A 57,671-nucleotide genomic window follows, 5' to 3' on the forward strand; every position below is an offset into this window, starting at 1 on the left:
AAAGAGCGTTGCGGCCAGTGCTTTCGCTTCCTGCCGCGAGGTGGCGTATATTACGCTTTCCTCCTTCAGAGTCAACCTCTTTTTCAGAAGTTTTCTCCGGCGATTCAGCTTCCTGAACCTTCTGACCCGGTGACCGTCAGGCCGTTGTTCCGTGTCAGTGGAGGCGCATTATAGGGAGTTTCTGACGGCTGACAAGCGTTTCTGTAAAAAAAACTTCCGACCGTTTCTTTTTTCAACAAAGGAACAATAAACGTACTTTTTAAGGTTATTTAACCCGCAAATTGCCCCGAATTCTCTTTTATATCCATCACAATCACCGGCCTGCCGATGCTATTCTTTTTACTTCGCAGGATTTTCCTGTCGGTAATAACGACTGAGAAGGATGCCCAATGATAAAATCCGCGCGCAGTATGGCCGGACTTCCGTGGATTGCCGCCATGGCTTTCTTTATGCAGGCGCTTGATGCCACGATATTGAATACTGCACTTCCCGCCATCGCCTTAAGCCTTAACCGTTCGCCCCTCGCCATGCAATCTGCTGTTATCAGCTATACCCTGACCGTCGCTATGCTGATCCCGGTCAGCGGCTGGCTGGCGGATCGCTTTGGCACCCGGAAAGTTTTTATCGCTGCCGTTTCTTTATTTACGTTGGGTTCGCTGGCCTGTGCGCTTTCCGGCTCTTTAACTATGCTGGTTCTGTTCAGGATAGTGCAGGGGATTGGCGGCGCGATGATGATGCCCGTGGCCAGGCTGGCGCTGTTAAGAGCCTATCCGCGTAGCGAGCTGTTGCCCGTACTGAACTTTGTGACGATGCCAGGCCTGGTCGGTCCGGTGCTGGGCCCGCTGCTTGGCGGCGTACTGGTCACCTGGGCGAGCTGGCACTGGATCTTCCTGATTAATATTCCGGTAGGCGTTCTCGGTATCTTCTATGCCCGCAAATATATGCCGGACTTCACCACGCCGAAACGCCGCTTTGATTTTACCGGCTTTGTGCTCTTTGGGATTGGCCTGGTGATGCTCTCCAGCGGCATCGAGCTGTTCGGCGAAAAAATAGTCGCCAGCAGCATAGCGCTGGCGGTAACCAGCGGCGGCATTCTTCTGCTTCTTCTTTATATAGCTCATGCACGCCATCATCCGACGCCGCTGATCCCGCTCCCCATGTTTAAGACGCGCACCTTCTCGGTCGGCATCTTAGGCAATATCGCTTCGCGCCTCGGTACAGGCTGTATTCCCTTCCTGATGCCGCTGATGCTCCAGGTTGGCTTTGGTTATAGCGCCATTCTGGCTGGCTGCATGATGGCGCCTACTGCGCTGGGTTCAATCCTGGCGAAATCAACGGTAACGCAGGTGCTGCGCTGGTTCGGCTATCGCAAAACGCTGACGGGGATCAGCGTCATTATTGGCGTGCTGATCGCCAGCTTCGCGCTACAGTCGCCTGCGGCCAGTCTGGCGCTCCTGCTGCTGCCGTTATTTGTGCTGGGAATGGCAATGTCTACCCAGTTTACCGCGATGAATACCATTACGCTGGCAGACCTTAACGACAGCAACGCCAGCAGCGGCAACAGTATGCTGGCCGTCACCCAACAATTGGCTATCAGCTTTGGCGTGGCGGTCAGCGCGGCAGTACTGCGTTTTTATAGCAATTTTAACGGCACCACTGTCGATCACTTCCACGCCACTTTCCTGACGATGGGCGTGGTAACGGTGTTTTCCGGCCTGGTCTTTATGCTGCTGAAGCCAGGCGACGGCCGGCATCTGATTGCCGACCGGGAAAAGCGGAAAAAACGCGCCTAGCATTCCGCCACCGAACCGCGTTCGATCAGTTCCGGCGTCAGCACCAGCAGCTGCTGGCTGGCGTCGGGATCGGCAAAACGGTGGATCAACGTATCAATAGCCAGTTCGCCCAGTTCGTCTTTGGGCTGGTGAATGGTGGTTAACGGCGGCGTCATATAACGGGCAAGCTCGATATCGTCATAGCCGATCACCGCCATATCTTCAGGCACCGACAGTCCCGCCTGATAAAGAGAATGGTAAACGCCAACGGCCATCGCATCGTTACTGGTGAATACCGCCTGCGGTCGAGGGCTCAATGCCAGCAGCTGATTCATAGCGTGATAGCCGCCCTGAAATTCAAAGTCGCCGCTGACCACATACTCCTCAGGCACGGCTAATTCCGCCTGCTGCATAGCCTGATAAAAGCCGTTAAGCCGCAAACGCGCCGGCGTCTTGTCCTGCGGCCCGGCGATACAGGCAATGCGGGTATAGCCGCGCGAAATCAGAAAACGGGTCGCCAGTTCGCCGCCCAGCAGCGAGTTGTCCTGAATAATGTCGCTGCCGCCTTCAAAGGGCGACCAGTCCATCATCACGATAGGAATAGAAGGATAGCGATTAAGGATCTCGGGAGAGGGAAGATGACTTTCGGTGCACATGATCAGTAAACCGTCGACGCGCTTTTGCAGCAGCGTTTCCAGACTGCGGTTCATTCTGTCCTCGTCGCCTTCGGTGTTGCACAGCACCAGGCTGTAGCCGCGTTCATAACAGCTTCTTTCCACGCCGCGCACCACTTCCGAATAGAAGGGGTTGCTGCTGGCGGTAAGCAGCATCCCTATCGTGTGCGTCTGATTGAGTTTAAGGCTGCGCGCCAGCGCAGAAGGGGCGTAGTTCAGCGCAGTAATCGCCGCAGTAACCTTTTCCTTCACCGCCTCGCTGACGAAGCGGTTTTTGTTGATGACATGGGAAACCGTAGACGTCGATACGCCCGCCAGACGAGCGACATCTTTCATTGTGGGCACGGGCTACTCCTGCTGCTGTAAAAAGCGATCGGTCTCTTCACGCCAAGGCACCGAAGGCTGCGCGCCGGATCGCGTGACGGCAATTGCCGCCGCCGCATGGGCAAAACGCACGGCCTGCGGTAACGGCTTGCCTTCCAGCAGCGCGGTCATCAGCGCGCCGTTAAAGGTATCGCCTGCGGCGATAGTATCGACGGCCTGCACCTTGAATCCTGAGATGCGCTCGCCTTTACCCGCTTCGCTTAGCCATACGCCACGGCTGCCCAACGTAATCAACACGCTGTGGATGCCTTTATCGTGCAGCACCGATGCCGCGCGCGCCGCGTCTTCATCGGAGGCAACGGCCACGCCGGTGAGGATTTCCGCTTCGGTTTCGTTCGGCGTAATCATATCCACCAGCGCCAGCAGCTCGTCCGGGAGCGGCATGGCCGGCGCAGGATTGAGGATGACTTTGGTCTGATGCTGACGGGCGATTTTTGCGGCGGCCAGCACGCTTTCAAGCGGAGATTCCAGCTGCATCAGCAGGGCATCCGCGTTTTCAACGATCTTCCGCTGTTTTTCGACCAGAGCGGGCGACAGCGCGGCGTTCGCGCCAGCATGGATAGCAATGCTGTTTTCGCCCTCATCATTAACGAATATCAGCGCCACGCCGGTAGATTCGCCAGCGATGACCTCCACCGGCGCAATATCGATATGGTCTTCCGCCAGCTGCTGACGGATACGCTGGCCGATATCGTCGTCGCCCACGCAGGCGATAAAAGCGATATCCGCACCGCTGCGTCCGGCCGCGACGGCCTGATTGGCGCCCTTGCCGCCGAAAGCGATCTGGTATTGCTTACCGATCACCGTTTCACCGGGACGGGGGAAGGAGGTCAGATTAAGAATATGGTCTGCGTTGATGCTGCCGAGCACGGCCAGCCTGCCGGTTTTATTCATGGGAGCGTCCAGAAAAAGGCGCCACCTGCAAGAGGTGGCGCGTGCCATGCTTTTCTTTGATTTATTTAGTGACCAGCTTCAGGTCAACGGGATTGATAGCCTGAACCTGCTGGCCCTTCAGCACTTTATCAGCGGTTTGCACGCCGATAACGCCGATTTGCTCCGGCTGCTGCGCCACGGTGGCAGCGAGTTTGCCGCCCTGCACGGCTTTTACGCCGTCCGCGGTGCCGTCGAAGCCGACTACTACCACATCAGATTTGCCCGCCGTTTGCAATGCGCGCATCGCACCTAATGCCATTTCATCGTTCTGCGCAAACACCGCCTGCACATCCGGATGGGCCGTCAGCAGGTTCTGCATCACGTTCAGGCCCTTGGTGCGGTCAAAATCTGCGGGCTGGCTGGCAAGGATAACAAATTTATGCGCATCGGCTGCCGTTTTGAAGCCTTCGCCACGTTCGCGAGCGGCGGACGTCCCGGCAATCCCGGCCAGCTCAATGATTTTAGCCTGGTCGCCGATGCGTTTCGCAATATAGTCGCCCGCCATTTTGCCGCCCAGGCGGTTGTCGGACGCGACGTGGCTGACGACTTTGCCCTGAGCAGCCACGCGATCCAGCGTGATCACCGGGATATTGGCCTGATTCGCCATTTTTACCGCGTTGCCTACCGCATCGGAATCGGTCGGGTTAATCAGCAGCAATTTTGTGCCGCGCACCGCAAGATCCTGCACGTTGGCCAGCTCTTTTGCCGGATTGTTCTGCGAATCCAGCACCACCAGGTTGTAGCCCAGCTTGTCCGCTTCTTTCTGGGCACCCTCTTTTAACGAAACGAAAAACGGGTTGTTCAGCGTGGAAACTACCAGCGCGAGCGTCTCTTTCGCCATCGCGTTGGCGCTGAGCGTTGCGCCGAGCAGCACGGCCAGCGCCGTCATTTTAGTCATTTTCATTTTCGATTCCTGTAGGGTTATTTTTTGTTATCCACCAGCACCGCCAGCAGGATCACGACTGCTTTAACGATCATCTGGTAATAGGAAGAAACGCCAAGCAGATTCAGGCCGTTATTAAGGAAGCCCAGGATCAGCGCGCCGACCAGCGTGCCCATGATGCGTCCTTTGCCGCCTGCCAGACTGGTGCCGCCCAGCACCACCGCCGCGATGGCGTCCAGCTCGTAGCCGGTGCCCGCCGTAGGCTGAGCGGAAGAGAGTCGCGCCACCTCAATGGTGCCCGCCAGCGCCGCCAACATGCCGCTCAGCGCATAGACCGTGATTTTGACGCGGCTGACGCTGATGCCGGAAAGGCGAGTAGCCGCTTCATTGCCGCCAAGCGCATAGATATAACGGCCCAGGCGAGTATGGTGCAGCATGTACCACGCCAGCAGGAAGGTCAGCGCCATCAGCCAGACCGGCGTGGGAATACCCAGCGGCCGTCCGATACCAAACCAGCCAAACAGATCGGCATTATCGCTGAAGCCGGTATTCACCGGGCTGCCGTTGGTATAAACCATGGTCGCGCCGCGCAGCAGCAGCATCATGACCAGCGTGGCGATAAACGCCTGCACTTTGCCCTTTGCCACTATGGTGCCGGTTATCGCGCCAATCAGCGCCCCCAGCGCCAGCGAGGCCGCCACCGCGACCAGCGCGTTAACCTCTATACCAACCAGCGAAGCACCCACTGCGCCGGTCAGCGCCAGCAGCGACCCTACGGACAGATCGATACCTGAAGTCAGGATCACCAGCGTCATGCCGACGGCCATAATGGCGTTGACGGAAGTCTGCTGCAGAATGTTGAACATATTGTTCAGGGTAAAGAAATTGGGGCTCTGACTGGCGACGACGGCAATCAGCACCACCAGCGCAATCAGCGATTTTTGTTCCAGCAGCCAGGCTTTGCCGCGGCTGGCCTGTAGGGTTTGAGTACTCATGGTGTGACCAACTCCGCGCTATGTTGCTTGCCGACCGCCGCCGCCATCAGGCGTTCCTGCGTGGCCTGTTCAATGGGGAAATCGCCGCTCAGGCGGCCTTCGTGCATGACCAGCACGCGATCGCTCATGCCCAGCACTTCCGGCATTTCTGAGGAAACAAGAATGATGCTCAGCCCCTCTTGTTTAAACTGATTGATTAACTGGTAGATCTCTTTCTTGGCGCCCACGTCCACGCCGCGCGTCGGCTCATCCAGAATCAGCACCTTAGGCCGCGTCATCAGCCCGCGCGCAATAGCGACTTTCTGCTGGTTGCCGCCGGATAAAAGCCCGATCGGCTGCATCATTGAGGGCGTTTTTACGTTGAACAGCTTGATAAAATCGCTGACCGCCAGCTGCTCTTCGGCATGTTTTAACCGCCCGCCGCCGTGGCTGAAGTAGTCGAGCGCGGTTAAAGACATGTTTTCTTTTACCGACATGCCGAGCACCAGCCCATCGCGTTTGCGATCTTCAGAGATATAAACGATGCCGTTACGCAAGCCCTCTTCCGGCGTGCGCGTCGTTACCGTTTTACCGTCGAGCGTGACGCTGCCGCCGCTGCGTGGAAAAGCGCCGTACAGCACCTTCATGAGTTCGGTACGGCCCGCGCCCATCAGTCCCGCTACGCCCAGGATCTCGCCCTGACGCAGTGAAAAGCTGACGTCGTTTACGCCCGGCCCGCTAAGGTTTTTCACGGTTAAACGCACGTCACCCGGTGCTTTGTTCAGGCGCGGATACTGCTCTTCCAGCCTGCGGCCCACCATCATTTCAATCAGCGCTTCTTCGTGCAGCGTATCGACCGCTCTTTCGGCGATAAACTGCCCGTCGCGAAACACGGTGACGTCATCGCAGATTTCAAAAATCTCTTTCATGCGGTGCGAGATATAAACGATGCCGCAGCCCTGCGCTTTCAGCTCCCGAATAACGCGAAACAGCGAGGCCGTTTCGGTATCGGTCAGCGCATCGGTGGGTTCATCCATCACGATGACTTTTGACTCAAAGCTCAGCACCTTGGCGATTTCGACCATTTGCTGGTCGCCGATCGACAGGTCGCCGACCAGTTTATGGCTGTTGAAACGCAGGTTCAGCCGCTGTAACAGCTTGTCCGCTTCCGCATAAAGCTTTTTCCAGCGGATGCCGCCGAAAGCGTTAACGAATTCGCGGCCTAAAAAGATGTTCTCCGCCACGCTAAGCTGCGGGATCAGATTCAGCTCCTGATGAATGATGCCAATACCCGCTTCCTGCGACGCTTTCGGCCCGCTGAAGTTAACCTCTTCGCCCAGCCATTTAATGGAGCCGGCGTCGCGGGCATAGATACCGGTCATCACTTTCATCATGGTAGATTTTCCGGCGCCGTTTTCGCCCACCAGCGCCATCACGCGGCCGGGGTAAACCGCCAGCGAAGCGCCGGACAGCGCTTTGACGCCGGGAAAGGCTTTTTCAATGCCCTGTAGTTGCAGTAAAGGTTGCATGACGGCCTCAGAAGGTCACGCCAGCGCCAAGGATAATGTTCGCGTAGGGCGAACACTCCCCGCTGCGAATAACCGCATGGCTGCGCTGTGTTAACTGTTTGAACTGTTGATGAGAAACGTACTGAACGGCGATAGTGTTTCCCTGGCGTTGTTGCAGTAAATCGAGCAGTGCGGAAAGTTCGTCGTGGAGCCGTGGATTATGAGATTTGATCTCTTCCGCGATGATGGCGCTCTCGACCTGCATCTCTTTCGTTACGGTTTCGACTACCTGCATAAAGCCGGGAATGCCCTGGGTCAGCGCCAGGTCGATGCGCTCCGGCCCTGAAGGGATGGGCAGGCCCGCATCGCCGATAGTGACGCTGTCGGTGTGGCCCAGGCGGGAAACCAGGGAAGAGATTGCAGAATTCAGTAAGGCGCCTTTTTTCATCTTTCACTCCAGAGCGAAACGTTTCGCTGATCGGGAGTGTAAAAAAACGGCGGCGGAAAACAATCGTCATGATGCGGAACTGTGATCGCCATCGAAACGTTTCGTTAACAAGCTTTGCGCAGGATATGCAACAGGAAAGGAGGAGCGATCGGTCATCAGAACGGTATGAAAAAAGACCGCCTCGTAAGGCGGTCGGCAGGGATTAGTTAAATACCATTCCACCATCGATCAGTAGCGACTGACCGGTCATGTAGTCGGAGTCAGGCCCGGCGAGGAAAGAAACGCAGGCGGAGACATCTTCTGGTTCAGACAGGCGGCCCAGCGTAATACGTTTGGCAAACTCTGCCGTACCGTAGCCCAGCGGTTTACCTGCCGCTTCTGACACCTGACGATCTATCTCGTCCCACATAGGCGTTTTAACAATGCCCGGGCAGTAAGCGTTGACGGTAATGCCCAACGGAGCCAGATCGCGGGCGGCGGTTTGCGTCAGGCCGCGTACGGCGAACTTGCTGGAACTGTAGATCGCCAGCTCCGGGTTGCCGACATGGCCCGCCTGCGAACAGGCATTAATGATTTTGCCGCCGTGGCCTTCAGCTTTAAACGCCTGAATTGCCGCCTGCATTCCCCAAATCACGCCTTTTACGTTGATATCGTAAACTTTATCCACCATTTCCGCCGTGATCTCTTCAATTGGCGTAGTTGGCGCAATCCCGGCGTTGTTGACGATGACGTCAAACCCGCCCAGCTCTTTACGAGCCTGTTCCACCGCAGCGATGACCTGGTCACGCTTTGAGACGTCTACCGTTACCGCAATCGCTTTACCGCCTGCGCTGGCAATTTCGTCGGCCACCTGACGCGCGGTCTGGTTGTTATAGTCCGCGACCGCCACGGCAAAACCGTCTTTTGCCAGACGCAGCGCTATGGCTTTGCCGATCCCCTGGCCGCTACCCGTGACTAAGGCTACTTTCTTTTTCATATTATCTCCTTGAATACTAAAGAATCTGGCTCAGATGCAGCTGACCCATCAGCATTGGGTTATCGGCGTAATCCACCGGTACGGCGACCACAGCAGGCCCGTTGACATCCATTGCTTTACGCAGCGTCGGCTCCAGCTCAGCCGCGCTTTCCACCGCAAAGCCCGCTGCGCCGAACGCCTGCGCATAGGCTTTAAAATCAACCGGCCCGAATTTCACGCCGGAAACGCGCTGATATTTCTTCTCTTCCTGCATCGCCACCATGTTGTAGGCCTCATCGACCCAGATGATGTGCAGGATATTGGCTTTCAGCCTGACCGCCGTTTCCAGCTCCATGCTGGACTGCAAAAAGCCGCCGTCGCCGGAAACCGAGATCACTTTACGACTCGGATCCACCAGCCAGGCACCGATAGCCCATGGCAGCGCCACGCCCATGGTCTGCTGCCCATTGGAGATCATGATCTGGCGGGCGCGGAAGCTATAGAGATAGCGAGCGATCCAGATATGGAAGCTGCCCATATCCACGGTCAGCGTGACGTCGTTGTTAATGATGTCCTGCATGGCGCGCACGATCCGCAGCGGATGCAGCGCGAACTGGTTGAGATTTTTGCCCTGCATTGATAACAGCTGACGCTGCTGTTGCCGATCGTCCAGAATGGCTGCCGCTTCTGCGCTGAGCTGTAAAGGCGTATCAATGCGCTCGGCCAGCTTGTCGACGGTGGCGGCAATATCGCCAATCAGTTCCGCATCAGGCAGATAGCAGTTATCGGCATCGGAGGGCAGCACGTCGATATGTACCAGCGTGGCGCCGCCGCTGTTCCACATGGCCGGTTCGTACTCAACCGGACTGTAGCCGATAGTGATAATCAGGTCGGCCTCGCGCAGCAGACGGTCGCCCGCCTGGTTGTTAAACAGCCCAACGCGGCCCGCAAAACGTGAGAAGTGTTCCTGTCTGACCGCGCCGGCGGCCTGATAAGTGCTGGTAACCGGAATGCGGCTGCGCTCCAGCAGGCGATGGATCGCATCGCTGTTTGCCGGCTGGCTGGCCATCAGGCCCAGCAGCAGTACCGGGTTTTTTGCTTTGGCAATTTGCGCGGCAACGGCGGCAATGGCCGCATCCGGCGCAGGCCCCAGCAGCAGCTGGCCTTTACTGGTCAGCAGCTGACCGCGAGCGGGCTGGTCAACGATATCCTGCGGCAGGCTGACAAAGGCGCCGCCGCCGCGACCGTGCTCGGCATGACGGAAGGCGTTGGAGACCACTTCCGCCAGCGCGTTGGAGTCGGTGACCTCGACGGCATATTTGGTGACCGGACGAAACATCGACACGGTATCCATACTCTGATGCACCTGTTTGGCGCTGTCAGCCCGCTTCACCTGTCCACCCAGCGCCACCACCGGATCGCCTTCGCTGGTAGCGGTCGCCATGCCCGTGATCAGATTCGAGCAGCCCGGTCCGGAAGTCACCAGCGCCACGCCCGCGTTGCCGGTCAGGCGGCCCACGGCGGCAGCCATAAAGGCAGCGTTGGCTTCATGACGCACCGGAATGGTCTGGATAGTCGAGTCCACCAGCGAATCAAACATTTTGTCGATCTTCGCGCCAGGAATGCCGAAGACCTGTTTTACGCCCTGCGCCTCCAGCTGTGCCACGACCAAATCGGCGCCGTGCTGCCAGAGAGCGGTTTCGGTTGGGTTTTTCATCTTAATTCCTCAGGATTAGCTTTCAACGGAGCGAATGGCGGAATCCAGATTTTCCGGATTCAGATTGGCCTGCAGAAAATCACTGTCGCCCGGCAGATCGATGACCAGCTTGCTGATCTCGCCAAAGGTCAGCTCGCCCTCTTCCAGCTGGTAATCCAGCAGATGGCCGCCGCCCTGGCGATCGTCGGTAATGAAATGTTCGTGATAGCCCGCTACGTTGATGCCCTGCATATACTGCGGGGTACGGAAACCAATCAGCACGCCGTCGCGCTGGCTGAACCGGAAGGTAGGCTGCTGGCCAAGCACTTCCGGCATAGAACGATAGGGTCGATGCTGGCAAGGTACGGTACGCGTGGAGGCCGCAGAAAAACGGCCGTTGATCCGCAGCGCACAAAACTGATTGTCCGAAGTCACCTGGCTGTCGATCAGATCGTGAATAGCCTGACGGCTGGCCGGTGCAGAGAAACGATGGCGGTACTGAGGCTGGAAAAAGGTCATCACGGCAAAAGGCGTTTTCTGCTGCGGATCGGCTTCCCGTGCGCTGCCGTCGGAACGCAGCTGATAAACCTCGCTGTCGAAAGCGATCAGCTCGCCATCGAGCTGGTTAAAGGTGCCTAAACCAAAATCGCCCTTCTTCAGCAGGTCGGCTACGGTAACGTTGCCTTCGTACACGCCGCTGAGCAACGCACTCATCAGAGAGGTTTGATAGATGACGCTTTCTGGTCTTTGCTGATGGAGCCCGCTGACGGTTGAAACCAGCTGTTGCTCACATAAACAGTCGGTTACAGAATGTTTCATAACTTGCCTCTATGCTAAAACAGTTCAGGATTACTAATTGAATGTTGACTCGATTCAGTTATGAATTCCAATATAGAAAGCCCATCACTTTGAGACGAATTAGATATGGAACTCCGCCATCTGCGTTATTTTGTCGCGGTCGCGCAAACGCGCCACTTTACGCGTGCCGCAGAAATGCTGGGGATCTCGCAGCCGCCGCTCAGCCAGCAAATTCTGCGTCTGGAACGGGAAATAGGTACGCCGCTGCTGAGGAGGCTGTCACGCGGCGTGGAGCTGACGGAAGCGGGGGAAGCTTTTTATCAGGATGCCTGCCAGATCCTGGAGCTGACCGGGCATGCGCTGGAGAAAGCCAAAGGGATAGCCCGCGGCGTGACCGGCAAGCTTTCGCTGGGTGTCGCCAGCTCGGTCGCCTTTCATTCGGCGATTTTTGCGTTGATGAAGGATTTTCAGGCTCGCTATCCGTCAATGACGATACTGACACGTGAGCAAAATATGGCGTCGCTAATGCACGACTTGCAGGAGGGCTTGCTGGATGCCGCTTTCGTTCGCCTGCCCTGTGAGAGCAGCAAAGCGTTTAACCTGAAGGTAATAGCCAGCGAAAAGATGCTGGTGGCGCTGCCTGCCAGCCATGCGCTGGGCGCGCAGTCGAAAATTTCCCTGTCGCAGCTGGCTGATGACACGCTGATTATGTTTCCGCGCGAGGTTGCGCCAAGCCTGTATGAACTGGTGATCAGCGCCTGCCTGCGCGCCGGCTTTCAGCCGCATACCGGGCAGCAGTCACCGCAGATTTCTTCGTCCATCGGCATGGTGGCCGCGGGTTTCGGCTTCGCTATCGTGCCGGAATCGCTATGCTGCATCGCGCATCCCGGCGTGGTGTTTCGCCCTGTTGACGATGCGGCGTTAAATACTGATATTGCGCTGGCCTGGCGCCGTTTCGACCGCTCGCCTGCCGTTATGCACCTGTCCATGATGTCGACCTAGGCCATAGCGAGACCTGCTCAGCCATTGTGGGGCCAGACTGGCCGCCTCAGGGCTAACTTAGCCATTACGGGGTCAGCGTAGCGGTTACGGAAGCCGTTAGCCGCAACCGGGGCAAGCTGCTAAGAACGCGGCCGCCCCGGATCCAGACGCCGCCGAAGGTCGCTTACCCGTCGGTAGCGCAGTCGGGCTGCTGGCCTCACCTTCGGCCAGCCGATCGAGGCTGAATCAGTTCAGCTTGCGGATTTTCTTTACGTCAAGCTCGACGGAATTAAAGTCCTTATCCAGTTCGCCCTGGATTTCGACTTTGTCTTTTGGCGTGATGTTCTGGCCTTCCCAACGCTTATGATCGATATCCACTTTCATCGTGCCGGTCGCGTCACGAAAGATATAGTCATCATCGCTGACGCGCTTTTCAATGTTGCCGCGCATCGTCACCCAGGCGTCGTCCTTCATATCCTGCGCCTGTTTGACCGTGACCACGGTTTCATCCCCGCTGAAACCGCCTTTCTGCACGTTGGCGGTCGGCGCGGTCGGCGCACTTGGGTCGCTGAAGCCGCCGTTCTGAGCAGCGAATACCGGGCCGGAAACCAGAGCGGCAAGGGCAAATAAAGCAGCAGTTTTTTTCATCATAGTCACCTTTATTCCATGGAGTGAGGCAGCTTTCGCTGCGCGATTCGTCGTGTTCAGGGCTCAGTTAAACAAACTTTTCTTAACAGGATCTTAAGAGACATCATCAAATACGCGGTTTGCGAGCCGTACCGAAAAATAGCCTTTTTTCCCGATTTTTGCCTGTACAGCGCCCGTTCCCTTTCGTATAAAGCCGTTAATCACAGAGGAAGTCGCCATGAAAATTTTGGTCATTGAAGACGATCGCCTGATTGGCGACGGGATTAAAGCAGGTCTGAGCAAGCTGGGTTTCAGCGTCGACTGGTTTACCGAGGGCAAAACGGGGCAGGCGGCGCTTTCCGCTACCTCTTACGATGCGGTAGTGCTGGATTTAAGCCTGCCCGGCATCGACGGCCTGGATATTCTGCGCGGCTGGCGGCAGCAGGGTCGGGACGAGCCGGTACTGATCCTGACCGCGCGGGATGCCCTGGAGCAGCGGCTTGCCGGGCTGCAGCAGGGCGCCGACGACTACCTTTGCAAACCTTTCGCCCTCAGCGAAGTCGCCGCCCGGCTACAGGCATTAATTCGACGACGTCACGGTCAGCTACAGCCCGTGCTCCGCCACGGCGCGGTTGCGATGGCCTCCGGTTCGCATACGGCCACCCTGAACGACGAGCCGCTCCCCCTGAAGCCGCGCGAACTGGCCCTGCTGGAGCTGTTCTTGCTTAACCCTGGTCGCGTATTGACCCGCGCGCAGCTGGAGGAAAAATTGTATGGCTGGGATGACGACGTCTCCAGCAATGCCGTTGAAGTTCATATCCACCACCTGCGCAAAAAGCTGGGCAGCACGTTTATCCGTACCGTTCATGGCGTCGGCTATACGCTGGGAGATGCGTAATGCATCGACTAAGCCTGCGCCTGCGCCTGATGTTGGGTTTTCTGCTGCTGACGCTTATCTGCTGGGGTGCTGCCAGCATCGGCTCGTGGTGGCAGACGCGGCACAACATCAATCAGCTGTTTGATACCCAGCAGATGCTGTTTGCCAAACTGCTGGCGACCATGAATCCCGAGCAGCTGAGTCACGAACCGTTAACGCTGCCAAAAACTAAAAAGCTGCTGAAGCATCATCGCGGCGAACAGGAGGATGAGGCGCTGGCATTTGCCGTTTTCACTGCGGATGGCCGCATGGTGATGAACGATGGCGACAACGGCAAGGATTTTCTCTTTAGTCACAGGCGCGACGGTTTTACCGATGGCAAGCTCCGGGGTGATGACGATTTATGGCGTATGGTCTGGCTACCCACGCCGGACAAACAATATGTGGTGGTGGTAGGTCAGGAGTGGGAATACCGCGACGACATGACCCGCGATATCGTCCAGACCAACCTGATCCCCTGGCTGATCGCGTTGCCGATTATGCTGCTGCTGCTGCTGTGGCTGGTTACGCACGAGCTGGCGCCGTTAAAAAGAATTGCCCGCCAGCTGCGTCTGCGCACGCCTGATGACGGCACGCCGCTGGTGGAAAAGCGGGTGCCGAACGAGGTGAAGCCCTTGCTGACGGAGCTGAACGCGCTGTTCTCACGCGTCAGCGAAATGCTGCTGCGCGAACGGCGTTTTACTTCCGATGCCGCGCATGAGTTAAGAAGCCCGCTGGCCGCGCTCAAGGTTCAGGCGGAGGTCGCGCAGCTGGCTCACGATGACGAAACGGTGCGCCGCCACGCGCTGCAAAACCTGGATCTTGGTATCGATCGCGCGACTCGTCTGGTGGATCAGCTGCTTACGCTCTCAAGGCTGGACAGCAAAGCCGATCTGGCAACGGAAAGCCTGGATCTGCGTCAGCTGCTCCAGCAGGCCGTGATCGACCATTACTCACAGGCGCAGGCCGCCGGAATGGAGATAGCGCTGGAAGCACCGCCTTCGCCCGTTATCCGTAACGGTAACGCTTTGCTGCTGTCGCTAATGATGCGTAACCTGGTAGAAAACGCCCTGCGTTACGGCCAGTCAGGAAACCTGGTGCAGCTGAGCATTAATGAAAACGGCCTGGCCGTCACGGATAACGGGCCAGGCGTCAGCAAAGAAGATTTGTGCCGCCTGGGACAGCGTTTTTATCGGCCGCCGGGGCAGGAAAAATCGGGCAGCGGCCTTGGGCTGTCTATCGTTAACCGTATTGCCCGCCTGCATGGGATGCAGATGCGTTGCGCCAATCGTGACGGCGGCGGCTTTGCAGTTATGCTGACATGGTGACGTAGTGGCAAAGTGACATGCTGGTATGTGGTGACACCCTGGCCCGGTTAGATGCCGACAGAACCCGCTAAGCCGCGCCGGAACACGCAGCTCAGTAAGCCGCCGGTTTAGAAATCCGACGTTTCTTTCAGGAGTCGGGATGAGGATATGCCTGGCGGTAAGCAAAACAAAAGGCCGACGATTGTCGGCCTTGCAGGGTCAGGTTTCGGCTTGGGTACCCGGTGCAATAACCCGGCTTGTCAGATTTCGACCTGGGTGCCCAGTTCAATAACCCGGTTTGGCGGGATCTCAAACTGGTCAGGGGCGCGCAGGGCGTTGCGCTGTAGCGCCATAAACAGCTTGCCGCGCAGACGCAAATACCATGGCCGCTTGCCGATAATCAGCGATTCATGCGACATAAAGAACGAGGTTTCCATCATCCGGCAGTTCAGGCCTTCCAGCCCGCAGCGGTGGAAAATCTCTTCCATATTAGGCGTTTCCCGCCAGCCGTAGCTCGCCACCACGCGCCAGAAAGTGGGGGAAAGCTGTTCAATAGACACGCGACGCACGTTATGGACGTAAGGCGCATCTTCCGTCCGCAGCGTCAGCAGCACAACACGTTCATGTAACACTTTGTTGTGCTTGAGATTATGCAGCATGGCAAAAGGAATAACGTTCAGCGCGCGCGACATATAGACGGCGGTGCCCGGCACGCGTACCGGTGGCGACTTCTCCAGCGAAACAATCATCGCTTCCAGCGAGTTGCCGTGTTCATGCATCCGGCGCAGCAGACGGAAACGCTCGCTTTTCCAGGTGGTCATAATCACAAACATCACCAGCGCCAGGCTTAACGGCAGCCAGCCGCCGGAGAACACTTTCACCAGGTTGGCCGAAAAGAGCGAAACGTCGATGCACAACATGCAAAGCAGGATAAACAGCACCAGATAGCGGTTCCAGTGCCAGTTTTTTATCGCCACGGTGGTGCAAAGGATGGAGGTCAGCACCATCGTACCGGTTACGGCGATACCGTAGGCGGCTGCCAGGTTGCTGGAGTGTTTAAAGCCGACAATCACGATCACCACGGAGAAAAAGAGTATCCAGTTAATGACCGGAATGTAGATTTGACCGGATTCCTCTTCAGAAGTATGCACGATGCGCATAGGCGGTAAATAGCCCAGACGAACCGCCTGGCGAGTCAGTGAGAAAACGCCGGAAATTACCGCCTGAGAAGCGATAACCGTCGCCAGCGTCGCCAGGATCAGCATAGGGATCAGCGCCCAGTCCGGCGCCAGCAGAAAGAACGGGTTCTTGATCGCTTCGGGATTTTTCAGCAGCAGCGCGCCCTGGCCGAAGTAGTTCAGCACCAGCGACGGCAGCACCGCCAGGAACCAGGCCAGACGGATCGGCAGCTTGCCGAAATGGCCCATATCCGCATACAGCGCTTCCACGCCGGTAATAGCCAGCACCACGGCGCCCAGCGCAAAAAACGAGACGGTTTTATATTCAAAAAAGAAGTGCATTGCCCAATAGGGGTTCAGCGCGTGCAGCACGTCGGGATTAGCCATAATGCCCCGAGCGCCCAGTATGGCCAGAATGATGAACCATGCCAGCATGACCGGCGCGAACAGTTTACCGACAATACCCGTGCCGTGTTTCTGGATCATAAACAGCAGCGTCAGCACCGCTATCGCCAGCGGCACAATCCAGGCATCAAGGTTAGGCGCGGCGATTTCCAGCCCTTCAATAGCGGAAAGTACCGAAACGGCCGGCGTGATCACCACTTCGCCATAGAAGAAACTGCCGCCAATCAGCCCCATAATGACCAAAACCGCCGTGGCTCTGGCACCGGTATGACGGCCCGCCAGGGACATCAGGGTCAGAATCCCCCCTTCGCCGGCGTTGTCAGCGCGCATCACGTAGCTGATATATTTTAACGAGACCACCAGCACTAATAGCCAGAAAATCAGCGAGAGGAAGCCGAATACCGCATCGCGCTCAACGCCGAAACCGAACTGGCCGGAGAGACACTCCCGCAGCGTATAGAGAGGGCTGGTGCCGATATCGCCATAGACGACGCCTATTGCCGCTAAGGTTACGGCGCCAAGGGACTGCTTTTTATCAGAACTCATAGGAAGATCTTTTGTTGGAGCTGATTGCTGAAACGCGCCCAGCTTATCAAGCCATCAAAAAACGCACAGTATGCACGAATCATTCTGAATGCCTATCCTTAATTGGAGTATGGAAAGCGACTTCAATGGCCTGTGTCACCCTTTGACAAGAAAAAAGCTGACGTATATCAACTCTTTCAAGCATCATAGCCAGTAGTGTTTGCGCTCGCCAGTCGCCCGCTGGCAAGAACGTAGAAAAGGATACTGTTTGATGATGTCCCAGCCTCACCTCCTGGCGGAAAGAATCGCACGCCTCAGCAACGCGTTAGAAAAGGGACTTTACGAACGCCATCACGCTATTCGCCTTTGCCTGCTGGCGGCATTAAGCGGCGAAAGCGTTTTTTTGCTTGGCCCGCCAGGTATTGCCAAAAGCCTGATAGCCCGTCGGCTGAAGTATGCCTTTCAGCATGCCCGCGCCTTTGAATATCTGATGACCCGCTTCTCCACCCCGGAAGAAGTTTTCGGGCCGCTTTCCATTCAGGCGCTGAAAGATGAAGGCCGCTATCAGCGCCTGATCAAAGGCTACCTGCCCGATGCCGAAATCGTCTTTCTGGATGAAATCTGGAAAGCCGGGCCGGCTATCCTCAATACGCTGCTGACCGCCATCAACGAGCGCCGCTTTCGCAACGGCGATTGTGAAGAAGCCATCCCGATGCGGCTGCTGGTGACCGCCTCCAACGAACTGCCCGAAGCCGACAGCGGGCTGGAAGCGCTGTATGACCGGATGCTGATCCGGCTGTGGCTTGATAACGTGCATGAAAAGCAGAACTTTCGCAGCATGTTGACCCATCAGCAGGATGAAAACAGCAATCCCGTCGCGGAGTCGCTCTGCATTACTGATGAAGAGTATAGCGAATGGCAAAAAGGCATTGCGCAGGTTGCGCTGCCGGAAGAGGTGTTTGAGCTGATTTTTATGCTGCGCCAGCAGCTGGAGAACCAGCCGGAAGCGCCTTATATTTCCGATCGCCGCTGGAAAAAAGCGATCCATCTTTTACAGGCCTGCGCTTTTTACAGCGGTCGTAAAGCGATCGCGCCGGTAGATCTGATTTTGCTGAAAGATTGTCTGTGGCACGACGTTGCCTCAATGGCGCTGCTGGATCGCGAGATAGACAACCTGATTACCCAGCAGGCCTGGCAGCAGCAGCCGATGCTGATCAAACTGCAGCAAATCGCCTCACGCCGGCTGAGCCTGCAGCAGGAAAAAAGCGTAGAGCAGGCGATAAGGCTGGAGAAGCACGGCGGCATATTCAGCCGTAAACCCCACTATGAGCTGCCCGAGGCGCTGTCCGCCGACACGCTGACGCTGATGCTGCAAAAGCCGCTGATGCTGCACGACATGCAGGTCAGCCATATCGTGATTGGCCGCGAACCGCTGTACCACTGGCTGCAAAAAGGCGGCGAAGTGCGCGGCAAGCTTAACGGTATTGGTTTTGCCCAGACGCTGGATCTGCATATCGACGGCGCCGACTGCCTGACAGTGCGCGATGTCAGCCTCCAGACTTCGCGGCTGATGCTGCCGGGCCAGCCGCTGGAACACGGGCTGCCGCAGGAGATCGTCGAGGCGCTTGATGAGGTAGAGGCACAGCTGCATGCCCAACGTACGTTGTTCAGTCAGCATCATCGCTGCCTGTTTATCAGCGACGACTGGCTGGCGAAGATCGAAGAGAGCCTGCAACAGGTCGCTGAACAGCTGAAACAGGTGCGTCGTTGATATCGCTGGATACGCTCAGCGCCTTTCTGGCGGTCAGCGAAGGCGACCTGATTGAAGAGCTGGTGGTGACGCTGTTGGCCAGCCCGCAGCTCGCCCTTTTTTTTGAAAAATTTCCCGGCATGAAAAAGGCGCTGCTGCACGATTTGCCGCGCTGGAAATCGGAGCTCCTGGCGCAGCTGAAACAAACAGCGGTGCCGGAAGCGCTTGCCGGTGAATTTACGCTTTTCCAACAGTGCCAGCCGCTCGCCCATCAGGCATTTTGCCTGAAAATTCCGTCTATCCTGCTTTACCTGGATTCGCATCAGTCGCCGTTTAAAGACAAAGCCCGCGAGCTGGTGGCGCATAGCGTCGCGGGCCAGAGCATGAGCGAGCCGCAGCATACGCTGTTTTTACAGCGCTGGCGGCTGAGCCTGACGCTGCAAACCCTGTCGCTGAATCAGCAGCTGCTCGACAGCGAGCGGGAAAAGCTGCTGGCGGAGCTACAGCAAAGGCTGGCGATGAGCGGCCAGCTGGCGCCGGTGCTGTCGGATAACAGCGATGCCGCCGCCAGCCGCCTGTGGGATTTGAGTAAAAGCCCGCTACAGCGCGGCGATTATCAGCTGATGGTCGATTACGGCGATTTCCTGGCGCAGCAGCCGATGCTGCAAAAACTGGCGGAACAGCTGGGCCGCAGCCGCGAAGCCAAAGCGGTACTGAGCGAGCAGGCGCCGCTGGAGGCGTTCCACCAGCTGGTCAGGGAACCTGCCAGCGTGCCGGAAGAGGTCAACGGCATTCACCAAAGCGACGACGTGCTGCGCCTGCTGCCGCCGGAGCTGGCGGCGCTGGGCATCAGCGAGCTGGAACTGGAGTTCTATCGCAGGCTGGTGGAGAAACGGCTGCTGACCTATCGGCTGCAGGGCGAAGCCTGGCATGACAGGGTTTCGCAGCGCCCGGTCAGCCACCAGCAGCATGAAGAACAGCCGCGCGGGCCTTTTATCGTCTGCGTGGATACTTCCGGCTCGATGGGCGGCTTTAACGAACGCTGCGCCAAGGCCTTTTGCCTGGCCCTGTTGAAGGTGGCGCTGGCCGATAACCGTCGCTGCTACATAATGCTGTTCGCGCATGAAGTGGTGGGCTACGAGCTGACCGCAGACGACGGCATTGCTCAGGCGATCCGCTTTCTCAGCCAGCGCTTTCGCGGCGGCACCGATCTGGCAGCCTGTTTGCAGTCGGTGCTGGGCAGGCTCGCCACACCGGAGTGGAACGATGCCGACGCCGTCATTATTTCCGATTTTATCGCCCAGCGGCTGCCGGAAGATCTGGTTAAAACCGTCAAAAAGCACCAGCTCCTCCAGCAGCAGCGCTTTCACGCCGTTGCGCTGTCCGATCATGGAAAACCGGGTATTATGCGCATTTTCGACCATATCTGGCGTTTTGATACCGGCCTGAAGAGCCGTCTGCTGCGCCGCTGGCAGCGCTGATTTTCCCTTTGCCGCTGCCCGACAATCCTCTCCTGCTATAGTCATAGCTACGCTTTATCCCGCCTACGGTTCTCAGGAGTATTACGTGGCACAACATCACCAGGCTTTTTCCCCAGAGTTACCTGCCCCAACTCACACGTTGTTGCTTAGCGGCAGCGACGCAGAACAAAAACGACAGGAGCTTCTTGGCTATTTCCAACAAACGTGGGCGCTCTACGAGAGCCTGTTCGACTGCCTTGCCGATGAGCAGGCTTATTACACTAAGGCGATTTCGCTGCGCCATCCGCTGGTGTTCTATTTCGGCCATACCGCGACTTTCTATATTAATAAGCTGGTAGCGGCCGGCCTGCTCGACAACCGCGTGGACGACCATATCGAAGCGATGATGGCTATCGGCGTGGATGAGATGAGCTGGGACGATCTGGACGCAACCCACTACGCGTGGCCGACGCTTGCCGAGCTGCGCGACTATCGCGGCAAGGTGCGTCATCTTGTCGAAAGCGTCATTAAAGAGATGCCGTTGACGCTGCCGATCGGCTGGGACAGCCCGGCCTGGGTGATCCTGATGGGGATCGAGCATGAGCGGATCCATCTGGAAACCTCCAGCGTGCTGATCCGCCAGCTGCCGCTCGCCTGGGTTAAACCGCAGCCGTACTGGCCGGCCTGTCCCGACGCCCGTCACGATCGCCACGCCGTGCCGCAGAACAGACTGATAGCCGTTGCCGGCGCACGCGTCACGCAGGGGAAAACCGACGATACCTACGGCTGGGATAATGAATACGGCACGCTGTCCACCGAGGTGAAGCCTTTTGAAGCCAGCCAGATGCTGGCAAGCAACGCGGAGTTTTTTGCATTTATCACGGCAGGCGGCTATCGGGACGATCGCTGGTGGGATGAGGAAGGTCTGGGCTGGCGCAATTTCGCGCAGGCAACCATGCCGACTTTCTGGGTGGGATCGCCTGAGGAACCTGACCAGTTACGGCTGCGTTTGATGACTGAAGAAGTCGCGATGCCGTGGGACTGGCCGGTCGAAGTCAACCAGCTGGAGGCGGCCGCCTTTTGCCGCTGGAAAGCCGATAAAACCGGCCGTTCCGTTCAGCTCCCCTGCGAGGCCGAATGGCTGCTGCTGCGTGAGCAGGTTGAAGGCGATCGCTGGCTGCAGGCGCCGGGCAACCTGAATCTGGCCTGGTGGGCTTCTTCCTGTCCGGTCGATCGCTTTGCCCAGGGCGAATTCTTTGACGTGGTGGGGAACGTCTGGCAGTGGACGACCACGCCGATAAACGGGCTGGAAGGTTTTAAAGTCCATCCGCTTTATGACGACTTTTCGACGCCGACCTTCGACGGCAAACATGCGCTAATCAAAGGCGGCAGCTGGATTTCCACCGGCAACGAAGCGATTAAATCTTCCCGCTATGCGTTCCGCCGCCACTTTTTCCAGCACGCGGGCTTTCGCTACGTCGTGTCCAACCATCAGGAAAAGAAAATGCTGAATCCGTATGAAACCGACAGCATGGTGTCGCAATACCTGGACTTCCAGTACGGGCCGGGCTACTTCGGTACAGAAAACTATGCGAAGGCGCTGGTGGATATCGCCTGTCGCATGACCGACAAACGAGGCCGCGCGCTGGATATCGGCTGCGCCACCGGTCGCGCCAGCTTTGAGCTGGCCCGCTATTTTGAGCAAGTGGTGGGGATGGATTACTCCGCGCGCTTTATCGACGTGGCGCTCCAGCTGACCAGCGGCGAGGATTTCCGTTATGTGACCCAGGAAGAGGGCGACCTGGTGGAATATCACCAGGTGCGGCTGAAAGATTTCGGCCTTGGCGCAGAGCAGGCCAGCCGCATTCAGTTTATGCAGGGCGACGCCTGCAACCTGAAGCCGCAAAAGGCGGGTTACGACCTGGTGCTGGCCGCTAACCTGATCGACAGGCTGCGTCAGCCGAAGCGCTTTTTGCAGGACGTCACGAGGATGATCAATACCGGCGGCGTATTGATGCTGTCGTCGCCGTACACCTGGCTGGAAGAGTACACGCCAAAAGAGAACTGGCTGGGCGGCATCCGCGAAAACGGCGAGGCGCTGACCACCTACCAGGCGTTGCAGCGTTTGCTGGCGGCAGATTTCGAAGAGATCGCCGCGCCGCAGGACGTGCCGTTTGTGATCCGCGAAACGGCGCGCAAATATCAACATTCCGTCGCCCAGCTAACCGTCTGGCGCAAGCGCTAACATCAGATAGCCCTCTGGCTATGACCAGGCGGTTGAGTTTTCCTCATAGCGGGTAACGTAAGTTATCCGCTATTTTATTGCCTGCATTTTCACTTTCCTGCACATTATTCCCTGACAAATTATCAAATCCTTAATGACGGAGCCTTTATGCCCGATAATCTGCAACCCGACGATCTCGATCGCGGCATCCTCAATGCGCTGCTGGCCAACGCACGTACCGCCTATGCCGAGCTGGCCAAGCAGTTCAACGTCAGCCCCGGCACTATCCACGTCCGCGTAGAGAAGATGAAGCAGGCAGGCATCATTAAAGGTACGCGGGTGGAAATCGATCCTCGCCAGCTTGGCTATGACGTGTGCTGCTTTATTGGCATCATTTTAAAAAGCGCCAGAGACTATCCGGCCGCGCTGGCGAAGCTGGACGCGCTTGATGAAGTGGTGGAGGCCTGGTACACCACCGGGCACTACAGCATCTTTATTAAGGTGATGTGCCGATCCATCGACGCGCTGCAACAGGTGCTGATCAACAAGATCCAGACCATTGACGAGATCCAGTCCACCGAGACGTTAATTTCCCTGCAAAACCCGATCATGCGGACGATCAAGCCCTGATCTGTGCACAATATTATCCACAAAAGATCGGCGCCTCATTTTTGTTGAAATATCTCATATCAGGTCAGGAACGTTCCTGTCCGTCCGGCACGTGGCGCTCGCGGCGTGCTTTCACTTATTCGCCCGCAAAACAAAAGCGGCAGTTAAACCCGCTCCTGCATTTATTAACCTTACTTACCCACAGGTAGATCCCAGACTGATCACAGCGTACAATAGCCGCCTTTAGCAAACAGGGATCTCACATGGCGGACGTAACCTTAATCACTGGCAGCACCCTGGGCAGTGCGGAATATGTTGCCGAACTTCTGGCCGAGAAGCTGGAAGAAGCGGGCTTTTCTACCGAATTACTGCACGGGCCAGAGCTGAACGAGCTTTCGACAGCAGGAACGTGGCTGGTAGTGACCTCTACCCATGGAGCCGGCGATCTGCCCGATAACCTGCAGCCTCTGTTTGATGAAATAGAAGAGAAGCGTCCGGATCTGAGCCAGCTGCGCTACGGCGCCGTAGGTATCGGCAACCGTGAATACGATCTTTTCTGCGGTGCGATCGATAAAATGGACAAATTGTTGACGGCATGTGGTGCACAGCGCATCGGTGACCGTCTGGATATTGACGTGCTCGAACATGAGATCCCCGAAGATCCCGCCGAGGTGTGGATCGAGAGCTGGAAAACGCTGATCGGCTGACGATCGGGCGTCGGATCGCAGCAATTTGTGCGATCGACGCCTGAAAAACAGGCGAAGTTTTGTAAATTTCTCCCCGATTTGCCTATTTAAATAGCGATCAACTGTGGATAACTATGCTGATCCAGCGGTAATAACCGGTGGTTATCCAAAGAACAACCGTACGGTCGGATCGAGCCTGTGCATAACATGCCTTTTTGATCCCAGCTTATACGCCGCAGGATCACCGATCTTTCACAGCAAACGATCCCGCTTAAGCTGATGATCCAGGAAAGGAAAAAAGGCTTATCCACAGAGATCGTCGATCCTAATAGAAGATCCAGTAAAGAGATCTCTAAATAAAAAAGATCTTCTTTTTAATACGTGTCTGGCCCTGCGCTTTCACCTTCGGCCAAAGTTGAGTAGAATTCACGCCCCGGGCATCCCCCACTCTTTTAAATCGCACAACCGCGAGGTTCAGTACCATGTTTTATCCAGATCCTTTTGACGTCATCGTGATCGGTGGTGGTCATGCGGGCACGGAAGCCGCTATGGCGGCAGCCCGGATGGGTCAGCAAACCCTGCTTTTAACGCATAACATTGATACGCTTGGACAAATGTCCTGCAATCCGGCGATCGGTGGCATCGGAAAAGGACATCTGGTTAAAGAAGTGGACGCGCTGGGCGGCCTGATGGCACACGCTATTGACCAGGCCGGTATCCAGTTCAGGATACTAAACGCCAGCAAAGGGCCCGCCGTCAGGGCTACCCGTGCTCAGGCGGATCGCGTGCTCTATCGTCAGGCCGTACGCACCGCGCTGGAGAACCAGCCGAACCTGATGATCTTCCAGCAGGCGGTTGACGATCTGATTGTGGAAAACGATCGCGTCGTTGGCGCTGTGACCCAGATGGGGCTCAAATTCCGCGCCAAAGCGGTTGTGCTGACCGTAGGCACCTTCCTGGACGGTAAGATCCACATCGGGCTGGATAACTACAGCGGCGGCCGTGCTGGCGATCCGCCTTCGATCCCGCTGGCTCGTCGCCTGCGTGAACTGCCTTTGCGCGTCAGCCGTCTGAAAACCGGTACGCCACCGCGTATCGATGCGCGCACGATTGATTTCAGCGTGCTGGCTCCGCAGCATGGCGATACGCCGCTGCCGGTCTTCTCGTTTATGGGCAACGTGGCGCAGCACCCACAGCAGGTGCCTTGCTACATCACCTATACCAACGAGAAAACGCACGACGTCATCCGCAGCAACCTGGATCGCAGCCCAATGTACGCTGGCGTGATCGAAGGCGTTGGCCCACGCTACTGTCCTTCCATCGAAGACAAGGTGATGCGCTTTGCCGATCGCAACGCGCACCAGATCTTCCTGGAGCCGGAAGGGCTGACCAGCAATGAAATTTATCCAAACGGCATCTCCACCAGCCTGCCGTTTGATGTCCAGATGCAGATTGTTCGCTCTATGCAGGGCCTGGAAAACGCGAAGATCGTCCGTCCGGGCTATGCCATCGAATATGACTTCTTCGATCCACGCGATCTGAAGCCAACGCTGGAAAGCAAATTTATCGAAGGTCTGTTCTTTGCCGGTCAGATCAACGGCACGACAGGCTATGAAGAAGCCGCGGCGCAAGGTTTGCTGGCTGGGCTGAATGCCGGTCGCCTCTCTGCGGACAAAGAGACCTGGGCGCCGCGTCGCGATCAGGCCTACCTGGGCGTGCTGGTTGACGATCTCTGCACGCTGGGCACCAAAGAGCCGTACCGCATGTTCACCTCCAGGGCGGAATACCGTCTGATGCTGCGTGAAGACAACGCCGATCTGCGTCTGACCGCTGAAGGCCGCGAGCTGGGTCTGGTAGACGATGCCCGCTGGGCGCGCTTTAACGAGAAGCTGGAGAGCATTGAGCAGGAGCGTCAGCGTCTGCGCGACATCTGGGTGCATCCTAAATCTGAAGCCGTGGATGAAGTGAATGGTGTACTGAGCGCCGCGCTGACCAAAGAAGCCAACGGCGAAGATCTGCTGCGTCGTCCAGAGATGACCTATCAGCAGCTGATGACGCTCAGCACCTTTGCGCCCGCCTTAAGCGACGCTCAGGCCGCCGAGCAGGTTGAAATTCAGGTGAAATACGAAGGCTATATCGCCCGCCAGCAGGAAGAGATCGATCGCCAGCTGCGCAACGAGAACACGCTGCTGCCGGTGGAGCTGGATTACCGTCAGGTCAGCGGCCTTTCTAACGAGGCGATCGCCAAGCTGAACGATCACAAGCCGGGATCGATAGGTCAGGCTTCGCGTATTTCAGGGATCACGCCTGCGGCTATTTCCATTCTTCTGATCTACCTGAAAAAGCAGGGGCTGCTGCGCAAAAGCGCCTGATGCTTCGCGGGGCGGCTACGGTCGTCCCTTTAACTGATTTGGATGTAATCGTGATTAATAAACTTTCCGCGCTGCTGAAAGCCGCCAATATTTTCCTGACCGATCGACAAAAAGAGCAGCTGACAGGCTACGTTGAGCTGCTGCATAAATGGAACAAGGCTTATAACCTGACGTCGGTGCGTGACCCGCAGCAGATGCTGGTACGGCATATCATGGACAGCATCGTGGTTGAGCCTTATCTGGAAGGAAGCCGTTTTATCGATGTGGGCACGGGACCAGGGCTGCCGGGCGTACCGCTCGCTATCGTCCGTCCTGAAGCGCACTTCACGCTGCTGGACAGCCTGGGCAAGCGCATACGCTTTCTTAAGCAGGTACAGCATGAGCTGAAACTGGAAAATATCGATCCGGTACAGAGCAGGGTAGAGGTGTTTCCTGCCGAGCCGCCTTTTGATGGCGTGATCAGTCGGGCCTTCGCTTCTCTGAACGATATGCTGAGCTGGTGCCATCATCTGCCTGGCGAAAAAGGGCGATTTTATGCGCTGAAAGGCGTCGTGCCGCAGGATGAGATCGACGCGCTGCCGGCAGGTTTTACCCATCACAAGACGGTGAAGCTTCTCGTTCCTGAACTGGAAGGCGAACGTCACCTGGTGGTAATTAATCCGCAAAATCTGGCAGCAAGCAGCGCTGATTGAACGTGATTTGCCTGAAAATAACGCTGAAAAGCCGAATTTTTTACCGTATTATCGCCTGATTATTCAGCAAAGCGGCTGAACGGCACAGGCTTACCAAACCCGATTTTAGTTAAGTCAGCCCGGCAGGGCAGGGGAGAGGAAGGCGCAGGTAACGCGAAAGGCTAAAAAGCCGACGAAAATTTAGCCTTTCGGGCGATACGCGGTGATTTTTTTTCAAGTGTGAATGTTTCAGTAAGGTTAAAATGACGCGCAGAAATTATCGTTCACACCTGGTTACATTTAACGTTAATTTCACAAAGTGTTATCAAGGATATTACCTCGTCGGGACGAGATCCGCCTTTTTCAGCGCGAAGTGAAAAATAATGTGGTGATATTTATTTTGCTTGCCTGGCGGATTAGCCTGAAATTTTGGCTGCAATGACTGTCAATTAACACTTTTAATCCGGCTGGCAGGCTGGTTTTACGGTAAAAAATAGTAAGTAGTTGAATGTTATTGATATAATTATATTTTTCTGAGCGATATTAAGAATATTCCTTAACGGAATGCGGATAAAATATTACTGAATTGTGATCTTCCGCACGCTTTATGAGCGATATTTGGCCTTTATCGTATGCATTTTCCGCCTGTCGGCCATTCCTGACAGTTTTGAAAAAGCGCGCCCGCGAAAGAAATTTAAATAATTGTTCACCATTTCGCTACTTATCCATTGAAATCGCAGGGGCGCGCCGTATAATTTGCTCGTTTTTTGCTGCTTGACTCAAAGCGGCAAAGGCAGTTTTATACGACACGCGACATACCCCCGACGGGGCAGGAGAGTTTCAGCGTCATGTCAGTGTCCCTTTACAGAGTGAAATTTGCCCGAACCGTGCTGCTTCTTCAGCTGGTGATTTTTGTCATAATCGGCGCGCTGTTCGCCCTGAAAGAGTTGACCTGGGGCCTGTCCGCGCTTGCGGGTGGACTGGCGGCCTGGCTACCGAACGTATTGTTTATGATTTTTGCCTGGCGTCATCAGGCAGGAGACCCGGTTAAAGGACGCGTGGCCTGGAGCTTCGCTCTGGGTGAAGTGCTGAAGGTTCTGGCAACCATTCTTCTGCTTGTCGTGGCGCTGGCGGTGTTTGGGGCGGCATTTACGCCGCTCGGACTGACCTGGTTATCGGTGCTGATTGTGCAAATCGTCGCACCGGCTGTAATTAACAACAAAGGGTAAGAGGCATCATGGCTGCAGGAGAAATCTCTACGCCGCAGGAATACATAGGTCACCACCTGAATAACCTTCAGCTGGACCTGCGTACCTTCGAGCTAGTGAATCCGCACGACGCACCGTCGTTCTGGGTATTAAATATTGACTCCATGTTTTTCTCTGTGGTGCTGGGACTGGTATTCCTGGTGCTGTTTCGCAAAGTTGCGAAATCAGCCACCAGCGGCGTTCCGGGAAAACTGCAGGCGGCGATTGAACTGGTTGTTGGCTTCGTCGACAACAACGTCCGCGACATGTACCACGGTAAAAGCAAAGTAATCGCACCGCTGGCTCTGACGATTTTCGTCTGGGTCTTCCTGATGAACTTCATGGACCTGCTGCCTATCGATCTGCTGCCGTATATCGGCGAGCACGTTCTGGGTCTGCCAGCGTTGCGTGTTGTGCCTTCAGCCGACGTGAACATCACGCTGTCTATGGCGCTGGGCGTATTTATTTTGATTCTGTTCTACAGCGTCAAGATGAAAGGCATTGGGGGCTTTACTAAAGAGCTGACATTGCAACCCTTCAATCATCCTGTCTTCATTCCGATCAACCTGATCCTTGAAGGCGTGAGCCTGCTGTCCAAACCGGTTTCTCTCGGTCTGCGACTGTTCGGCAACATGTATGCGGGTGAATTGATTTTTATCCTGATTGCCGGCCTGTTGCCGTGGTGGTCACAGTGGGTTCTGAGTGTGCCATGGGCCATTTTCCACATCCTGATCATTTCGTTACAGGCTTTCATTTTCATGGTACTGACGATTGTCTATCTGTCGATGGCATCTGAAGAACACTGATTTTTTTATCAACACTACTGCGTTTTAACTGAAACAAACTGGAGACTGTCATGGAAAACCTGAATATGGATCTGCTGTACATGGCTGCCGCTGTGATGATGGGCTTAGCGGCAATCGGTGCTGCGATCGGTATCGGCATCCTCGGAGGTAAATTCCTGGAAGGCGCCGCGCGTCAACCGGATCTGATCCCTCTGCTGCGTACGCAGTTCTTTGTTGTAATGGGTCTGGTGGATGCAATCCCAATGATCGCTGTTGGTCTGGGTCTGTATGTGATGTTCGCCGTCGCCTAACCCTGATGTTCATCGTTGGACGCGAGTTCGACGATGAACGGCTTCTGCCGGTCGTCAGACCGGAGAAAAAAGTTAACTTAACAAGAGGCATTGTGCAGTGAACTTAAACGCAACAATCCTCGGCCAGGCCATCGCGTTCATCCTGTTTGTAGTGTTCTGCATGAAGTACGTATGGCCGCCGCTGATGGCTGCTATCGAAAAGCGCCAGAAAGAAGTTGCTGACGGCCTTGCTTCCGCAGAACGTGCCAAAAAAGATTTGGATCTCGCGCAGGCTGATGCGTCCGACCAGCTGAAAAAAGCGAAAGAAGAAGCTCAGGTTATCATCGAACAGGCTAACAAACGTCGTTCGCAGATCCTGGACGAAGCGAAAGCCGAAGCTGAGCAGGAACGTAACAAGATCGTCACCCAGGCGCAGGCTGAAATTGACGCCGAACGCAAACGTGCACGTGAAGAGTTGCGTAAGCAGGTCGCGATGCTGGCTATCGCCGGCGCCGAGAAAATCATTGAACGTTCCGTGGATGAAGCTGCTAACAGCGACATCGTTGATAAACTGGTCGCTGAACTGTAAGGAGGAAGGGGCTGATGTCTGAATTTACTACTGTAGCTCGCCCCTACGCCAAAGCAGCTTTTGACTTTGCTGTTGAGCATCAGAATGTCGATCGCTGGCAGCAGATGCTGGCGTTCGCTACCGAAGTAGCCAGCAATGAACAAGTGGCAGAACTCCTTTCCGGCGCATTAGCGCCGGAAGCGTTGTCTGCACGGTTCATCGCTATCTGTGGTGATCAACTCGATGAAGCCGGCCAGAACCTGATTAAGGTCATGGCTGAGAACAAACGTTTACCAGCGCTTCCCGATGTACTGGCTCAGTTTATCCAGCTACGCGCCGCATACGATGCGACCGCGGACGTTGAGGTGATCTCTTCCACTACACTGAGTGACGAACAGCTGACCAAAATCAGCGCCGCTATGGAAAAACGTCTGTCACGCAAAGTTAAGCTGAATTGCAAAATTGATAAGTCTGTAATGGCAGGTGTAATCATCCGTGCGGGTGATATGGTCATTGATGGCAGCGTACGCGGCCGTCTTGAGCGCCTTGCAGACGACTTGCAGTCTTAAGGGGACTGGAGCATATGCAACTGAATTCCACCGAAATCAGCGAACTGATCAAGCAGCGCATTGCTCAGTTCAATGTCGTGAGCGAAGCTCACAATGAAGGTACTATCGTTTCCGTCAGCGACGGCATCATCCGCGTAAACGGCCTGGCCGATGTTATGCAGGGTGAGATGATCGCACTGCCGGGCAACCGCTTCGCTATCGCACTGAACCTGGAGCGCGACTCCGTAGGTGCCGTAGTAATGGGCCCATACGCTGACCTCGCCGAAGGCATGAAGGTTAAGTGTACCGGTCGTATCCTGGAAGTTCCGGTAGGCCGTGGCCTGCTGGGTCGTGTGGTGAACACCCTGGGTGCACCTATCGATGGCAAAGGCGCCATTGATAACGACGGCTTCTCGCCAATCGAAGTGATTGCGCCAGGCGTTATCGACCGTCAGTCGGTCGACCAGCCTGTACAGACTGGTTATAAGTCTGTGGATGCGATGATCCCAATCGGCCGTGGCCAGCGTGAGCTGATCATCGGCGACCGTCAGACCGGTAAAACCGCGATGGCGATCGATGCGATCATCAACCAGCGCGATTCCGGCATCAAGTGCGTGTACGTGGCTATCGGCCAGAAGGCTTCTACCATCGCTAACGTGGTACGTAAGCTGGAAGAACACAACGCGCTGGCTAACACTATCGTGGTTGTGGCTACCGCTTCCGAGTCTGCTGCGCTGCAGTACCTGGCACCGTATGCAGGTTGCGCCATGGGCGAATACTTCCGTGACCGCGGTGAAGACGCGCTGATCGTATATGATGACCTGTCCAAGCAGGCCGTTGCATACCGTCAGGTTTCTCTGCTGCTGCGCCGTCCACCAGGTCGTGAAGCTTTCCCTGGCGACGTGTTCTACCTCCACTCCCGTCTGCTGGAACGTGCTTCCCGCGTGAGCGCCGACTACGTTGAGCGCTTCACTAACGGTGCAGTAAAAGGTAAAACCGGTTCTCTGACCGCGCTGCCGATCATCGAAACTCAGGCTGGCGACGTTTCCGCGTTCGTTCCGACCAACGTAATCTCGATTACCGATGGTCAGATCTTCCTGGAAACTAACCTGTTCAACTCCGGTATTCGTCCGGCAGTTAACCCAGGGATCTCCGTATCCCGTGTGGGTGGCGCTGCGCAGACCAAGATCATCAAGAAACTGTCCGGTGGTATTCGTACCGCGCTGGCGCAGTATCGTGAACTGGCAGCGTTCTCTCAGTTCGCTTCCGATCTGGACGAAGCAACCCGCAAACAGCTGAGCCACGGTCAGAAAGTGACCGAGCTGCTGAAACAGAAACAGTATGCGCCGATGTCCGTAGCGCAGCAGGGTCTGGTGCTGTTTGCCGCCGAGCGTGGCTTCCTGAACGACGTTGAGCTGGCGAAAATCGGCAGCTTCGAAGCAGCGCTTCTGGCCTATGCAGATCGCGACCACAGCGAGCTGATGGCGGAAATCAACCAGGCTGGTAACTACAACAACGATATCGAAGCGAAGCTGAAAGCTCTGCTCGAAACGTTCAAGAAAACCCAGTCCTGGTAATGTCTGGCGGCTTGTCCCTTCCGGGGCAGGCCGCAAGGCTTTGAGGAGAAGCTTATGGCCGGCGCAAAAGAGATACGTAGTAAGATCGGAAGCGTTCAAAATACGCAAAAGATCACCAAAGCGATGGAAATGGTCGCCGCCTCCAAAATGCGTAAATCGCAGGAACGCATGGCGGCCAGCCGTCCTTATGCAGAGACCATGCGCAAAGTGATTGGTCACATTGCGTTAGGCAATCTGGAATACAAGCACCCTTACCTGGAGGAGCGCGACGTTAAGCGCGTCGGCTACCTGGTCGTGTCTACCGACCGCGGGCTTTGTGGTGGTTTGAACATTAACCTGTTCAAAAGAGTGCTGGCTGATATGAAAGGCTGGGCGGATAAAGGCGTCGAGAGCGATCTGGCGATTATCGGCTCTAAAGGTGTTTCATTTTTCGGCGCTGTCGGCGGCAACGTGGTTGCTCAGGTGACGGGCATGGGCGACAAGCCTTCCCTGTCCGATCTGATCGGCCCGGTAAAAGTCATGCTGCAGGCTTACGACGAAGGTCGTATCGACAAGCTCTATGTTGTCAGCAACAAATTTATCAACACCATGTCCCAGTCACCGCAAATCATCCAGCTGCTGCCGTTACCGCCAGCAGATCCGGAAGAAGGCGTAGTGAAGAAGAGTACCTGGGATTATCTGTATGAACCGGATCCGAAAGCGCTGCTGGACACGTTACTGCGTCGCTACGTCGAGTCTCAGGTTTACCAGGGTGTTGTAGAAAACCTGGCCAGCGAGCAGGCCGCGCGTATGGTGGCGATGAAAGCTGCGACCGACAACGGCGGAAACCTGATCAAAGAGCTGCAGTTGGTATACAACAAAGCTCGTCAGGCCAGCATCACCCAGGAACTTACCGAGATTGTCGGTGGAGCCTCCGCGGTTTAACCAGGTTTAATGAATTAGGTAGAGGATTCAAGATGGCTACTGGAAAAATTGTCCAGGTAATCGGCGCCGTTGTTGACGTCGAATTTCCTCAGGACGCAGTACCACAAGTGTACAGCGCGCTTGAGACTAAAAATGGTGATACCCGTCTGGTGCTGGAAGTACAGCAGCAGCTGGGTGGTGGCGTGGTTCGCGCCATCGCAATGGGTTCTTCCGACGGCCTGAAGCGCGGTCTGGAAGTCGCTGACCTTGCGCACCCAATCGAAGTACCGGTAGGTACCGCAACGCTTGGCCGTATCATGAACGTGCTGGGCGAGCCAATCGACATGAAAGGCGACATCGGCGAAGAAGAGCGTTGGGCGATCCACCGTTCTGCACCTTCATACGAAGACCAGTCCAACTCTCAGGAGCTGCTGGAAACCGGTATCAAGGTAATCGACCTGATGTGTCCGTTCGCGAAGGGCGGTAAAGTTGGTCTGTTCGGCGGCGCGGGTGTAGGTAAAACCGTAAACATGATGGAGCTGATCCGTAACATTGCGGCTGAGCACTCAGGTTTCTCCGTATTTGCCGGCGTGGGCGAGCGTACCCGTGAGGGTAATGACTTCTATCACGAGATGACCGACTCCAACGTTATCGACAAAGTATCTCTGGTCTACGGCCAGATGAACGAGCCACCAGGAAACCGTCTGCGCGTTGCCCTGACTGGCCTGACCATGGCGGAAAAATTCCGTGATGAAGGTCGTGACGTACTGCTGTTCATCGATAACATCTACCGTTACACCCTGGCCGGTACCGAAGTGTCCGCGCTGCTGGGTCGTATGCCATCAGCGGTAGGCTACCAGCCAACGCTGGCGGAAGAGATGGGCGTTCTGCAGGAACGTATCACCTCAACCAAAACCGGTTCTATCACCTCCGTACAGGCCGTTTACGTGCCTGCGGATGACTTGACTGACCCATCGCCAGCCACCACCTTTGCTCACTTAGACGCAACCGTGGTACTGAGCCGTCAGATCGCGTCTCTGGGTATCTACCCGGCGGTTGATCCACTGGATTCTACCAGCCGTCAGCTGGATCCGCTGGTTGTTGGTCAGGAACACTACGACGTGGCTCGTGGCGTGCAGTCTCTGCTGCAGCGTTACCAGGAACTGAAAGACATCATCGCTATCCTCGGGATGGACGAGCTGTCTGAAGACGACAAGCTGGTTGTTGCTCGCTCTCGTAAGATGCAGCGCTTCCTGTCTCAGCCGTTCTTTGTGGCAGAAGTCTTCACCGGTTCTCCGGGCAAGTATGTGTCGCTGAAAGATACCATCCGTGGCTTTAAAGGCATCATGGACGGTGAATTCGACCATCTGCCAGAGCAGGCTTTCTACATGGTTGGTTCCATCGAAGAAGCCGTGGAAAAAGCGAAGAAACTGTAATAACGGTTTCCCGGGAGGTTAATTATGGCTATGACTTTTCACCTGGACGTGGTCAGTGCAGAACAGCAGATGTTCTCCGGCACTGTGCAGCGTATTCAGGTGTCAGGTAGCGAAGGCGAGCTGGGGATCCACCCTGGCCACGCCCCGCTGCTGACCGCCATTAAACCTGGTATGGTTCGCATCGTTAAAGAACAGGGCGACGAAGAGTATATCTATCTCTCCGGCGGCATGTTGGAAGTACAGCCAGGCGCGGCTACCGTGCTGGCTGATACGGCGATCCGCGGCACCGACCTCGACGAGGCCCGCGCGATGGAAGCGAAACGCAAAGCCGAGGAGCACATGAGTGGCTCTCACGGCGATGTGGACTTTGCTGCCGCGTCGGCTGAACTGGCTAAAGCGATCGCCAAACTGCGCGTGATCGAGTTGACCAAAAAAGCGATGTAATTCAGGTTTAAGCAGAAAGGCCAGACAGGAAACTGCCTGGCCTTTTTTTATTGTCGAAGGGGCGGCACAGGGCGCGCTGCAGGAAATCCCGATCGGATAAAACACTATATTTAATGTTGTAATTAAACTGAGCGTTAAACGTTCAGCTACGCCAGAAGAAAAAGCAAAGCGTGCACAACGCCATAACGGTGGCGATGATAGTAAGCGCTGAACAGATAAGGCATTCCGTCTTGCTGCTGCCAGCGTCCGCCATCACAGGTTCCTGCACTGCTTTCTTTTTCTCCGGAATATAGATATAGCCTTTGCCCGGTATCGTTTTAATACAGTTTCTGAGGTTCACCGCAGCTAAATCGCGGCGTATTTTATAAACCAGCTGAGTCAGGTTGGCGTCATCGATAGTCGCAGCCCGGCTTTCCCAGATTGCCGTAATCAAATGGCTTTTTGTCAGCTCTTTTTCCGGGTTGCGAAGGAAATAGCTCAGCAATCGTTTCTCTTTTTCGCTGATGGTTAATGTAATGTTGCCATTGATCAGATGATTTCTCTCCTCTGAGAGATAAATATTGTTACCAAGATGAATTTCTTCGTTCATGACTGTGACCTGTTAAGTGGGGAAACCAGTAATAGATTTAAAAAAACAGCGATGGTAAAAGGCTTTGTATAGCCTCTGCAAATCCTTATTAATGTTTGCTTTAATATTCTTTTTATTTTTTAGCAGATATCGCTCTGCTTAACTGCTTCGCTCTGTTGGTGGCAGGAATATACCAGCAGAAAAGATAAAGACGGGTTGTAATTATTAGCACAGGCATTGCAGAAAGTGCACGCCAGAAGGCGGTAATCCGCGCCGGTCAAGGGTCTGTAGCGGTTTTGCCGCGCGCAATGTTAAGCGAGGTTCTAATTATTGTTTATCCGTCATTGATAAAAGAGAACAGAGTCTTGTTATTCGAAGGTCGTTTATCCGGTCTGGGGTTATTTATCCTGCCTGTCCCCAGACTCACGCACGCAGTCTGGCCGATAGCTGGCTTATTAATGTTATTTCGGGGCGGGCAGGAGTGAGCTGATAATTATTCTTTATTTGTAACTGGTATGCTTTTCCGTATCGGGTAAAAGTTTGTCGGCCAGCTTAATCGATGGCGCTGAGTACACTAACTTTTATCATATAAGGATTTGCAATGAGCAAGTTGATTCAACAAGACATTCTTACAGAACAGTCTTATGCCGCAGATGGATTTAACCCGGTAACGAACACTTCAGAATTTAGTTACACTTCAGGTCGCGTAGCAAAACGTGTATACAACAAATATAACACCGCCAATAAACCTAAAATCTTTGGCTATTACACTGACTGGGCGCATTACGATCAGCGTCAGGTTGATAATAATGGCAACATTCTTAAAGCCAATCGCGGCCGTGGGATTGATATCACTAAGTTAGACCCAACCGCCTACGATAAAATCATTTTTGGTTTTACCGGTATCGTCGGTGATAAAGGCGCTAATAAAGAAAAAATCGATCAGGCTGCGGCCTGGACCGGCAAGAAAGCCAACGAAATGACCATCCTGGATCCGTGGGCCGATTGCCAGTCTTATATCAACTGCGGCTTCAGCGGCTGGAAAGCATTTGGTTTTGGCCCGGGCACCACCTATCCGTCCGATGGCGAAGGCGACTGTTTCTATCAGGATCACCCTAACCTGCAGGGCGTGCTGGGCGCGATGCGTAAATTGCAGATTGATGCAAAAGCTCAGGGTCACGATCTGGCGCTTTCCTTCAGCCTCGGCGGCTGGACGATGAGCGAAGCCTTCCACGAGCTGGCGAAAAGCCAGAGCGCGATTGATACGCTGGTAGCCAGCATTATCTGGTTCTTCGACCGCTTCCCGATGTTTTCTGAAATCGATATCGACTGGGAATATCCAAATGCTGCAGGCGCGGGTAACCCACACGGCCCGGAAGATGGTGAGAACTACGTGGCGCTGATCTCCAGCCTGCGTAAGGCGCTTGATGCTAACAGCATGAAACACGTGAAAATCAGTATCGCGTCTTCCGCTAACGTGGATGTGTTGCAGCATTCTAATATCAAAGGCCTGCTGGAAGTGGGTTTGTACGGCATCAACCTGATGACCTATGACTTCTTCGGTACGCCGTGGGCGGACGGCCTGGCCCATCACGCCAACCTGTATAAAACCAAAAACAGCACCTACAGTCTGGAAGAAGCGGTTGAGTATCTGCTGAACCTGGGTGTGGATCCTGAAGCCATCAACATCGGTTATGCAGGCTATTCACGTAGCGCCAAGGGCGGCAACATTGAATCCTTCTCTCCGCTGAAGGGTTCTTACGATGGTAGCGGTACTACCGTGGGGACTTTTGAGTCCGGCTGTGTTGAATACTATGACATTATCAACAACTACCTGGATCTGGAAAACCAGTCTGGCCGTAACGGTTACAACGTGTATACCGATGACGAAGCCTGCGCAGATTATCTGTACAGCCCGACGTCTAAAGTTTTCCACTCTATCGATACGCCACGTACCGTACGTGAAAAAGCGCGTTATGTGATCGAAAAAGGCCTGGGCGGTCTGTTCACCTGGACTATCGATAACGATAACGGCCTGCTGGTTAACGCCGGTCGTGAAGGTATGGGCTGCCCGATTGTGCAGCAGAATATCGATATGTCCCCTTTCTACTTCAAAGGGATCAATATCAACGGTGAAAACCCGATTGACCCTGTAGACCCTGTAGACCCAATTGACCCGGTAGACCCGGTAGACCCGGTAGACCCAATCGATCCAGTTGACCCAATTGACCCGGTTGACCCAATCGATCCCGTTGACCCGGAAGATAACACCGCGCCAACTGCTGTTATCACTATGAAAGCGCTGGGCGGCAGCACGCTGGTCTTCTCTGCGGATAAATCCGTTAAAGCCGCCAGCTACAAATGGTCAGGCAGCGGTAACGTGCAGATCGTTTCTCCGCAGGCCAGCGAAACGAAAGTTGCGCTGCCGGCTGTTACCTCTGAAAAGGTGGTAGAGCTGCTGCTGACCGTCACCGCGGCCAATAGCAAAACCGATATGGCCTCTTACAAAGTGGTTATCGTGCCTGCATCCGAAGTTACTCCGGATGAGCCAGTGGTGCCGGATGTGCCTGCTGAATATCCCCTGTGGAGTGCAACCGCAGTCTACGTGGAAGGCAGTAAAGTGACGCATAAAGGCGTTAACTTTATCGGTAAATTCTGGTCACAGGGCTCTGAACCTGGTCTGGAAGAAACTACCGGCCAGTTCGGTAAACCATGGGATTACCTTCGTTAATTTGAAATAAATAATGCTCCTTCGGGAGCATTATTTCCCGTCTGCCAGAGTGAAAAAAATGAATATTTCAGAGAGGGGCATTGATTTTATCAAGGCTCAGGAAAAACTTCGTTTAACCGCAGAGAAGAATGACGCGGGCATCTGGACGCTGGGCTATGGCCATGCGGAAAGCGTCCGTGAAGGCGACAGCGTTACGCCTGAACAGGCGGAGGTGCTGCTTGTCAGCGACCTGAACAAATGCGCCGAACTCTTGCGGCAGAAAGTTGAAGTGCCCGTCACGCAGGATCAGTTTGACGCGCTCTGCTCCATTCTGCACAGCGTCGGCGCCGGGCAGCAGGGCGTAAAAGCTGGCCTGATCGAGCTAAAAAGCGGTCAGCCTTCCACGCTGCTGATGTTTTTAAACCAGGGCTGCTATGCCGCCGCCGCCGAACAGTTCGGCTCGTGGATTTACGCCGGAAATGGCGTGGTTAAAACGTTAATTACCCGCAGGGAACGCGAAAAAAATCTTTTTCTTCGCCATAAATAGCCATGGTCTTTGCGGATCGCTATTTATCTTTCTGAGGTATTACCGTGTTATATAATGATGAAACTATGTTGCTGATGAAGTTTTTAAGTGAACATCATCTTTTGGATGCCATGATAGTTGCCAGCGCCGGAGGAGTGGTTAATTACTTTATCCACGGCGAGCTGATAAAAGAAAATAAAGGGAAACTGAGCTTTTTCCTGAAACACATATTTATTTCAATGTTTACTGGCTTTGTGGTTGGCTTACTCTGTATTGATTTCAACATGACTACGTCCCAAACGCTTCTTTTCTCTGCTATCGCCGGCACCAGCGGCAGCGAAGTCGTGGTTGTGCTGCAGCAAAAAATCTCTGAATGGTTAAAGAGCAAAACCGTTTGATCGACAGCGGTGGAAAGTCATAGACGACTCTATTTTGGTGGTATCATGCTCCGGCTGAGGGACGCATACCGGCTTTTCCCGGCGTGGTGCCCTTGTTCGGCCCGGCGGAAAGTATTTTTGAAGGGTAAAAGAAGTAGTGTTTTTCCCGCAATCCAGCTTTACTTTTCGCCAGGAAAGCGATTTCAACATCAAGCAGGATGTCTATGTCAAACAGCGCGCTGAGCGTGGTGATCCTTGCCGCAGGCAAGGGAACCCGTATGTACTCCGATCTTCCCAAAGTTCTTCATCTTTTGGCCGGTAAGCCAATGGTACAACACGTCATTGACGCCGCGCAGGGCGTGGGCGCTGACAAAGTCCATCTGGTTTACGGACACGGCGGCGAACGCTTACAGTCTACCTTGCAGGATCCCTCGCTGAACTGGGTATTGCAGGCCGAGCAGCTGGGTACCGGTCACGCTATGCAGCAGGCCGCGCCCTGGTTTGCCGATGACGAAGATATCCTGATGCTGTACGGCGACGTGCCGTTGATTTCTACCGAAACGCTACAGCGACTGCGCCAGGCAAAACCGCAGGGCGGCATCGCGCTGCTAACGGTCATCCTTGATAATCCCACCGGCTATGGTCGCATCCTCCGTGAGCAGGGCCAGGTCGTGGGCATCGTAGAGCAGAAAGACGCCACGCCGGAACAGCTGGCGATCCGCGAAATCAATACCGGTATTCTGCTGGCCAACGGCGGCGACCTGAAGCGCTGGCTGAGCAAGCTCACCAATGACAACGCTCAGGGCGAATATTACATCACGGATATTATCGCGCTGGCTCATCAGGAAGGCCGGGTGACGGAAACGACGCAGCCTTTGCACAGTTCGGAAACCGACGGCGTTAACAACCGGCTACAGCTGGCGACGCTGGAACGCGTCTGGCAGGCACAGCAGGCGGAAAAACTGCTGCTGGCGGGCGTGATGCTGAAAGATCCGGCGCGTTTCGACCTGCGGGGCGAGCTTAAACATGGCCGCGACGTAGAAATAGACACCAACGTGATTATCGAAGGTAAGGTGCAGCTCGGCAACCGCGTGAAAATCGGTAGCGGCTGCGTGCTGAAAAACTGCGTGATTGGCGACGACTGCGAAATCAGTCCTTACAGCGTGCTGGAAAACGCCGAGCTGGCGGCAGACTGTACCGTCGGCCCGTTCGCCCGGCTTCGTCCCGGCAGCTCGCTTGCCGCTGGCGCACACGTCGGCAACTTTGTCGAAATGAAAAAGGCGACGCTGGGCAAAGGCTCTAAAGCTGGTCACCTGAGCTACCTGGGCGATGCTTCGATCGGCGCTAACGTCAATATCGGCGCGGGCACCATCACCTGTAATTACGATGGCGTGAACAAATCGCTGACGATCATCGGCGACGATGTCTTTGTCGGCTCCGATACCCAGCTGGTGGCGCCGGTATCGGTAGCGGCGGGCACGACCATCGCCGCAGGCACCACGGTGATGAAAGATATCTCCGCGCCAGGTTTGGCCTACAATCGTAAAGAACAGAATCTGAAAACCGACTGGCAGCGTCCGGCGAAGAAAAAATAATTTTACGGGCGGCGAAGATCGCCCGATTGCAGTAAGGGGTGCATGGCACCCATATAACTCTAATCCCCACTCTCTACAAGGCTCGGGGAACCGGAACATACCGGAACAAACAGGCAGAAGACAAAGTTAATGGCAAACGCCATGACGTCAGGAAAACTACTATGTGTGGAATTGTTGGTGCAGTAGCGCAACGTGATATCGCAGAAATCCTGTTAGAAGGGTTACGCCGCCTGGAATATCGGGGCTATGACTCCGCGGGTCTGGCCGTCGTTACCGCCGAAGGGCAGATCACGCGCCTTCGTCGTTTAGGCAAGGTGCAAAAACTGGCGGAAGCGGCGGAAACCACGCCGCTGGCTGGCGGCACCGGTATCGCGCACACGCGCTGGGCAACCCACGGCGAGCCGTCGGAGGCCAATGCGCATCCTCATATCTCAGAACATATCGTTATCGTGCATAACGGCATTATCGAAAACCACGAGCCGCTGCGTGAGCGGTTAAAAGAGCTGGGCTATCGCTTTGCGTCCGAAACGGATACGGAAGTGGTCGCGCATCTGGTGCACTGGGAGCAGAAGCAGAGCGGCGGCACGCTGCGTGAAGTGGTACAGCGCGTGATCCCGCAGCTGCGCGGCGCTTACGGCATGGTCATTATGGACAGCCGCGATCCGTCCGTGCTGGTGGCCGCCCGTTCCGGCAGCCCGCTGGTGATTGGCCGTGGCGTGGGTGAAAACTTTATCGCTTCCGATCAGCTGGCGCTGCTGCCGGTGACGCGTCGCTTTATGTACCTGGAAGAAGGCGATATCGCAGAGGTTAGCCGTCGCGACGTGGTTATCTTCGATCGCCTGGGCGAGCGCGTGGAGCGTGCCGAAATCGAATCCAACGTGCAGTACGACGCGGGCGACAAAGGCCTGTATCGTCACTATATGCAGAAAGAGATTTACGAACAGCCGATGGCGATCAAAAACACCCTGACCGGGCGTTTCAGCCATGGCGAAGTGGATCTCTCCGAGCTGGGGCCAAACGCCAACGCGCTGCTGGCGCAGGTTGAGCATATTCAAATCGTGGCCTGCGGCACCTCGTATAACTCCGGCATGGTGTCCCGCTACTGGTTTGAAGCGCTGGCTAACGTGCCGTGCGACGTGGAGATCGCCTCTGAATTCCGCTATCGCAAATCGGCGGTGCGCAAAAACAGCCTGATGATCACGCTGTCGCAGTCCGGTGAAACGGCGGACACGCTGGCGGCGCTGCGCCTGTCGAAAGAGCTGGGCTATCTCGGCTCGCTGGCGATCTGCAACGTGGCCGGCTCTTCGCTGGTACGCGAATCCGATCTGGCGCTGATGACCAAAGCCGGGACGGAAATCGGCGTGGCCTCGACCAAAGCCTTCACCACGCAGCTGACCGTGCTGCTGATGCTGGTGGCAAAAATCGGCCGCCTGAAGGGTATGGACGCGCAGATCGAGCACGATATCGTGCACGGTTTGCAGGCGCTGCCGAGCCGTATCGAACAGATGCTGTCGCAGGACAAGCAGATTGAAGCGCTGGCGGAAGAGTTCTCCGATAAGCATCACGCGCTGTTCCTGGGCCGTGGCGATCAGTATCCAATAGCGATGGAAGGCGCGCTGAAGCTGAAGGAGATCTCCTATATCCACGCTGAAGCCTATGCGGCGGGTGAGCTGAAGCACGGGCCGCTGGCGCTGATCGATGCCGATATGCCGGTGATTGTGGTGGCGCCAAACAACGAGCTGCTGGAAAAACTGAAGTCGAACATCGAAGAGGTGCGCGCGCGCGGCGGCCTGCTGTACGTGTTCGCCGATCGGGATGCGGGCTTTGCCAACAGCGAAGGGATGCGTATTATCCCGCTGCCGCACGTGGAAGAGATTATCGCGCCAATCTTCTACACCGTGCCGCTACAGCTGCTCTCTTACCACGTCGCGCTGATTAAAGGCACCGACGTTGACCAGCCGCGCAATCTGGCGAAATCGGTCACGGTAGAGTAACCGACTACCGCGCCGATCCTGCAGAGGATCGGCGCGTTTTTAAAGCTATTTCACTTTGTTGTTAACCTCATCCAGCGTCCTTTTCAGATCGCTGATTTGATCTTTAAGGCTCTGCACGGTGGCTTGCGTTTCCCTGTTTGCCCGGTCTTTTTCCTCTACGCTTTTTTTCAGCTCCTGGAACTGTTTATCCAGTGTCTTCGTTTCTTCCTGCTGCTTCTCAAGCCTCTCCTGCTGCTGCGTCACCTTCTCCTGCAACGTCTTGTTAGCGTCAATAAGAGCTTTTATATTTCTGATCTGAAAAGAAGAGCGGTAAAAAACGCTACTGCTATCGGAATAGGCGACCAGACTATCATTGTCTGATGTGAAAGCATTGTTCGATACCAGTGGTTGCTCATTTGCCTGTGCCAGCCCCGCAGTGGCGGCCAGTAGCAGGCTGCCAATAATCACTTTTGCTGTGTATTTCATAAAAATTTCCCTTAATAACGTATTTCATTCCATAAACGAGAGCGAAAATTAATCGTCCTCCATCGCGTTTTCGGCTTTGATATTAGCCCACTCAGGGCCGCTAAATATTGGATAAAAAATGAATTTTATGCAGAGAAAAGTCAGCGCAACGACTGAACGGCGCTTCCGGAAGATACACGACGTCGATTCGGAAGCCGGGTCACGCAACTGCCGCGCGCGTTGCTGGCGTAGCGAAGTAACAACAGGGCGATTGCAAAGGCGATCCACTCTTTTCTGGGATGTCTGTATAAAAGATGTTCGTCACAAAACTGTCATATTGTGTACATTTTACTGTCATCAAACTGTCCTATTTTGCCTCCAGCAGCAATCATTAATCATACTAAAACAGTATAAAGACTGACTTTATCCCCTGGAGGGAATATGACACTGATGCAAAAAAACCTGGCTCGTTTGGTGGCTGTTACGCTGTCGCTGAGCGCGGTTTCCGCTTTTGCCGCCGACAACCTGACGGGCGCGGGCGGGACTTTCCCGGCGCCGGTCTATAACAAATGGGCGGCCGAGTACAACAAAGCAACAGGCGCGCAGATTAACTACCAGGGGATCGGTTCTTCCGGCGGCGTAAAACAGATTATTGCTAAGACCGTCGACTTCGGCGCGTCCGACGCGCCGATGAAAGAAGAAGATTTGCAGAAAAACGGCCTGTTCCAGTTTCCAACCGTGATTGGCGGCGTGGTGCTGGCGGTGAACATTCCCGGCGTAAAATCCGGCGAACTGACGCTGGATGGCAAAACCGTTGGCGATATCTATCTCGGTAACGTAAAGAAATGGAACGACCCGGCCATCACTAAGCTGAACCCTGGCGTCAAGCTGCCGGATGCCAATATCAACGTGGTGCGCCGCGCTGACGGTTCCGGTACATCCTTTGTATTCACCAGCTATCTGGCGAAGGTGAACAGCGACTGGAACAGCAAAGTTGGCAAAGGCAACACCGTTAACTGGCCAACCGGCCTGGGCGGCAAAGGCAACGACGGCGTAGCCGCTTTCGTGCAGCGTCTGCCTGGCTCGATTGGCTATGTGGAATACGCCTACGCCAAACAAAACAACCTGGCCTATACCAAGCTGCTGGATGCCGACGGCAAAGCCGTTGCGCCAGGCGAACAGAGCTTCAGCGACGCGGCGAAAGGCGCGGACTGGAGCAAATCCTTCGCGCAGGATCTGACCTACCAGAAAGGCGATAACGCCTGGCCAATCACCTCCACCACTTTTATTTTGATGCACAAAGATCAGGCCAACGCGGAGAAGGGCGCAGCCGTACTGAAGTTCTTTGACTGGGCCTATAAAAACGGCGCCCAGGTCACCACCAGCCTGGACTATGCCGCGCTGCCGGACTCCGTCGTAGAGCAGATCCGCGCCGCATGGAAAACCAATATTAAAGACAGCTCGGGCAAAGCGCTGTACTAAGCTGACTAAACGGCTATAAGTTTCGGGCGGCCGCTGTGCCGCCCAAAAACGTTCACTATCGGGAATTTTATGGCTACATCCAGGCCGACATTCAAGGCTCCCGGCAAGCAGGGTGACCTCATTTTTGGCGCGCTGGTCAAGCTGGCCGCGCTGATTGTCTTACTGCTGCTCGGCGGCATTATTGTCTCGCTCATCATCTCTTCCTGGCCCAGCATTCAGAAATTTGGCCTCTCCTTTCTGTGGACCAAAACCTGGGATGCGCCTAATGAACAGTTCGGCGCGCTGGTGCCGATTTACGGCACGCTGGTGACCTCTGCTATCGCGCTGGTTATCGCCGTGCCGGTCAGCTTTGGCATCGCGCTGTTTCTCACCGAACTGGCACCAAACTGGCTGCGTCGCCCTTTAGGCGTGGCGATCGAGCTGCTGGCCGCCATCCCCAGCATCGTTTACGGCATGTGGGGGCTGTTTATCTTCGCTCCGCTGTTTGCCACTTATTTTCAGACGCCGCTGGGCGAGCTGATGGCCAACGTGCCTATTGTCGGCTCGCTGTTCTCCGGCCCGGCTTTTGGCATCGGCATTCTGGCTGCCGGGATTATCCTGGCGATCATGATCATTCCTTATATCGCCTCGGTGATGCGTGACGTTTTCGAGCAGACCCCGGTGATGATGAAAGAGTCCGCTTACGGCATCGGCTGCACCACCTGGGAAGTGATCTGGCGCATCGTGCTGCCGTTTACCAAAAACGGCGTGATCGGCGGCATTATGCTGGGGCTGGGGCGCGCGCTGGGCGAAACCATGGCGGTGACCTTTATTATCGGTAATACCTACCAGCTGGACAGCGCTTCGCTGTTTATGCCGGGCAACAGCATCACCTCCGCGCTGGCAAACGAATTCGCCGAAGCGGAATCGGGCGTGCATACCGCCGCGCTGATGGAGCTGGGGCTGATCCTGTTTGTGATCACCTTTATCGTGCTGGCCTGTTCAAAGCTGATGATTATCCGCCTGGCGAAAAGTGAAGGAGCACGCTCATGAGCATGATAGCCATGCAGTCCCGCGCGGAGCTGGAAGCCTCCCGCCGTAAAATGCAGGCGTGGCGGCGGATGAAAAACCGCATCGCGCTGACCCTTTCCCTGCTGACGATGGCGTTTGGCCTGTTCTGGCTGATTTGGATCCTTTGGGCGACCATCGCGCGCGGCGTGGACGGCATGACGCTGGCGCTGTTTACGGAAAACACGCCGCCGCCCAATACGGCAGGCGGCGGTCTGGCTAACGCCATTATGGGCAGCGGCCTGCTGATTTTCTGGTCGACCATCGTGGGGACGCCGCTGGGCATCATGGCCGGTATCTATCTGGCGGAATATGGCCGTAAAGGCTGGCTGGCGGAAACGATCCGCTTTATCAACGATATCCTGCTTTCTGCTCCCTCCATCGTGGTCGGCCTGTTCGTCTACACGCTGGTGGTAGCGCAGATGCAGCACTTTTCGGGCCTGGCGGGCGCGGTGGCGCTGGCGCTGTTGCAGATCCCCGTGGTTATTCGCACCACGGAAAATATGCTGAAGCTGGTGCCGGACAGCCTGCGCGAAGCGGCATACGCGCTGGGTACGCCGAAATGGAAAATGATTTCGGCCATTACGCTGAAGGCTTCGATATCGGGCATTCTTACCGGCATCCTGCTGGCGATAGCGCGTATCGCCGGGGAAACGGCGCCGCTGCTGTTTACCTCGCTCTCCAACCAGTTCTGGAGCACCGATATGCTGCAGCCGCTGGCTAACCTGCCGGTGACGATTTTTAAATTCGCCATGAGCCCGTTTGCCGAATGGCAAAGCCTGGCCTGGGCAGGCGTGCTGCTGATTACCGTCTGCGTGCTGATTTTAAATATTCTGGCGCGCGTGATTTTTGCCAAAAGCAAACACTGATCTAACGCGCGGCTGCGGCGGCGCGTATAAGCGAGAAAAAGAATGGCTGACAACACTTCCGGCAATATGATCCAGGTTCGTGATTTGAACTTTTACTATGGAAAATTTCATGCGCTGAAGAATATCAATCTGGATATTGCTAAAAACCAGGTCACCGCTTTTATCGGCCCGTCGGGCTGCGGTAAATCGACGCTGCTGCGCACGTTTAACAAGATGTTTTCGCTCTATCCGGAACAGCGCGCGGAAGGCGAGATCCTGCTGGATGGCGAAAACATCCTGACCGCCAGCCAGGATATCGCCCTGCTGCGCGCGCGCGTCGGCATGGTGTTCCAGAAACCGACGCCGTTCCCGATGTCGATTTACGATAACATCGCTTTCGGCGTGCGCCTGTTCGAAAAACTTTCCCGTGCCGAAATGGATGAGCGCGTACAATGGGCGCTGACCAAAGCAGCGCTGTGGACGGAAACCAAAGACAAGCTGCAGCAGAGCGGCTACAGCCTTTCCGGCGGCCAGCAGCAGCGCCTCTGCATTGCTCGCGGCATTGCTATTCGGCCGGAGGTGCTGCTGCTGGACGAGCCGTGCTCCGCGCTGGATCCTATTTCCACTGGCCGTATCGAAGAGCTGATCACCGAGCTGAAGCAGGATTACACCGTGGTGATCGTCACGCATAACATGCAGCAGGCCGCGCGCTGTTCCGACCATACGGCCTTTATGTATCTGGGCGAGCTGATTGAGTTCAGCGATACGGATACGCTGTTTACCAAACCGCACCAAAAACAAACCGAAGACTATATCACTGGCCGCTATGGTTAAGTTGACTGGAGAAACGCATGGATAATCTCAATCTGAATAAACATATCTCCGGGCAGTTCAACGCCGAGCTGGAGCACATCCGCACCCAGGTGATGACGATGGGCGGCATGGTGGAAAAACAGCTGACGGACGCCATCGTCGCGATGCACAACCAGGATGCCGAGCTGGCGCAGCGGGTGATCGATGGCGATCAGAAGGTCAACATGATGGAGGTGTCGATTGACGAGGCGTGCGTGCGCATTATCGCCAAGCGCCAGCCGACCGCCAGCGACCTGCGTCTGGTGATGGCGATCATCAAAACCATTTCCGAGCTGGAGCGCATTGGCGACGTGGCGGAAAAAATCAGCCGCACGGCGCTGGAAAAATTTGGCCAGCAGCACCAGTCGCTGCTGGTAAATCTGGAATCGCTGGGCTATCACACCATCCAGATGCTGCACGACGTGCTGGATGCTTTTGCGCGCATGGATCTCAATGCGGCTATTGAAATCTATCGGGAAGATAAAAAGGTCGACCAGGAATATGAGGGCATCGTGCGTCAGCTGATGACCTATATGATGGAAGATCCGCGCACCATTCCCAGCGTGCTGACCGCGCTGTTCTGCGCGCGCGCTATCGAGCGTATTGGCGATCGCTGCCAGAATATCTGTGAAATCATCTTCTATTTCGTGAAAGGTCAGGATTTCCGTCACGTTGGCGGCGACAAGCTGGACGAGCTGCTCACCGGCGAAAGCGACGACAAGCCAGTCTGACCATCGCGCTTCCGGCCTGACGCTTTAAGTTGGTCTGGCGGCGCTCGTAATTTATACTTGCCGCACTTCACACCGGCAAGGAACTCCCGTGATGCAACAAAAAAAAGGCGTAACGCCAGGCAAAGCGATGCTGGCGGCGATCAGCGGCTACGCAATGGACGGCTTCGATCTGCTGATCCTCGGGTTTATGCTGCCCGCCATCAGCCTTTCTCTGGCGCTCGATCCCTCGCAGGCAGGCTCGCTGGTCACCTGGACGCTGATTGGCGCGGTGATCGGCGGCGTCGTGTTCGGCCATCTCAGCGACAAGCTGGGCCGGATCCGCGTGCTGACCTTTACCATCCTGATGTTTTCCGTGTTTACCGGGCTTTGCGCCTTTGCGCAGGGCTACTGGGATCTGCTGGCGTACCGCACGCTGGCGGGCGTGGGGCTGGGCGGCGAGTTTGGCATCGGCATGGCGCTGATTGCCGAAGCCTGGCCCGCCAACAAGCGTAACCGCGCTTCCGCCTGGGTCGGCATCGGCTGGCAGCTTGGCGTGCTGCTGGCCGCTTTTATTACCCCGCTGCTGTTAACCTACATCGGCTGGCGCGGCATGTTCCTGGTCGGGCTGCTGCCTGCCGCCGCATCGTTTTTTATCCGGCGCGGCCTGGGCGAGCCGGAAGGCTTTACGCGGCATGTGGATGTCCATCAGGGCTTATCGTTCGCCGCCAGGCTGAAGCTGCTGTGTAAAGATGCCGCCACGACTAAGGCCAGCCTGGGGATTTTTATCCTGTGCTCGGTACAGAACTTTGGCTACTACGGCTTGATGATTTGGATGCCGGCTTACCTTTCCAGCCGCTTTGGCTTCTCGCTGACCAAATCGGGGCTGTGGACGGCGGTCACGGTCGTGGGCATGACGTTGGGTATCTGGCTGTTCGGCATGCTGGCCGATCGCTTTGCCCGCTGGAAGATTTTCCTGCTTTATCAGGCTGGTGCGGTCGTGATGGTGGTGGCATACGCCCAGCTACGCGATCCGATGATGATGCTGTTTGCGGGTGCCGTGATGGGGATGTTCGTCAACGGCATGATCGGCGGCTACGGCGCGCTGATCTCAGACACCTATCCCGTGCAGGTCAGAGCTACGGCGCAAAACGTCTTATTTAACCTGGGCCGCGGCGTCGGCGGTTTTGGCCCGCTGGTTATCGGACTGCTGGCGATGCAGTTCTCCTTTACGGCAGCGATTACGCTGCTGGCGCTGATTTACCTGCTGGATATCTTCGCCACGCTGTTTTTACTGCCGAAAAAGCAGGGCAGCGAAGATACGCTGGGCGCGATCGGCTAAACGGTGTCCGCGCCGCCTGGCGCGGAGTGCCTGCTCAGCGCGTCAGTTGCCAGCCTTTTTGCCGCCACAGCTCCGGCAGCTGCGCCATATCGTCAAAAGGCGTCACCAGCGGATGATCCAGCGGCCTGTTGTGGGCGTCCGCGCAGTAATAGAACACCGGGATACCCGCCGCGATGCCTGCTTTGGCGCCCGCTTCGGAATCATCCACCAGGATGCACTGCGCCAGCGGGATCGCCATCTGTTCCGCCGCGTATGCCATCAGCGCGGGATCGGGCTTCCAGCGTGAAATCGTATAGCCGCTGTACAACCGGTCATCAAAATAGTCGAGCATCCCGGTTAATCCCAGCGAATGCTGCATTTTCGGCACGGTGCCGTTCGATACCACGCACATCGGCACGCTAATCTGCGCCAGCAGGGCTTTCGCGCCCGCAATCGGCTGTAGCTGTTGCTCAAAAAGGCGCGCTACTTCCTGACGGTAAGCCGGCTCCAGCTCCGTGACATCGGCGCTGAGATGATGTTCAGCGGTCACGTCGGCAATAATGTCATAGAGCTTTACGCCCTTATATTTTTCAAACATCTCCTGCAGCGACAGCTCGACGCCGTAGCGCGCAAACGTATTGACATAGGCCTGGGTACAAAGCAGCTCGCTGTCCACCAGCGTGCCGTCGCAATCAAAAAAGATACAGCTAACAGACATCGGTTCATCCTTAACGAAGGGGCGTGCTTTTACTTTACGCGTGGAAAGGTAAAACGCGACCGGAAAAGATGAATTTTACGTTAACGGCGCTGAAGTCAGGGCTAACAAGGCGCAATCGGTTGCGAAAAAACTCTGGCGCCGTCTGGCAAATTAAAATTTATCGTTTAGGATAGCCGACGATAACTTTTCTCCGTTTTGGAATCTTATATGAACAACTCAGGTCTACTGCAGCGGATCTTCAAACTACAGGAACACGGCACGACGGTGCGTACGGAAGTGATTGCCGGTTTTACCACCTTCCTGACCATGGTCTATATCGTGTTCGTGAATCCGCAGATCCTCGGCGTGGCGGGCATGAATACCCAGGCGGTATTCGTGACGACCTGCCTGATCGCCGCCGGAGGCAGTATTCTGATGGGGCTGGTCGCCAACCTGCCGGTAGCGCTTGCGCCCGCAATGGGCCTGAACGCCTTTTTTGCTTTCGTGGTCGTCGGCGCGATGGGCGTCTCCTGGCAGACCGGCATGGGCGCCATCTTCTGGGGCGCCGTAGGGCTGCTGTTGCTGACCCTTTTCCGCATCCGCTACTGGATGATTTCCAATATCCCGGTCAGCCTGCGCGTGGGTATTACTGCCGGTATTGGCCTGTTTATCGCGATGATCGGCCTGAAAAACGCCGGGATCGTGGTGCCCAATAAAGAAACGCTGGTGGCGGTAGGCGATCTGACCTCCCACAGCGTCCTGCTGGGCGCGCTGGGCTTCTTTATTATTGCCGTGCTGGCTTCCCGCAATATTCATATTGCAGTGCTGGTTTCCATTGTGGTGACTACGCTGATCGGCCTGGCGCTGGGCGACGTGAAGTATGGCGGCGTGTTCTCTATGCCTACGGGCATTACGTCCATTCTGGGCGAAGTCGATCTGAAAGGGTCGCTGAACGTCGGCATGGCGGGGATCATCTTCTCCTTTATGTTGGTAAACCTGTTTGACTCTTCTGGCACGCTGATTGGCGTAACGGATAAAGCGGGCCTGACCGATGAAAAAGGCACGTTTCCGCGCATGAAGCAGGCGCTTTACGTCGACAGCATCAGTTCGGTAGCGGGCGCTTACATCGGTACTTCTTCCGTTACCGCCTATATCGAAAGCTCCTCCGGCGTTTCTATTGGCGGACGCACGGGCCTGGTGGCCGTGGTGACGGGCGTGCTGTTTCTACTGGTGATGTTCCTGTCGCCGCTGGCGGGCATGGTGCCGGCTTACGCTGCCGCAGGCGCACTGATCTACGTAGGCGTGCTGATGACCTCCAGCCTGGCGCGCGTCAAGTGGGACGACCTGACCGAAGCGGTGCCGGCCTTTGTTACCACCGTGATGATGCCGTTCAGTTTTTCTATTACCGAAGGGATTGCGCTGGGCTTTATTTCTTACTGCGTGATGAAGCTGGGCACGGGCCGCTGGCGTGAAATTTCGCCGTGCGTCATCGTCGTGGCGATCCTGTTTGTGTTAAAAATTGTCTTTATCGACGCGCACTAATCTGAACGGGCCGCTGGCCCGTTTTTTTTCGCCGCGCTAAAGCGCGATTGCTTTTTCCGGCGGCAGGCTCACCAGCCGCAGCGCGCGCGGCCCCATCTTCTGTCCCGTGGCAGGAATATCCTGCAGGCCTTTCCAGCGCGCGTTGTCCACTTCCCACAGCGAGAGCCGCTCACAGCCCGATGAATGGGCGCAAGACCAGATAATCAGCGGCTCAACGTCGGAAAAGGCTTCTGTCTGCGGCTGCAACAGCGAGCGTAGGCGCCCGGACGCGGGATGCAGCCTCAGCGAATCTTTTTCCGGGTTATCGGACAGCTTTAGTATGCTTTGCCGCATCGTCCAGAGCTGGGTGGCCGCCTCATCGGGATCGGTCTGGGCCAGTATCCAGGCTTTTTCGGCCGGAGAAATTTCACGTGAATATCGCTCCAGCGTCTGGCGGCTGTGGGCGCGGACGATTTCCATATCCAGCCCGACGCTGCCGTCTTCTCCGGCCAGCAGTACACCAACGATATTGCCTGCGTAGGCGATGCTGAAATCGGGCAGCTGCGCATCGGCAAAGTGGGGACGTCCGTTTGGTGAGAGCCGGATTTCAGGCAGCGGCGAAATGCCATAAAGGCGCAGCAGCATTTCCGCCAGCAGCATACGGGCCACCAGAAAGCGCGTCCGCCGTCTTTCCGGTAGGTTACTGGCGCTTTCTGTTATCTGTTGAGAAAGCTGGTGTACCGGGACGCGGGTATCCGTCAGGATCCAGCGTGCGAAATGGCTGGCCATCTGTCGCTCCGTGAAAATGGGTGAAAACGCGTTATTATTGTAAGAATTTTCTTAGCGCGTGACACGTAACTTTCCCGTTTTACCTCTAAATTAGGATTAATATTAACGAATGCGCGTGTGGTTCTCATCGTCAATATTCTTTTTACATGGCTTTTTAATATCTTCATTGTCTTATTTAAGTTTAATAATTTCCTGTAATGCCAATATATAATTGCTAAAGGGAGTGCAGAAGAATTCCAATAAATTAGTGTAGTAGAATTAAATATTGTTGTTATTTTCAATTTTAAATTGAAGTTGATTGTCGTACGGGAAATAGTGTACTTTCCTCTGCCAGGCACGGAAGGCCGGATTTTATTCACTTCATCAGTAAGTGCTAATAAATCTTTTATAATCAAACGCTAAGAATGTTATGGAAAACAAACCTTTATTTCGCATGGAAGCGGTGCAGCATCTGAAGACGAAATGGCTGGGTAAGGCGTTGTTAACCTCCGGCTATCCCGCCTGGGCCGTCGCTCTGGCGTCAATGCTGTTCTTTATTTTGCTGCTGATGTTTATTCTTTACGGCACCTTTACCCGCCGAATTAACGTCAACGGCGAGGTGATCTCGTTGCCGCACGCCATCACCATCCTTGCACCACAGCAGGGGTTTATTACCAAAACCTGGGCTGAAACCGGGCAGCGCGTAAAAAAGGGCGATCGGCTTTATCAAATCGACGTCAGCCGGATTACCTTGACCGGCAACGTCAGCGTCCGTTCGATCGCTGCGATTAATCAACAGATTGCGCTATCGGAAACGATTATCGCCCGGCTTCAGAAAAACAAAGCGGCCACGCTGAAGAATTTGCAGCATCAGCTGGCGCAGTACCAGGCGGCGCATCAAAAATCGCAGACGCTGATTTTTGAAGCCGGAAACGGCCTGAGCGAAATGCGGAAAAGCATGACGAGTTACGGTGATTACTTACGTAAGGGGTTGATTAACAAGGAGCAGTTCGCCAACCAGCGCTATCTTTTTTATCAGCAGCAGAATGCCTGGCAGAGCCTGAATACGCAGGTTATTCAGGAAGCTTTGCAGATTAGCAGCCTGGAGAGCGAGCTGCTGACCAGGGGGATCGAATATGACAACCAGATTTCGCAATATCAGGCGCAGCGCAGCGATCTGATGCGCCAGCTGGCGGAGGTGGACGCCAGCGGCACGCTGTTTATTACCGCGCCGAGCGACGGCAAAATTGAAAATATGAGCGTGACGGAAGGGCAAATGGTCAGCCCTGGCGACAGCCTGGCCCAGCTGACGCCCGCCAGCAGCAACCGTTATTACCTGATGCTGTGGCTGCCCAACACCAGCATGCCCTATGTCCATCCTGGCGACGCCATCAACCTGCGTTATGAAGCGTTCCCCTTCGAGAAATATGGCCAGTTTCCGGGCCGCATCCTGTCCATTTCCAACGTGCCGGCTTCCTATCAGGAAATGGGCAAGTACAACACGCTTCCGCGCACCGACGGCGTCATTGAACCCTATTACAAGGTAATCGTGTCGCTTGAAGAGAGCCGCTTCAGCTATCAGGGCAAGCCCCTGGCGCTCTCCAGCGGCATGAAAGCGCAGGCCACGCTGTTTCTGGAAAAACGGCCTCTCTGGCAGTGGATGCTGTCGCCTTACTATGACCTCAAAAAAAGCATTAGCGGGCCTGTAAATGAACGATCCTCTGTTTGACACTCTCCTGCGTCGGCTGAATTTCAGCTTTCGGCGCAAAGTGCCGGTCGTGTTGCAAACCGAAGCGGCAGAATGCGGCCTGGCCTGTCTGGTCATGGCCTGCCGCTATCACGGCATGGATATTGACCTGTTTAATTTGCGCAGCCGATTTGGCATCTCTTCACATGGCGCTACGCTGGCCGTGCTGATCGACATCGGCAGGCAGCTGAAGCTGAAAACGCGACCGCTGGCGCTGGATCTGGACGAGCTGAAACAGCTGAAAACGCCCTGTCTGCTGCACTGGGATATGAGCCACTTCGTGGTGCTGGTTGCCGTTAAAGGCTCGCGCTTTATCCTGCACGATCCGGCCTTTGGCCGGCGTGTTGTCGGGCTGGCGGAAATGTCCCAGCACTTTTCCGGCGTGGCGCTGGAAGTTTGGCCAGACAGCGAGTTCTCCCGCATTAAACAACGCAGCAGCCTGAGCTTTACCACGATGATGAAAAACGTCAGCGGGCTGCCGGGCTTCCTGGCCAAAATCTTCTGCCTTTCGCTGGTGATAGAAGCGGTTAACCTGCTGATGCCGGTAGGCACGCAGCTGGTGATGGATCATGTGATTATCGCGGAAGACCACGATTTGCTGTCGCTGATCTGTATCGGGCTGCTGGGCTTTATCCTGTTCCGTGCCTTCGTCAGTATGCTGCGCGCCTGGACATCGCTGGTGATGGGATCGCTGATCGACGTACAGTGGAAAGCGGGCATGTTCGATCATCTGCTTAATCTGCCGCTCAACTATTTTGAGAAGCGCAAGCTTGGCGATATTCAGTCCCGCTTTGGCTCGCTGGACGTGATCCGCAACACGCTAACCAGCAGCCTGGTGAACGGTATTATCGACTCGCTGATGTCGATTGGCGTGTTTATCATGATGTTCCTGTACGGCGGCTGGCTGGTATGGGTCGTGCTGGGCTTTACGGCGCTGTATATGCTGCTGCGCCTGGCGACCTGGCAGCGCTATCGGCAGGCGCAGGAAGAGCAGATTGTGAAGGGCGCGCGGGCCAGCTCGCATTTTATGGAAAGCCTTTACGGCATCGGCACGTTAAAAGCGCTGGGCATAACCGCCAAGCGAGCGCAGTTCTGGCTGAATCTGAATATCGACACCACTAACGCCAATATTCGCCTGACCCGACTCGATCTGCTGTTTGGCGGCGTAAACACGTTTATCAGCACCATCGACCAGGTAGTGATCCTGTGGCTTGGCGCCTCAATGGTGATCGATGGTCAAATGACGCTGGGTATGTTTGTCGCCTTTAACGCCTATCGCGGCCAGTTTTCCGATCGGGCCGCCAGCCTGATCAATATGGTGCTACAGCTGAAAATGCTGACGCTGCACAGCGACAGGGTAGCGGACATCGTCTTTACCGATGCGGAAGAAAACCAGCCGGGTCGGGCGCTGGTCGCCTCGGGCGAACCGGCCAGCTTTGAGGCGCGCGGCGTTACCTATCAGTATGACAAACTGTCGAAACCGATTTTCAGCGGGCTGAATATCATCGTCGAGGCCGGCGAGAGCGTGGCGATTGTCGGGCCTTCCGGCATTGGCAAAACCACGCTGATGAAGGTCATGTCCGGCCTGCTGGCGCCTGCCGAGGGCGAAATCCTGATCAACGGCCTGAATATCAACAATATCGGGCTGAATAACTATCGGGAATGTATCGCCTGCGTATTGCAGGAAGACAAGCTGTTTGCCGGATCCATCGCTGAGAACATCGCCAGCTTTGACGGCGAGAAGGATATGGAGCGTATTATCCGCTGCGCCATGGACTGCAATATTCATGAGGAAATTAGCGCGATGCCGATGGGCTACGAGACGCTGATTAGCGAGCTGGGCGGCAGCCTGTCGGGCGGACAGAAGCAGCGCTTGCTGATTGCCCGAGCCTTATATCGACGGCCCAACATCCTGTTTCTGGATGAGGCGACCAGCCATCTGGATCTGGCTAACGAGGCGCATATCAATGCTTCCGTAGCGGCGCTGAAAATCACCCGGATCTTTATCGCGCACCGGCCTTCGACTATCGCCAGCGCGGACAGGGTGATTGAGCTGTAAGCTTTAGCAAAAAACGCCTGTAATTACAGGCGTTTTCTATGTTGCCCTTATTCTAAGGTAATCGCTTTTTTGATGTTATTGACCTGAAACTGCAAATCTGTGCCGGGGATTTTAGACCCGACAGCAAACGGATTAACATAGTTTCTCAACGCCGAATAGGGCGCTGTTGACATAGCGGTTCTGACAATTTTAAAGGGAACGGAAAGTTCAACCTCCGTATAGGTACCCACTGTGCCGCCGCTGGTATAGGCATAGGTAGAAACTTTTTTCCCCGTAGGGATATTAACGGGGGCTGCTCCCGGCTCGGTATCGCCGTAGCCAACATAAATGGTCAGCCCATACCCCAACTCGCCTGCAGCATTACGTTTGAAGTAGACTTCCGCGTCTTGCCCATACTGCTTAAGCTGATCTAACGCACAATTAAATTTTACGTTCATTTTTCCGCTATAGATTACGGTGTCGACAGGCGTATCTGCCGATAATTTCAAGCCTAATGTTTTTAAATTAAGCGCTGTTATCGTACTCGAATTTTTACAATTTAGCGTCGTGTCATCAGCTGCACAGGCCGTCATAGTAACAGAGCAAAAAAATAGTGCGGCCAGGCCATTAATGAAGGTTTTTTTCATGAGGATTGTCCTTAATATATCATATGGAAAATTTATCTTTATTTGTAAGGTGTTTTTAACTTATTCTTCCCTATAAAATACAGCCTCCTTTCTTTATGACTATTCTATGTAATTAATTGTTTTTATTGTATAAATACAATAAAAATATTAATTTCTTTCTTTATATTAATAAATTATCCCGGCGGTATCTCACCGCTTTGTCTGGCCTGAATGCATAAGTGAAGCTGATGCAATAATAATTACTTTAACGCTGAAAAATTGCGACATTCGTCTGAGTAATGGTAAAAAATTATTCTGTCTTAATGAGTGAAAGTAAAAAGATATAAGTTCAGGTGGGAGTGAAATATAAATAAAAACGGTGCCCACAGCAGGAGCACCATTTTAAATGATTATTTACCAATACAAAAACTGGAGAAAATCCGTCCCAGCAGATCGTCGGAGGTGAACTCGCCGGTGATCTCGCTTAACGCCTGCTGCGCGACGCGCAGCTCTTCCGCCAGCAGCTCGCCCGCTTTGGCGCCCAGCAGCTGCTCTTTGCCCTGAAGTAAGTGAACGGCCGCTAACTCCAGCGCCTGAAGATGGCGACGGCGCGCCAGGAAGCCGCCTTCGGTATTGCCTGCAAAGCCCATCGTTTCCTTCAGATGCTCGCGTAGCACCTCAACGCCTTCACCCGTACGCGCGGAGAGACGAATAAGTGAGTGATCGTTTACTTGCGTCAGCCCCAGCGTTTCGCCTGTAACATCCGCTTTGTTGCGCACCACGGTAATTGGCAGGCTGGCGGGCAGACGGGCGATAAAGTCCGGCCAGATTTCCGCCGGTTCGGTCGCGCCGGTGGTGGTGCCGTCAACCATAAACAGCACGCGGTCGGCCTGCTCAATTTCATGCCAGGCGCGCTCAATACCGATCCTTTCCACCTCGTCACTGGCTTCGCGCAGCCCGGCGGTATCGATAATATGCAGCGGCATCCCGTCGATATGGATATGCTCACGTAGCACGTCACGCGTGGTACCGGCAATGTCGGTAACGATGGCCGCTTCACGGCCCGCCAGCGCGTTGAGCAGACTGGATTTCCCGGCGTTGGGGCGGCCGGCAATCACCACCTTCATGCCTTCGCGCAGCAGGCTGCCCTGACGCGCTTCGGCACGCACGCTGTCCAGATCGGCTATCACCTGATTCAGCTGGGCTTCGATTTTGCCGTCAGACAGGAAGTCTATCTCCTCGTCGGGAAAATCAATCGCCGCTTCCACG

General features: G+C 55.4%; 51 protein-coding genes (1 of these 51 running past the window's edge). 34 read left to right on the forward strand and 17 right to left on the reverse strand.

Annotated elements, in window-relative coordinates:
• Window positions 1-389: 389 nt before the first annotated feature.
• Entirely contained in the window at window positions 390-1,793 is a 1,404-nt protein-coding gene (gene mdtD / locus AB3U87_RS12410; RefSeq protein ID WP_394149215.1) for a multidrug transporter subunit MdtD, read from the forward strand.
• Here mdtD and rbsR read toward each other — a convergent pair.
• From rbsR to budA, 9 genes are all read right to left on the reverse strand, one after another.
• Entirely contained in the window at window positions 1,790-2,791 is a 1,002-nt protein-coding gene (gene rbsR / locus AB3U87_RS12415; RefSeq protein WP_394149217.1) for a ribose operon transcriptional repressor RbsR, read from the reverse strand. The genes mdtD and rbsR overlap by 4 nt on opposite strands.
• A gap of 3 nt (window positions 2,792-2,794) precedes the next feature.
• Complete coding sequence (rbsK, locus tag AB3U87_RS12420; RefSeq protein ID WP_253456907.1) at window positions 2,795-3,724, reverse strand: ribokinase; 930 nt, start codon at window positions 3,722-3,724, stop codon at window positions 2,795-2,797.
• A 61-nt stretch (window positions 3,725-3,785) separates the two neighbouring features.
• Window positions 3,786-4,667, reverse strand: a complete 882-nt coding sequence (rbsB, locus tag AB3U87_RS12425) for a ribose ABC transporter substrate-binding protein RbsB (protein ID WP_253456904.1) — start codon at window positions 4,665-4,667, stop codon at window positions 3,786-3,788.
• Window positions 4,668-4,684: 17 nt separating this feature from the next.
• Entirely contained in the window at window positions 4,685-5,641 is a 957-nt protein-coding gene (gene rbsC, locus AB3U87_RS12430) for a ribose ABC transporter permease (RefSeq protein WP_125289154.1), read from the reverse strand.
• A complete protein-coding gene (rbsA, locus tag AB3U87_RS12435; RefSeq protein WP_253456901.1) occupies window positions 5,638-7,149 on the reverse strand; it encodes a ribose ABC transporter ATP-binding protein RbsA in 1,512 nt (503 codons plus the stop codon). The genes rbsC and rbsA overlap by 4 nt, the downstream gene beginning before the upstream one ends.
• 7 nt (window positions 7,150-7,156) lie before the next feature.
• Window positions 7,157-7,576: a D-ribose pyranase gene (gene rbsD / locus AB3U87_RS12440; RefSeq protein WP_125289156.1), complete on the reverse strand. Its 420-nt coding sequence runs from the start codon at window positions 7,574-7,576 to the stop codon at window positions 7,157-7,159.
• Window positions 7,577-7,778: 202 nt separating this feature from the next.
• Window positions 7,779-8,552, reverse strand: a complete 774-nt coding sequence (locus AB3U87_RS12445; RefSeq protein WP_394149221.1) for a (S)-acetoin forming diacetyl reductase — start codon at window positions 8,550-8,552, stop codon at window positions 7,779-7,781.
• Between the two features lie 16 nt (window positions 8,553-8,568).
• Window positions 8,569-10,248, reverse strand: coding sequence for an acetolactate synthase AlsS (gene alsS, locus AB3U87_RS12450; RefSeq protein WP_253456890.1), 1,680 nt, complete (start codon window positions 10,246-10,248; stop codon window positions 8,569-8,571).
• Between the two features lie 15 nt (window positions 10,249-10,263).
• On the reverse strand, window positions 10,264-11,046 hold the full coding sequence (gene budA / locus AB3U87_RS12455; protein WP_253456887.1) for an acetolactate decarboxylase: 783 nt from the start codon (window positions 11,044-11,046) through the stop codon (window positions 10,264-10,266).
• A gap of 105 nt (window positions 11,047-11,151) precedes the next feature.
• Here budA and AB3U87_RS12460 point away from each other — a divergent pair, with 105 nt between their 5' ends.
• Window positions 11,152-12,027: a LysR family transcriptional regulator gene (locus tag AB3U87_RS12460; protein ID WP_301730559.1), complete on the forward strand. Its 876-nt coding sequence runs from the start codon at window positions 11,152-11,154 to the stop codon at window positions 12,025-12,027.
• 225 nt (window positions 12,028-12,252) lie between these two features.
• On the opposite strand, the gene AB3U87_RS12465 is transcribed toward AB3U87_RS12460, so the two are convergent.
• Window positions 12,253-12,654 (reverse strand): YgiW/YdeI family stress tolerance OB fold protein, encoded by a 402-nt coding sequence (locus AB3U87_RS12465; protein WP_253456880.1) that lies wholly within the window; start codon window positions 12,652-12,654, stop codon window positions 12,253-12,255.
• Window positions 12,655-12,871: 217 nt separating this feature from the next.
• Between AB3U87_RS12465 and qseB the strand changes: the two genes are divergently transcribed.
• Both qseB and qseC read left to right on the forward strand, forming a co-directional pair.
• Window positions 12,872-13,531, forward strand: coding sequence for a quorum sensing response regulator transcription factor QseB (qseB, locus tag AB3U87_RS12470; protein WP_253456877.1), 660 nt, complete (start codon window positions 12,872-12,874; stop codon window positions 13,529-13,531).
• Window positions 13,531-14,877, forward strand: coding sequence for a quorum sensing histidine kinase QseC (qseC, locus tag AB3U87_RS12475; protein WP_253456873.1), 1,347 nt, complete (start codon window positions 13,531-13,533; stop codon window positions 14,875-14,877). Before qseB ends, qseC begins: the two co-directional genes overlap by 1 nt.
• Window positions 14,878-15,116: 239 nt before the next feature.
• On the opposite strand, the gene kup is transcribed toward qseC, so the two are convergent.
• The gene (gene kup, locus AB3U87_RS12480) at window positions 15,117-16,985 is read right to left on the reverse strand and encodes a low affinity potassium transporter Kup (RefSeq protein ID WP_253456870.1); all 1,869 of its coding nucleotides are present in this window, start codon (window positions 16,983-16,985) and stop codon (window positions 15,117-15,119) included.
• Window positions 16,986-17,238: 253 nt separating this feature from the next.
• Here kup and ravA point away from each other — a divergent pair, with 253 nt between their 5' ends.
• The 16 genes from ravA to AB3U87_RS12560 all read left to right on the forward strand — a co-directional run bounded on the left by ravA (window position 17,239) and on the right by AB3U87_RS12560 (window position 34,534).
• The gene (gene ravA / locus AB3U87_RS12485; protein ID WP_253461173.1) at window positions 17,239-18,735 is read left to right on the forward strand and encodes an ATPase RavA; all 1,497 of its coding nucleotides are present in this window, start codon (window positions 17,239-17,241) and stop codon (window positions 18,733-18,735) included.
• Complete coding sequence (gene viaA, locus AB3U87_RS12490; protein WP_253456867.1) at window positions 18,732-20,195, forward strand: ATPase RavA stimulator ViaA; 1,464 nt, start codon at window positions 18,732-18,734, stop codon at window positions 20,193-20,195. Before ravA ends, viaA begins: the two co-directional genes overlap by 4 nt.
• Window positions 20,196-20,280: 85 nt before the next feature.
• The gene (gene ovoA, locus AB3U87_RS12495) at window positions 20,281-22,419 is read left to right on the forward strand and encodes a 5-histidylcysteine sulfoxide synthase (RefSeq protein WP_394149226.1); all 2,139 of its coding nucleotides are present in this window, start codon (window positions 20,281-20,283) and stop codon (window positions 22,417-22,419) included.
• 147 nt (window positions 22,420-22,566) lie between these two features.
• The gene (gene asnC / locus AB3U87_RS12500; RefSeq protein WP_125289166.1) at window positions 22,567-23,028 is read left to right on the forward strand and encodes a transcriptional regulator AsnC; all 462 of its coding nucleotides are present in this window, start codon (window positions 22,567-22,569) and stop codon (window positions 23,026-23,028) included.
• 242 nt (window positions 23,029-23,270) lie between these two features.
• Window positions 23,271-23,714, forward strand: a complete 444-nt coding sequence (gene mioC, locus AB3U87_RS12505) for an FMN-binding protein MioC (protein ID WP_253456861.1) — start codon at window positions 23,271-23,273, stop codon at window positions 23,712-23,714.
• A 461-nt stretch (window positions 23,715-24,175) separates the two neighbouring features.
• Window positions 24,176-26,065, forward strand: coding sequence for a tRNA uridine-5-carboxymethylaminomethyl(34) synthesis enzyme MnmG (gene mnmG / locus AB3U87_RS12510; protein ID WP_253456858.1), 1,890 nt, complete (start codon window positions 24,176-24,178; stop codon window positions 26,063-26,065).
• A 50-nt stretch (window positions 26,066-26,115) separates the two neighbouring features.
• Window positions 26,116-26,757: a 16S rRNA (guanine(527)-N(7))-methyltransferase RsmG gene (rsmG, locus tag AB3U87_RS12515; protein ID WP_253456855.1), complete on the forward strand. Its 642-nt coding sequence runs from the start codon at window positions 26,116-26,118 to the stop codon at window positions 26,755-26,757.
• 827 nt (window positions 26,758-27,584) lie between these two features.
• Complete coding sequence (gene atpI, locus AB3U87_RS12520) at window positions 27,585-27,965, forward strand: F0F1 ATP synthase subunit I (protein ID WP_125289170.1); 381 nt, start codon at window positions 27,585-27,587, stop codon at window positions 27,963-27,965.
• An 8-nt stretch (window positions 27,966-27,973) separates the two neighbouring features.
• Entirely contained in the window at window positions 27,974-28,789 is an 816-nt protein-coding gene (gene atpB / locus AB3U87_RS12525; protein ID WP_125289171.1) for a F0F1 ATP synthase subunit A, read from the forward strand.
• Between the two features lie 50 nt (window positions 28,790-28,839).
• Window positions 28,840-29,079 carry a F0F1 ATP synthase subunit C gene (gene atpE, locus AB3U87_RS12530; RefSeq protein ID WP_003849523.1) on the forward strand — a complete coding sequence of 80 codons (240 nt, stop codon included), beginning with the start codon at window positions 28,840-28,842 and terminating at the stop codon, window positions 29,077-29,079.
• A 97-nt stretch (window positions 29,080-29,176) separates the two neighbouring features.
• Window positions 29,177-29,647, forward strand: a complete 471-nt coding sequence (atpF, locus tag AB3U87_RS12535; RefSeq protein WP_253456852.1) for a F0F1 ATP synthase subunit B — start codon at window positions 29,177-29,179, stop codon at window positions 29,645-29,647.
• Window positions 29,648-29,661: 14 nt separating this feature from the next.
• On the forward strand, window positions 29,662-30,195 hold the full coding sequence (gene atpH, locus AB3U87_RS12540; RefSeq protein ID WP_125289173.1) for a F0F1 ATP synthase subunit delta: 534 nt from the start codon (window positions 29,662-29,664) through the stop codon (window positions 30,193-30,195).
• A 14-nt stretch (window positions 30,196-30,209) separates the two neighbouring features.
• Window positions 30,210-31,751 (forward strand): F0F1 ATP synthase subunit alpha, encoded by a 1,542-nt coding sequence (atpA, locus tag AB3U87_RS12545; RefSeq protein ID WP_125289174.1) that lies wholly within the window; start codon window positions 30,210-30,212, stop codon window positions 31,749-31,751.
• A gap of 54 nt (window positions 31,752-31,805) precedes the next feature.
• Window positions 31,806-32,675 (forward strand): F0F1 ATP synthase subunit gamma, encoded by an 870-nt coding sequence (atpG, locus tag AB3U87_RS12550; protein ID WP_253456849.1) that lies wholly within the window; start codon window positions 31,806-31,808, stop codon window positions 32,673-32,675.
• Between the two features lie 32 nt (window positions 32,676-32,707).
• Window positions 32,708-34,090: a F0F1 ATP synthase subunit beta gene (gene atpD, locus AB3U87_RS12555; RefSeq protein ID WP_253456846.1), complete on the forward strand. Its 1,383-nt coding sequence runs from the start codon at window positions 32,708-32,710 to the stop codon at window positions 34,088-34,090.
• Window positions 34,091-34,114: 24 nt separating this feature from the next.
• Window positions 34,115-34,534, forward strand: a complete 420-nt coding sequence (locus tag AB3U87_RS12560; RefSeq protein WP_125289177.1) for a F0F1 ATP synthase subunit epsilon — start codon at window positions 34,115-34,117, stop codon at window positions 34,532-34,534.
• 142 nt (window positions 34,535-34,676) lie between these two features.
• Here AB3U87_RS12560 and AB3U87_RS12565 read toward each other — a convergent pair whose 3' ends face one another.
• The gene (locus AB3U87_RS12565) at window positions 34,677-35,123 is read right to left on the reverse strand and encodes a winged helix-turn-helix domain-containing protein (RefSeq protein WP_394149234.1); all 447 of its coding nucleotides are present in this window, start codon (window positions 35,121-35,123) and stop codon (window positions 34,677-34,679) included.
• 580 nt (window positions 35,124-35,703) lie between these two features.
• On the opposite strand from AB3U87_RS12565, the gene AB3U87_RS12570 reads away from it, so the two are divergent.
• From AB3U87_RS12570 to glmS, 5 genes are all read left to right on the forward strand, one after another.
• Window positions 35,704-37,833, forward strand: a complete 2,130-nt coding sequence (locus tag AB3U87_RS12570) for a glycoside hydrolase family 18 protein (RefSeq protein ID WP_394149236.1) — start codon at window positions 35,704-35,706, stop codon at window positions 37,831-37,833.
• A gap of 58 nt (window positions 37,834-37,891) precedes the next feature.
• On the forward strand, window positions 37,892-38,359 hold the full coding sequence (locus AB3U87_RS12575; protein ID WP_253456837.1) for a lysozyme: 468 nt from the start codon (window positions 37,892-37,894) through the stop codon (window positions 38,357-38,359).
• Window positions 38,360-38,424: 65 nt separating this feature from the next.
• Window positions 38,425-38,736, forward strand: a complete 312-nt coding sequence (locus AB3U87_RS12580) for a phage holin family protein (RefSeq protein ID WP_253456834.1) — start codon at window positions 38,425-38,427, stop codon at window positions 38,734-38,736.
• Window positions 38,737-38,939: 203 nt separating this feature from the next.
• Window positions 38,940-40,310, forward strand: a complete 1,371-nt coding sequence (gene glmU, locus AB3U87_RS12585; RefSeq protein WP_253456832.1) for a bifunctional UDP-N-acetylglucosamine diphosphorylase/glucosamine-1-phosphate N-acetyltransferase GlmU — start codon at window positions 38,940-38,942, stop codon at window positions 40,308-40,310.
• Between the two features lie 161 nt (window positions 40,311-40,471).
• Window positions 40,472-42,304, forward strand: coding sequence for a glutamine--fructose-6-phosphate transaminase (isomerizing) (gene glmS / locus AB3U87_RS12590; protein WP_369895319.1), 1,833 nt, complete (start codon window positions 40,472-40,474; stop codon window positions 42,302-42,304).
• Window positions 42,305-42,349: 45 nt separating this feature from the next.
• On the opposite strand, the gene AB3U87_RS12595 is transcribed toward glmS, so the two are convergent.
• The gene (locus AB3U87_RS12595) at window positions 42,350-42,769 is read right to left on the reverse strand and encodes a hypothetical protein (protein WP_394149239.1); all 420 of its coding nucleotides are present in this window, start codon (window positions 42,767-42,769) and stop codon (window positions 42,350-42,352) included.
• A gap of 420 nt (window positions 42,770-43,189) precedes the next feature.
• On the opposite strand from AB3U87_RS12595, the gene pstS reads away from it, so the two are divergent.
• The 6 genes from pstS (at window position 43,190) to AB3U87_RS12625 (ending at window position 49,026) form a co-directional block, all read left to right on the forward strand.
• The gene (pstS, locus tag AB3U87_RS12600) at window positions 43,190-44,230 is read left to right on the forward strand and encodes a phosphate ABC transporter substrate-binding protein PstS (RefSeq protein ID WP_301251589.1); all 1,041 of its coding nucleotides are present in this window, start codon (window positions 43,190-43,192) and stop codon (window positions 44,228-44,230) included.
• Window positions 44,231-44,299: 69 nt separating this feature from the next.
• A complete protein-coding gene (pstC, locus tag AB3U87_RS12605; protein WP_394149241.1) occupies window positions 44,300-45,262 on the forward strand; it encodes a phosphate ABC transporter permease PstC in 963 nt (320 codons plus the stop codon).
• On the forward strand, window positions 45,259-46,146 hold the full coding sequence (gene pstA, locus AB3U87_RS12610; protein ID WP_253456812.1) for a phosphate ABC transporter permease PstA: 888 nt from the start codon (window positions 45,259-45,261) through the stop codon (window positions 46,144-46,146). The genes pstC and pstA overlap by 4 nt, the downstream gene beginning before the upstream one ends.
• Window positions 46,147-46,188: 42 nt before the next feature.
• The gene (gene pstB, locus AB3U87_RS12615) at window positions 46,189-46,959 is read left to right on the forward strand and encodes a phosphate ABC transporter ATP-binding protein PstB (protein WP_125289188.1); all 771 of its coding nucleotides are present in this window, start codon (window positions 46,189-46,191) and stop codon (window positions 46,957-46,959) included.
• A gap of 17 nt (window positions 46,960-46,976) precedes the next feature.
• Entirely contained in the window at window positions 46,977-47,708 is a 732-nt protein-coding gene (gene phoU / locus AB3U87_RS12620) for a phosphate signaling complex protein PhoU (RefSeq protein WP_253456809.1), read from the forward strand.
• Window positions 47,709-47,799: 91 nt separating this feature from the next.
• The gene (locus tag AB3U87_RS12625) at window positions 47,800-49,026 is read left to right on the forward strand and encodes an MFS transporter (protein WP_301251615.1); all 1,227 of its coding nucleotides are present in this window, start codon (window positions 47,800-47,802) and stop codon (window positions 49,024-49,026) included.
• Between the two features lie 34 nt (window positions 49,027-49,060).
• On the opposite strand, the gene yieH is transcribed toward AB3U87_RS12625, so the two are convergent.
• Window positions 49,061-49,723 (reverse strand): 6-phosphogluconate phosphatase, encoded by a 663-nt coding sequence (yieH, locus tag AB3U87_RS12630; protein ID WP_253456803.1) that lies wholly within the window; start codon window positions 49,721-49,723, stop codon window positions 49,061-49,063.
• A 207-nt stretch (window positions 49,724-49,930) separates the two neighbouring features.
• Between yieH and AB3U87_RS12635 the strand changes: the two genes are divergently transcribed.
• Complete coding sequence (locus AB3U87_RS12635; protein ID WP_125289191.1) at window positions 49,931-51,244, forward strand: NCS2 family permease; 1,314 nt, start codon at window positions 49,931-49,933, stop codon at window positions 51,242-51,244.
• 36 nt (window positions 51,245-51,280) lie between these two features.
• Here AB3U87_RS12635 and AB3U87_RS12640 read toward each other — a convergent pair whose 3' ends face one another.
• Complete coding sequence (locus AB3U87_RS12640; protein WP_253456800.1) at window positions 51,281-52,012, reverse strand: 4'-phosphopantetheinyl transferase family protein; 732 nt, start codon at window positions 52,010-52,012, stop codon at window positions 51,281-51,283.
• 409 nt (window positions 52,013-52,421) lie between these two features.
• Here AB3U87_RS12640 and AB3U87_RS12645 point away from each other — a divergent pair, with 409 nt between their 5' ends.
• The gene (locus tag AB3U87_RS12645; protein WP_301251584.1) at window positions 52,422-53,720 is read left to right on the forward strand and encodes an HlyD family secretion protein; all 1,299 of its coding nucleotides are present in this window, start codon (window positions 52,422-52,424) and stop codon (window positions 53,718-53,720) included.
• Window positions 53,701-55,797 carry a peptidase domain-containing ABC transporter gene (locus AB3U87_RS12650; protein WP_394149246.1) on the forward strand — a complete coding sequence of 699 codons (2,097 nt, stop codon included), beginning with the start codon at window positions 53,701-53,703 and terminating at the stop codon, window positions 55,795-55,797. The genes AB3U87_RS12645 and AB3U87_RS12650 overlap by 20 nt, the downstream gene beginning before the upstream one ends.
• Before the next feature lie 47 nt (window positions 55,798-55,844).
• Here AB3U87_RS12650 and AB3U87_RS12655 read toward each other — a convergent pair whose 3' ends face one another.
• On the reverse strand, window positions 55,845-56,423 hold the full coding sequence (locus AB3U87_RS12655; RefSeq protein WP_394149248.1) for a hypothetical protein: 579 nt from the start codon (window positions 56,421-56,423) through the stop codon (window positions 55,845-55,847).
• A 389-nt stretch (window positions 56,424-56,812) separates the two neighbouring features.
• Window positions 56,813-57,671, reverse strand: the 3' portion of a protein-coding gene (mnmE, locus tag AB3U87_RS12660) for a tRNA uridine-5-carboxymethylaminomethyl(34) synthesis GTPase MnmE (protein WP_253456788.1). The gene runs 506 nt beyond the window's last position; the window shows 859 of its 1,365 coding nt (coding positions 507-1,365); its start codon lies beyond the right edge, outside the window — the gene reads right to left on this strand; its stop codon occupies window positions 56,813-56,815.

The organism is Erwinia plantamica (assembly GCF_043420595.1).
Lineage (GTDB): Bacteria > Pseudomonadota > Gammaproteobacteria > Enterobacterales > Enterobacteriaceae > Erwinia > Erwinia aeris.

Excerpts from the sequence above, each read along its gene's own strand:
- mdtD (WP_394149215.1), top strand. The coding sequence starts at position 390 with ATGATAAAATCCGCGCGCAGTATGGCCGGACTTCCGTGGATTGCCGCC.
- rbsK (WP_253456907.1), bottom strand. The coding sequence starts at position 3,724 with ATGAATAAAACCGGCAGGCTGGCCGTGCTCGGCAGCATCAACGCAGAC.
- rbsB (WP_253456904.1), bottom strand. The coding sequence starts at position 4,667 with ATGAAAATGACTAAAATGACGGCGCTGGCCGTGCTGCTCGGCGCAACG.
- rbsC (WP_125289154.1), bottom strand. The coding sequence starts at position 5,641 with ATGAGTACTCAAACCCTACAGGCCAGCCGCGGCAAAGCCTGGCTGCTG.
- rbsA (WP_253456901.1), bottom strand. The coding sequence starts at position 7,149 with ATGCAACCTTTACTGCAACTACAGGGCATTGAAAAAGCCTTTCCCGGC.
- rbsD (WP_125289156.1), bottom strand. The coding sequence starts at position 7,576 with ATGAAAAAAGGCGCCTTACTGAATTCTGCAATCTCTTCCCTGGTTTCC.
- AB3U87_RS12445 (WP_394149221.1), bottom strand. The coding sequence starts at position 8,552 with ATGAAAAAGAAAGTAGCCTTAGTCACGGGTAGCGGCCAGGGGATCGGC.
- alsS (WP_253456890.1), bottom strand. The coding sequence starts at position 10,248 with ATGAAAAACCCAACCGAAACCGCTCTCTGGCAGCACGGCGCCGATTTG.
- budA (WP_253456887.1), bottom strand. The coding sequence starts at position 11,046 with ATGAAACATTCTGTAACCGACTGTTTATGTGAGCAACAGCTGGTTTCA.
- AB3U87_RS12460 (WP_301730559.1), top strand. The coding sequence starts at position 11,152 with ATGGAACTCCGCCATCTGCGTTATTTTGTCGCGGTCGCGCAAACGCGC.
- AB3U87_RS12465 (WP_253456880.1), bottom strand. The coding sequence starts at position 12,654 with ATGAAAAAAACTGCTGCTTTATTTGCCCTTGCCGCTCTGGTTTCCGGC.
- qseB (WP_253456877.1), top strand. The coding sequence starts at position 12,872 with ATGAAAATTTTGGTCATTGAAGACGATCGCCTGATTGGCGACGGGATT.
- qseC (WP_253456873.1), top strand. The coding sequence starts at position 13,531 with ATGCATCGACTAAGCCTGCGCCTGCGCCTGATGTTGGGTTTTCTGCTG.
- kup (WP_253456870.1), bottom strand. The coding sequence starts at position 16,985 with ATGAGTTCTGATAAAAAGCAGTCCCTTGGCGCCGTAACCTTAGCGGCA.
- ravA (WP_253461173.1), top strand. The coding sequence starts at position 17,239 with ATGTCCCAGCCTCACCTCCTGGCGGAAAGAATCGCACGCCTCAGCAAC.
- asnC (WP_125289166.1), top strand. The coding sequence starts at position 22,567 with ATGCCCGATAATCTGCAACCCGACGATCTCGATCGCGGCATCCTCAAT.
- mioC (WP_253456861.1), top strand. The coding sequence starts at position 23,271 with ATGGCGGACGTAACCTTAATCACTGGCAGCACCCTGGGCAGTGCGGAA.
- mnmG (WP_253456858.1), top strand. The coding sequence starts at position 24,176 with ATGTTTTATCCAGATCCTTTTGACGTCATCGTGATCGGTGGTGGTCAT.
- atpI (WP_125289170.1), top strand. The coding sequence starts at position 27,585 with ATGTCAGTGTCCCTTTACAGAGTGAAATTTGCCCGAACCGTGCTGCTT.
- atpB (WP_125289171.1), top strand. The coding sequence starts at position 27,974 with ATGGCTGCAGGAGAAATCTCTACGCCGCAGGAATACATAGGTCACCAC.
- atpE (WP_003849523.1), top strand. The coding sequence starts at position 28,840 with ATGGAAAACCTGAATATGGATCTGCTGTACATGGCTGCCGCTGTGATG.
- atpH (WP_125289173.1), top strand. The coding sequence starts at position 29,662 with ATGTCTGAATTTACTACTGTAGCTCGCCCCTACGCCAAAGCAGCTTTT.
- atpA (WP_125289174.1), top strand. The coding sequence starts at position 30,210 with ATGCAACTGAATTCCACCGAAATCAGCGAACTGATCAAGCAGCGCATT.
- atpG (WP_253456849.1), top strand. The coding sequence starts at position 31,806 with ATGGCCGGCGCAAAAGAGATACGTAGTAAGATCGGAAGCGTTCAAAAT.
- atpD (WP_253456846.1), top strand. The coding sequence starts at position 32,708 with ATGGCTACTGGAAAAATTGTCCAGGTAATCGGCGCCGTTGTTGACGTC.
- AB3U87_RS12560 (WP_125289177.1), top strand. The coding sequence starts at position 34,115 with ATGGCTATGACTTTTCACCTGGACGTGGTCAGTGCAGAACAGCAGATG.
- AB3U87_RS12565 (WP_394149234.1), bottom strand. The coding sequence starts at position 35,123 with ATGAACGAAGAAATTCATCTTGGTAACAATATTTATCTCTCAGAGGAG.
- AB3U87_RS12570 (WP_394149236.1), top strand. The coding sequence starts at position 35,704 with ATGAGCAAGTTGATTCAACAAGACATTCTTACAGAACAGTCTTATGCC.
- AB3U87_RS12575 (WP_253456837.1), top strand. The coding sequence starts at position 37,892 with ATGAATATTTCAGAGAGGGGCATTGATTTTATCAAGGCTCAGGAAAAA.
- AB3U87_RS12580 (WP_253456834.1), top strand. The coding sequence starts at position 38,425 with ATGTTGCTGATGAAGTTTTTAAGTGAACATCATCTTTTGGATGCCATG.
- glmU (WP_253456832.1), top strand. The coding sequence starts at position 38,940 with ATGTCAAACAGCGCGCTGAGCGTGGTGATCCTTGCCGCAGGCAAGGGA.
- glmS (WP_369895319.1), top strand. The coding sequence starts at position 40,472 with ATGTGTGGAATTGTTGGTGCAGTAGCGCAACGTGATATCGCAGAAATC.
- AB3U87_RS12595 (WP_394149239.1), bottom strand. The coding sequence starts at position 42,769 with ATGAAATACACAGCAAAAGTGATTATTGGCAGCCTGCTACTGGCCGCC.
- pstS (WP_301251589.1), top strand. The coding sequence starts at position 43,190 with ATGACACTGATGCAAAAAAACCTGGCTCGTTTGGTGGCTGTTACGCTG.
- pstC (WP_394149241.1), top strand. The coding sequence starts at position 44,300 with ATGGCTACATCCAGGCCGACATTCAAGGCTCCCGGCAAGCAGGGTGAC.
- pstA (WP_253456812.1), top strand. The coding sequence starts at position 45,259 with ATGAGCATGATAGCCATGCAGTCCCGCGCGGAGCTGGAAGCCTCCCGC.
- pstB (WP_125289188.1), top strand. The coding sequence starts at position 46,189 with ATGGCTGACAACACTTCCGGCAATATGATCCAGGTTCGTGATTTGAAC.
- phoU (WP_253456809.1), top strand. The coding sequence starts at position 46,977 with ATGGATAATCTCAATCTGAATAAACATATCTCCGGGCAGTTCAACGCC.
- AB3U87_RS12625 (WP_301251615.1), top strand. The coding sequence starts at position 47,800 with ATGCAACAAAAAAAAGGCGTAACGCCAGGCAAAGCGATGCTGGCGGCG.
- yieH (WP_253456803.1), bottom strand. The coding sequence starts at position 49,723 with ATGTCTGTTAGCTGTATCTTTTTTGATTGCGACGGCACGCTGGTGGAC.
- AB3U87_RS12635 (WP_125289191.1), top strand. The coding sequence starts at position 49,931 with ATGAACAACTCAGGTCTACTGCAGCGGATCTTCAAACTACAGGAACAC.
- AB3U87_RS12640 (WP_253456800.1), bottom strand. The coding sequence starts at position 52,012 with ATGGCCAGCCATTTCGCACGCTGGATCCTGACGGATACCCGCGTCCCG.
- AB3U87_RS12645 (WP_301251584.1), top strand. The coding sequence starts at position 52,422 with ATGGAAAACAAACCTTTATTTCGCATGGAAGCGGTGCAGCATCTGAAG.
- AB3U87_RS12650 (WP_394149246.1), top strand. The coding sequence starts at position 53,701 with ATGAACGATCCTCTGTTTGACACTCTCCTGCGTCGGCTGAATTTCAGC.
- AB3U87_RS12655 (WP_394149248.1), bottom strand. The coding sequence starts at position 56,423 with ATGAAAAAAACCTTCATTAATGGCCTGGCCGCACTATTTTTTTGCTCT.